Source organism: uncultured Alloprevotella sp. (assembly GCF_963536905.1).
Taxonomy (GTDB): Bacteria; Bacteroidota; Bacteroidia; order Bacteroidales; family Bacteroidaceae; genus Alloprevotella.
The window spans coordinates 1-57,671 of the sequence record NZ_CAUTBW010000006.1; the positions used below are offsets into that span (position 1 = coordinate 1).

General features: G+C 38.8%; 41 protein-coding genes and 1 pseudogene (1 of these 42 running past the window's edge). 12 read left to right on the forward strand and 30 right to left on the reverse strand.

What is annotated here, in order from left to right; all coding sequences use genetic code 11:
• From ABLA33_RS01785 to ABLA33_RS01805, 5 genes and pseudogenes are all read right to left on the reverse strand, one after another.
• Nucleotides 1-290 (reverse strand): annotated as a pseudogene (locus ABLA33_RS01785) (hypothetical protein); the annotation flags it as partial.
• A complete protein-coding gene (gene trxB, locus ABLA33_RS01790) occupies nucleotides 253-1,191 on the reverse strand; it encodes a thioredoxin-disulfide reductase (RefSeq protein WP_347719010.1) in 939 nt (312 codons plus the stop codon). The gene trxB and the pseudogene ABLA33_RS01785, both read right to left, overlap by 38 nt.
• Before the next feature lie 20 nt (nucleotides 1,192-1,211).
• Nucleotides 1,212-1,832, reverse strand: coding sequence for a LolA-like putative outer membrane lipoprotein chaperone (locus tag ABLA33_RS01795; RefSeq protein WP_347719011.1), 621 nt, complete (start codon nucleotides 1,830-1,832; stop codon nucleotides 1,212-1,214).
• A gap of 39 nt (nucleotides 1,833-1,871) precedes the next feature.
• Nucleotides 1,872-4,433: a DNA translocase FtsK gene (locus ABLA33_RS01800; protein ID WP_347719012.1), complete on the reverse strand. Its 2,562-nt coding sequence runs from the start codon at nucleotides 4,431-4,433 to the stop codon at nucleotides 1,872-1,874.
• Between the two features lie 5 nt (nucleotides 4,434-4,438).
• Entirely contained in the window at nucleotides 4,439-5,629 is a 1,191-nt protein-coding gene (locus tag ABLA33_RS01805) for a M64 family metallopeptidase (protein WP_347719013.1), read from the reverse strand.
• 114 nt (nucleotides 5,630-5,743) lie between these two features.
• On the opposite strand from ABLA33_RS01805, the gene ABLA33_RS01810 reads away from it, so the two are divergent.
• Complete coding sequence (locus tag ABLA33_RS01810; protein ID WP_347719014.1) at nucleotides 5,744-7,018, forward strand: YihY/virulence factor BrkB family protein; 1,275 nt, start codon at nucleotides 5,744-5,746, stop codon at nucleotides 7,016-7,018.
• 7 nt (nucleotides 7,019-7,025) lie between these two features.
• Nucleotides 7,026-7,871: an ATPase gene (locus ABLA33_RS01815; RefSeq protein WP_347719042.1), complete on the forward strand. Its 846-nt coding sequence runs from the start codon at nucleotides 7,026-7,028 to the stop codon at nucleotides 7,869-7,871.
• 435 nt (nucleotides 7,872-8,306) lie between these two features.
• On the opposite strand, the gene ABLA33_RS01820 is transcribed toward ABLA33_RS01815, so the two are convergent.
• Nucleotides 8,307-10,589 carry a family 20 glycosylhydrolase gene (locus ABLA33_RS01820; protein ID WP_347719015.1) on the reverse strand — a complete coding sequence of 761 codons (2,283 nt, stop codon included), beginning with the start codon at nucleotides 10,587-10,589 and terminating at the stop codon, nucleotides 8,307-8,309.
• 140 nt (nucleotides 10,590-10,729) lie between these two features.
• On the opposite strand from ABLA33_RS01820, the gene kdsA reads away from it, so the two are divergent.
• The 9 genes from kdsA to ABLA33_RS01865 all read left to right on the forward strand — a co-directional run bounded on the left by kdsA (nucleotide 10,730) and on the right by ABLA33_RS01865 (nucleotide 25,839).
• On the forward strand, nucleotides 10,730-11,500 hold the full coding sequence (kdsA, locus tag ABLA33_RS01825; protein ID WP_347719016.1) for a 3-deoxy-8-phosphooctulonate synthase: 771 nt from the start codon (nucleotides 10,730-10,732) through the stop codon (nucleotides 11,498-11,500).
• 7 nt (nucleotides 11,501-11,507) lie between these two features.
• Nucleotides 11,508-12,458 carry a KpsF/GutQ family sugar-phosphate isomerase gene (locus ABLA33_RS01830; RefSeq protein WP_311489954.1) on the forward strand — a complete coding sequence of 317 codons (951 nt, stop codon included), beginning with the start codon at nucleotides 11,508-11,510 and terminating at the stop codon, nucleotides 12,456-12,458.
• Nucleotides 12,459-12,612: 154 nt separating this feature from the next.
• Nucleotides 12,613-13,833, forward strand: a complete 1,221-nt coding sequence (locus ABLA33_RS01835; RefSeq protein WP_311489953.1) for a phospholipase D-like domain-containing protein — start codon at nucleotides 12,613-12,615, stop codon at nucleotides 13,831-13,833.
• A 35-nt stretch (nucleotides 13,834-13,868) separates the two neighbouring features.
• Nucleotides 13,869-15,314 carry an acyltransferase family protein gene (locus tag ABLA33_RS01840; protein ID WP_347719017.1) on the forward strand — a complete coding sequence of 482 codons (1,446 nt, stop codon included), beginning with the start codon at nucleotides 13,869-13,871 and terminating at the stop codon, nucleotides 15,312-15,314.
• 575 nt (nucleotides 15,315-15,889) lie between these two features.
• A complete protein-coding gene (gene gyrA, locus ABLA33_RS01845) occupies nucleotides 15,890-18,409 on the forward strand; it encodes a DNA gyrase subunit A (protein ID WP_347719018.1) in 2,520 nt (839 codons plus the stop codon).
• A 30-nt stretch (nucleotides 18,410-18,439) separates the two neighbouring features.
• Nucleotides 18,440-19,708, forward strand: a complete 1,269-nt coding sequence (locus ABLA33_RS01850) for a hypothetical protein (protein WP_347719019.1) — start codon at nucleotides 18,440-18,442, stop codon at nucleotides 19,706-19,708.
• 395 nt (nucleotides 19,709-20,103) lie between these two features.
• Nucleotides 20,104-21,765: a glycogen/starch synthase gene (locus ABLA33_RS01855; protein WP_347719020.1), complete on the forward strand. Its 1,662-nt coding sequence runs from the start codon at nucleotides 20,104-20,106 to the stop codon at nucleotides 21,763-21,765.
• Nucleotides 21,766-21,785: 20 nt separating this feature from the next.
• On the forward strand, nucleotides 21,786-24,416 hold the full coding sequence (glgP, locus tag ABLA33_RS01860) for an alpha-glucan family phosphorylase (protein WP_311489948.1): 2,631 nt from the start codon (nucleotides 21,786-21,788) through the stop codon (nucleotides 24,414-24,416).
• Between the two features lie 91 nt (nucleotides 24,417-24,507).
• Complete coding sequence (locus tag ABLA33_RS01865) at nucleotides 24,508-25,839, forward strand: DEAD/DEAH box helicase (protein ID WP_347719021.1); 1,332 nt, start codon at nucleotides 24,508-24,510, stop codon at nucleotides 25,837-25,839.
• 75 nt (nucleotides 25,840-25,914) lie between these two features.
• Here the strand turns inward: ABLA33_RS01865 and ABLA33_RS01870 are convergent, their stop codons facing one another.
• The 12 genes from ABLA33_RS01870 to gdhA all read right to left on the reverse strand — a co-directional run bounded on the left by ABLA33_RS01870 (nucleotide 25,915) and on the right by gdhA (nucleotide 38,555).
• Nucleotides 25,915-26,436, reverse strand: coding sequence for a phosphatase PAP2 family protein (locus ABLA33_RS01870; RefSeq protein ID WP_347719022.1), 522 nt, complete (start codon nucleotides 26,434-26,436; stop codon nucleotides 25,915-25,917).
• Nucleotides 26,433-27,710, reverse strand: a complete 1,278-nt coding sequence (locus ABLA33_RS01875) for a beta-mannosidase (protein ID WP_347719023.1) — start codon at nucleotides 27,708-27,710, stop codon at nucleotides 26,433-26,435. The genes ABLA33_RS01870 and ABLA33_RS01875 overlap by 4 nt, the downstream gene beginning before the upstream one ends.
• A gap of 2 nt (nucleotides 27,711-27,712) precedes the next feature.
• On the reverse strand, nucleotides 27,713-30,445 hold the full coding sequence (metH, locus tag ABLA33_RS01880; protein ID WP_347719024.1) for a methionine synthase: 2,733 nt from the start codon (nucleotides 30,443-30,445) through the stop codon (nucleotides 27,713-27,715).
• Entirely contained in the window at nucleotides 30,435-30,917 is a 483-nt protein-coding gene (gene smpB, locus ABLA33_RS01885) for an SsrA-binding protein SmpB (protein ID WP_311489943.1), read from the reverse strand. Before smpB ends, metH begins: the two co-directional genes overlap by 11 nt.
• 4 nt (nucleotides 30,918-30,921) lie before the next feature.
• On the reverse strand, nucleotides 30,922-31,428 hold the full coding sequence (locus tag ABLA33_RS01890) for a DMP19 family protein (protein ID WP_347719025.1): 507 nt from the start codon (nucleotides 31,426-31,428) through the stop codon (nucleotides 30,922-30,924).
• A gap of 247 nt (nucleotides 31,429-31,675) precedes the next feature.
• Complete coding sequence (locus ABLA33_RS01895; protein WP_347719026.1) at nucleotides 31,676-32,578, reverse strand: glycosyltransferase family A protein; 903 nt, start codon at nucleotides 32,576-32,578, stop codon at nucleotides 31,676-31,678.
• Nucleotides 32,565-33,365, reverse strand: coding sequence for a glycosyltransferase (locus ABLA33_RS01900; protein ID WP_311489940.1), 801 nt, complete (start codon nucleotides 33,363-33,365; stop codon nucleotides 32,565-32,567). The genes ABLA33_RS01895 and ABLA33_RS01900 overlap by 14 nt, the downstream gene beginning before the upstream one ends.
• A gap of 14 nt (nucleotides 33,366-33,379) precedes the next feature.
• Entirely contained in the window at nucleotides 33,380-34,186 is an 807-nt protein-coding gene (locus ABLA33_RS01905) for a glycosyltransferase family A protein (RefSeq protein ID WP_347719027.1), read from the reverse strand.
• A 13-nt stretch (nucleotides 34,187-34,199) separates the two neighbouring features.
• Nucleotides 34,200-35,303 (reverse strand): DegT/DnrJ/EryC1/StrS family aminotransferase, encoded by a 1,104-nt coding sequence (locus ABLA33_RS01910; protein ID WP_347719028.1) that lies wholly within the window; start codon nucleotides 35,301-35,303, stop codon nucleotides 34,200-34,202.
• The gene (locus tag ABLA33_RS01915; RefSeq protein WP_347719029.1) at nucleotides 35,296-36,255 is read right to left on the reverse strand and encodes a GNAT family N-acetyltransferase; all 960 of its coding nucleotides are present in this window, start codon (nucleotides 36,253-36,255) and stop codon (nucleotides 35,296-35,298) included. Before ABLA33_RS01915 ends, ABLA33_RS01910 begins: the two co-directional genes overlap by 8 nt.
• Nucleotides 36,255-36,680 (reverse strand): FdtA/QdtA family cupin domain-containing protein, encoded by a 426-nt coding sequence (locus ABLA33_RS01920; protein ID WP_311489936.1) that lies wholly within the window; start codon nucleotides 36,678-36,680, stop codon nucleotides 36,255-36,257. The genes ABLA33_RS01915 and ABLA33_RS01920 overlap by 1 nt, the downstream gene beginning before the upstream one ends.
• Nucleotides 36,681-37,217: 537 nt before the next feature.
• A complete protein-coding gene (gdhA, locus tag ABLA33_RS01925) occupies nucleotides 37,218-38,555 on the reverse strand; it encodes an NADP-specific glutamate dehydrogenase (RefSeq protein ID WP_311489935.1) in 1,338 nt (445 codons plus the stop codon).
• Between the two features lie 268 nt (nucleotides 38,556-38,823).
• Here gdhA and ABLA33_RS01930 point away from each other — a divergent pair, with 268 nt between their 5' ends.
• The gene (locus tag ABLA33_RS01930) at nucleotides 38,824-39,726 is read left to right on the forward strand and encodes a hypothetical protein (protein WP_347719030.1); all 903 of its coding nucleotides are present in this window, start codon (nucleotides 38,824-38,826) and stop codon (nucleotides 39,724-39,726) included.
• Nucleotides 39,727-39,839: 113 nt separating this feature from the next.
• On the opposite strand, the gene ABLA33_RS01935 is transcribed toward ABLA33_RS01930, so the two are convergent.
• From ABLA33_RS01935 to ABLA33_RS01990, 12 genes are all read right to left on the reverse strand, one after another.
• The gene (locus ABLA33_RS01935) at nucleotides 39,840-41,111 is read right to left on the reverse strand and encodes an MFS transporter (RefSeq protein WP_347719031.1); all 1,272 of its coding nucleotides are present in this window, start codon (nucleotides 41,109-41,111) and stop codon (nucleotides 39,840-39,842) included.
• Nucleotides 41,111-44,803, reverse strand: a complete 3,693-nt coding sequence (locus ABLA33_RS01940) for a DUF4922 domain-containing protein (protein ID WP_347719032.1) — start codon at nucleotides 44,801-44,803, stop codon at nucleotides 41,111-41,113. The genes ABLA33_RS01935 and ABLA33_RS01940 overlap by 1 nt, the downstream gene beginning before the upstream one ends.
• 300 nt (nucleotides 44,804-45,103) lie before the next feature.
• Nucleotides 45,104-45,631 (reverse strand): outer membrane beta-barrel protein, encoded by a 528-nt coding sequence (locus ABLA33_RS01945; protein WP_311489931.1) that lies wholly within the window; start codon nucleotides 45,629-45,631, stop codon nucleotides 45,104-45,106.
• Nucleotides 45,632-45,993: 362 nt separating this feature from the next.
• Nucleotides 45,994-46,866, reverse strand: a complete 873-nt coding sequence (locus ABLA33_RS01950) for a DUF4296 domain-containing protein (RefSeq protein ID WP_347719043.1) — start codon at nucleotides 46,864-46,866, stop codon at nucleotides 45,994-45,996.
• 37 nt (nucleotides 46,867-46,903) lie between these two features.
• Nucleotides 46,904-47,536: a lipoprotein signal peptidase gene (locus tag ABLA33_RS01955; RefSeq protein WP_347719033.1), complete on the reverse strand. Its 633-nt coding sequence runs from the start codon at nucleotides 47,534-47,536 to the stop codon at nucleotides 46,904-46,906.
• Between the two features lie 2 nt (nucleotides 47,537-47,538).
• Nucleotides 47,539-47,928 (reverse strand): TraR/DksA C4-type zinc finger protein, encoded by a 390-nt coding sequence (locus tag ABLA33_RS01960; protein WP_311489928.1) that lies wholly within the window; start codon nucleotides 47,926-47,928, stop codon nucleotides 47,539-47,541.
• A 124-nt stretch (nucleotides 47,929-48,052) separates the two neighbouring features.
• Nucleotides 48,053-51,592 carry an isoleucine--tRNA ligase gene (ileS, locus tag ABLA33_RS01965; RefSeq protein ID WP_347719034.1) on the reverse strand — a complete coding sequence of 1,180 codons (3,540 nt, stop codon included), beginning with the start codon at nucleotides 51,590-51,592 and terminating at the stop codon, nucleotides 48,053-48,055.
• Nucleotides 51,593-51,731: 139 nt separating this feature from the next.
• On the reverse strand, nucleotides 51,732-52,928 hold the full coding sequence (locus tag ABLA33_RS01970; protein WP_347719035.1) for a hypothetical protein: 1,197 nt from the start codon (nucleotides 52,926-52,928) through the stop codon (nucleotides 51,732-51,734).
• Complete coding sequence (gene panB, locus ABLA33_RS01975; RefSeq protein ID WP_311489925.1) at nucleotides 52,909-53,727, reverse strand: 3-methyl-2-oxobutanoate hydroxymethyltransferase; 819 nt, start codon at nucleotides 53,725-53,727, stop codon at nucleotides 52,909-52,911. The genes ABLA33_RS01970 and panB overlap by 20 nt, the downstream gene beginning before the upstream one ends.
• A gap of 41 nt (nucleotides 53,728-53,768) precedes the next feature.
• A complete protein-coding gene (locus ABLA33_RS01980; protein ID WP_347719036.1) occupies nucleotides 53,769-54,416 on the reverse strand; it encodes an HAD family phosphatase in 648 nt (215 codons plus the stop codon).
• 345 nt (nucleotides 54,417-54,761) lie between these two features.
• Entirely contained in the window at nucleotides 54,762-56,825 is a 2,064-nt protein-coding gene (locus ABLA33_RS01985) for a S8 family peptidase (protein WP_347719037.1), read from the reverse strand.
• A gap of 109 nt (nucleotides 56,826-56,934) precedes the next feature.
• Nucleotides 56,935-57,671, reverse strand: the 3' portion of a protein-coding gene (locus tag ABLA33_RS01990) for a GLUG motif-containing protein (protein WP_347719038.1). It continues 553 nt past the right edge of the window; only the last 737 of its 1,290 coding nucleotides appear in the window; the start codon falls outside the window, past its right edge; it ends in the stop codon at nucleotides 56,935-56,937.

Consider the following 57,671-nt stretch of genomic DNA (forward strand, 5'->3'; position numbering starts at 1 on the left):
ACATAGGGAGTACCTAGCCACGTTGCAGCCTCCAAGAAAAGTGCATGATCATCGTGCTCTTCAATGCGAATACCCAAAGCAGAACCGGCATAGGCCAACGCTCGGAAGTTGGTATTGGAGAAGTTCTTCTGTGTACTGCACGAGTGAAATGTAACGAGTAACAGAAGAAAGGTAATGACTTGGAAGATAACTTTCACGATAAAGGAACAAGCCCCCTCATACATGACGGAGAGGGCTTGTATGGAGCGGCTGTTATAGATGATTTTCTTGGAGGTAGTGATTAGCTTCAATAGCAGCTTTACAACCGCTAGCTGCAGCTGTAACAGCTTGTCTGTAGAGAGGATCAGCAACATCACCAGCAGCATAAACTCCTGGTATCCCCGTCAAAGGTGTATCACCTTCAGTGAGGATATACCCTTGCTCATTCGTCTTAACCCAGGGTGCAAAGAGGTCGCTATTAGGCTTATGTCCAATGGCTAAGAAGAAGCCGTCAATAGGCAAATCATATTGCTTCTCATCTGCTTCTCCTTTGCGGTGAACCAAATGGGCTCCCTCTAACTTTCCTTCACCAAAGAGTCCTATTGTATTGGTTTCAAAGAGTATCTCAATCTTAGGATTCTCCATTACGCGGTCCTGCATCGTCTTACTAGCGCGTAGGAAAGGTTTACGCACAATCAAATAGACTTTATCTGCTAAACCAGCCAAATAACTTGCTTCTTCGCAGGCAGTATCACCACCACCTACAACGGCAACAGTCTTCTTACGATAAAAGAAACCATCACAGGTGGCACAAGCACTAACGCCATGTCCCTTATAGGTTTCTTCATCAGCTAAGCCAAGATATTTAGCAGCAGCTCCCGTTGCTATGATCAACGTGTGGCATAATACCTCACTACCATCATCAAACGTCACAGAGTAGGGGGCTTTATCTAGATTTACCTTAGTGGCTATATTAGAACGAATTTCTGCACCATAACGCTCTGCTTGCTGACGCATATTATCCATCAAGTCATACGCTTCAACACCTTCAGGAAAGCCAGGAAAATTCTCCACCTCACTTGTAGTTGTGAGTTGTCCACCCGGCTGCAAGCCTTCGTAAATAACAGGACTGAGTCCTGCACGCCCAGCGTAAATTCCAGCAGTATAGCCAGCAGGGCCAGAACCTAAAATTAGGCAACGTATAGTTTTCATTAATTATATATTTAAAATGTTTATCGTAAGTCGATTACTTCCACTTTGGGATAGTCTTTCTTACTAAATTCAAATGTGCTCTTACTAAACTTAATCCCCGTCTGAAGCTGACTAATACGGAAGCGCATCCAGTTGCCTTTCGCATCTTTCAATCGAACGTTCATAAGATTACCATTAGTGTCGACAAGTACAACTAATCGCTGAAAAGAAGCGCGTGCCTTAGGTACGACAGTTATCTTACGGCATGTCTTGCCAGCATAAGTATCTGATTCCATATAATAGCTGCAGTTTTCACGATAGAGGTTTATGAACGCTGTTGGATTCATTTTCTGAATCTCTGTTTCAGTAGGGGTGCTCACATTTACTTCGTCACTTCCTGACATCATGGACCAAAGAGTTTTACCATTGAACCAAGTTGTCATACTACCTGACTGAATTTTAAATTTATTTCCCTCTGTTTGAATAGTACCAAGAACAGTACCATTAGGACTTAACCCTTTAAAAGTTGTAGCTTCAAAGGAAGCCTTAACTCCCGTTTTTTGTAATTTAGTTGCAACTTGATTAAGAATCTGCCCAGCACTCTGTGCGAAACATGGCAATAGCACAAAGGATAAGAGTAAAGTAGAAAGCGTCTTCTTCATATTCTTTCGTTTTTATTTTATTTCGAATATATCATAGTCTTAATTACCTAACATTTGGTCAAGTTGGAATTCGTCTTGTATCAAGACTTCGCGAGGTTTGGCACCTCTTGCAGGTCCAACAATACCTGCATTTTCTAGTTGATCCATCAGACGCCCCGCACGATTATAACCTATAGAGAACTTGCGCTGAATGAGTGAGGTTGAACCTGCTTGGTTCATGACGATATAGCGAGCAACTTCTTCAAACATAGAATCACGTTGTCCACTATCATCACGACATCCTTCTCCTTCTCCATTGCTTTCTTCTGCAACTTCTGGAAGTTCAAATGCAGAAATATAACCTTGTTGACTTGCAATGAATTCATTGATGCGTTCTACCTCAGGGGTATCCACAAAAGCACACTGCACGCGCACAGGTTCATTACCACTCAAGAATAGCATATCACCACGACCGATAAGTTGCTGAGCGCCAGTACGATCTAGAATGGTCTTAGAGTCAATGCCAGAAGATACCTTAAAGGCCATACGGGCAGGGAAGTTAGCTTTAATCGTACCTGTAATGATATTTGTTGTAGGTCGCTGTGTCGCAATAATCATGTGCATTCCTACCGCACGAGCTAATTGGGCAATACGTGCAATCGGAAGTTCAACCTCTTTGCCTGCAGTCATAATCAAATCACCGAATTCATCAATAATGATTACAATATAAGGCATAAATTCATGTCCATTGGAAGGATTCAGCTCACGATTAATAAACTTCTCGTTATACTCTTTTATGTTGCGAACTCGTGCTTTCTTTAGTAAATCATAACGATGATCCATAACAACGCAAAGACTCTTCAGGGTTTCAATGACTTTCCTTACATCTGTGATAATCGGTTCTTCGTTATCTGGAACTTTAGCTAAGAAATGTTTCTCTATGGGGGCATAAATGCTAAACTCTACTTTCTTAGGGTCGATGATAACAAACTTTAACTCAGCAGGATGCTTCTTATAGAGCAAAGAAGTGACGATAGCGTTCAAGCCAACAGACTTTCCTTGTCCGGTAGCACCAGCAACTAACAAGTGAGGCATCTTGGCTAAATCCACCATATAAACATCATTAGTAATAGTTTTACCAAGCGCAATAGGGAGAGCAAAGTCAGCTTCCTTGAATTTTTTTGTGTTCAAGATACTTTCCATTGAAACAATCTTCTTATTTCGATTTGGAACTTCAATACCTATTGTTCCCTTTCCTGGCATAGGAGCAATAATGCGAACTCCTTCTGCTGAAAGATTCAGAGCTATATCATCTCCCAAATTACGAATCTTGCTGATGCGTACACCTGGAGCTGGCGTAACTTCATAGAGCGTAATTGTTGGACCAATTGTTGCTTTGATATTAGTAATCTCCACTCCAAAATCATGAAGAACTGTAACAATACGATCCTTATTACTTTTTTGTTCTTCCATATCGATACTTGGACCTTCATTCTCATACTTTTTTAACAAGGAGAGAGTGGGGAACTTATAATGTTCTAAATCCTTACGTGGATCATATGGACCTAGCACCTCTAACGGAGAAGCAACAGTCTTAGTACTAGCACCTTTCTCTGGATCTTCTGCCTTTGTTACTTCCAGTTCTTTATTCATATCTGTATCAATCACAGATAATGCATCTACAGAGGGAGTAACAGCAATGGAAGTAACTTCAGTTTCAGAATCACCTAAATCAATTGTGGTAGCCACGCCATTCGGCTCTTCATCTTTCTGATTTTCGTCCGTAATATCTAATGGATTATCTGTTTCATCTTCAATCGTTTCTTCGTCACCTTCATTCTCTGCACCCTTATTAGCGTCTAAATCAGGCAGCTCGCCATAAAAGTCTTCATTGTTCCCTTCATCATCTGTTATAACTTCGTTTGCTACAGAGTGCTCTGCTCTATATTTAGACGGATTAAAGAGCAAGCGAATAAATTCTATAGTTTGGCCTGAAAAGTAAATCAAATAGAGAATACCTATCACTATCATCAAAATGATAGTTCCTATCAATCCTATGTTACTTGTGAGATATTGACAAACAAGATAGCCATGCCCTCCTCCCCAATCTGGCTGGAAAGGGATCTTCATAAGTTTCTCTGGAAAAACGTTGAGAAACTCTTTAGAAGAAAGAAGAGTTAGTACAACGGACCCCCAAATCATAAGTACCGAACAGTTTACAAACCATTTGCGAAGACGAACCCCATATGTATCCATGAACTTCAAACTCAGCCCAATCATGAAGATGGGAAAAAAATAGGAACACACTCCAAAGGCTTCGTTGAAAAAATAATTTGCTATGTATGCTCCAATCTTTCCTCCGTAGTTAACAAACTGTTGATTGCCTATATTATTTTCTAGCTGTGTCTGATCAACGCTTGCAGTATAAAAAAATGAAGTAAAGCATAGGAACATATACAACGCCAAAGCAAAGGTAATCAAACCTAATATGAATTTCAGTTTTTCCCCACGCAACAGTTCTTTCCATCCGTCCTCAGGACTGAAGATAGACTTGAGATTCACATTACCATCTTTTGTTTTATTTTTATTGGCAGTCTTTCGAGTTACTTGCTTCTTTGCCATGATTTCTATTTCGTGTAAAAGTCTATAAGTTGATTCAGTGCACGTTGACAAACTCCACAAAATTCAGGATATTCATTTGTCTTCATTCGGCAGTTTTCAAAACCTCTGTATACATTTTTAGCTTGATAACCTGCACCTTCATACATCTTTGCACCTCGCACGTCTTTCCATTTAGAATCGTCAGGATGGGTCGTGATATTTAATTCCCACGGCTCTATTGCTGCATTATATGTATCAGAGAATTGCGTATCATTATAATATTCGTCTGCCAGACCTCCAAAGCTATGCCCAAACTCATGCACAACAACAGAGCGAAAAGCACTATGTTTTGCTGTAGTCAGTGTATAGGAGTTATAAATTCCACCACCGCCATAATTATCCGTATTGGCTAAAATAATTATATGTTCATAAGGAATACCTTGTAAAGCATCATTAAGTTTACGTAAATTCAATGTTGTTAAATAGCGATCGGAATAAAATGTATCAAAATGACTAGACAAGGCCGTTTGCTTCCATAATCCCCGTTTGGGTATACTAATACCGCTATTTTGTGAAGGTAAAGCCACCGCCACAATATTAAAACAATCTTTTCTACTCTTGAATGGTTCATGCGAAAACAACGATTTCATCGCTATAATGGCATCGGAATAAAAATTATTCTGCTCTGCCTCTGTATATCCTTCTGCCACAATGGCAATATCGATCTTTTTATCTGGAACGCCAGCTTTCCATAGATACTTATGCGGAGCTACTTGCAATCCATCAAGGGAGCGAATAAGAATATCCCGTGGATGGATGGTCATTGCAAAACTTGATACAACTTTAGAGTGTGTGTCGTATAGTTCGATACTGAGCAAAGCTGAGTCTGTAGGCATAGGCATCAAAAACACATTCTGGAAGGCTTTATTTACCCTTTTTGCTTCTTCTGTAGTTAACCACTCTTGAAATAACGTTGAAAAAGAGTGTCGATACAAAACTTTTTTAGTTCGTGCATCTTGCAAACACAGTTGACCATTTCCTCGCAAAGGTACTGCATTTAAATGGCCACGACGCCCAGCCCAACCATTGAAAGTACTTAGTTCTTCAATAGAAATATATTGTTTTTCAACAGTGCCTGAAAATATAAAATCTGCACGAAGTGTACGAGAAAAATTAAGACTTTGACTTTTAAGCGGCTGGAATATAGATACTGCCAAAAGTATGAAATAATACAACTGTCGCATGTTCTATGAAATTTGAATGCAAACTTACAAATTTATTCGTAATTTAGCAGCTCAAACCAACCTACATCTTAATAAATCATTGTGAATTTGAAAGATTTTGAGAACCGATTGGTGCGCGGTATGTGGCTTGCATCCTATCCTCGTCTTCAGTATTATTGGCAGGCTCTGCTTCAACGTTTGTTTTTGGCAGGACGCATCTTCTGGAACGAACGTATGACTTTTCGTGCTGGTGCACTCACCTATGTTTTTATTTTGGCTTTGGTTCCAGTTTTAGCTCTTATTTTTGCAATCGCAAAAGGTTTCGGCTTAGATACTTATATTGATAGTCAAATACATGAAACTTTTTTCTCTCAGCCTCAAGTTGTTGACGCTCTCTTAACTTTTGTAAATCGCTATTTATTAAATACTCAACAGGGTGTTTTTGTTGGTATTGGTATTCTTATGCTACTCTATACCGTTTGGTCTTTAATGAGCGGTATAGAAACTACCTTCAACCAAATATGGCAAATAAAACAAGAACGAAGCATTTTTGCACAAATCAAAGATTACATATTTGCAGCTATTTTTCTTACTATATTCCTGATTATCAGTTCAGGATTATCTATCTTCTTAAGTAATTCTTTAGAGTCAGCAATAGGATATATTCCTTTTATCAAGCAGGTTCCACTTCTTTGGAGTGTGCCATATATTCTTATGGTACTCTTCTTCACGCTACTCTATAGTTTTATGCCTAATACGAGTGTACGTTTACGTAGTGCATTCATTGCAGGCCTACCGGTAGGGATTCTCATACAATGTAGCGTATATGGATATTTCTATTTACAAATGACGATGACTAGCTACAATGCTATTTATGGTTCATTGGCAGCTCTGCCACTCATCATGATTTGGGTACGTATTCTTTGGTATATCATTCTTTATGGTACGGCTTTAAGTTATGCAGATCAACACATAGGAGAATATGCCCATAGTCGCAATAATATTTGGAATAGGACCTCATTTGATAATTTAAGTATTTCAATTTGTATATTTATTTTTCAAAGGTTTAAGCAAGGAAATACTGCACCACAAATAGTAGAACTTCAAGAAAAGTTTAAAGTTCCAACATTTATTCTTGATATCACTTTGGACAAATTAGTTTCAGCTAAGATCTTATTGGTTAATTCTTCTAATCAAGGATTCATTCCTGCAGCTGATCTATCTTTACTGACAGTAGGAAAAGTGCTTTATGCTTTGGACAAACAAGGGAGTACTATCTCATTCTCCCATGGTTCAAGCAAATTTAAAAACTATAGAAATAATTTGTTTACTGGTGGCTTTAACGATGAGTTAATAGTCAATTTATCAAACGATGAGAAATAATACCAACATTGTTCTAATTGCAGACAGCGGCAGTACTAAAACAGATTGGTTGCTACTAAAAGGCAAAGATGAACTTTCTAGATTCAGCACACAAGGAATCAACCCTTTTATGCTGACTGAATCAGAGATAACGACTATATTAGCAACTGAACTACCTCAACTACCAGCGAATGTCGAATCTATTCATTTCTATGGAGCAGGATGCAGAGGAGAGTTATCTGCTATTGTAAAATCTGCAATACAAAGTCTTTTCCTCACGGCGAATATTCAAGTAGAATCAGACTTACTTGGAGCAGCTCGCAGTGTGTGCGGTAACGAACCTGGCATAGCTTGTATCTTAGGTACGGGATCTAATAGTTGCCTTTATGACGGCAAGATCATTGTAGAAAATGTATCTCCATTAGGTTATATACTGGGTGATGAAGGCAGCGGAGCAGTCATGGGAAAGCATCTTATAGCTGATATTCTGAAACACCAAATATCTGAAGATATATCCAAACTATTCTTTGATAGGTATCAACTAACTCCCGATCAAATTATTCAAAAAGTATATAGAGAGCCTTTTCCTAATCGATTCTTAGCCTCTTTTGCTTTATTTATAGGTGAGAACAGGCATAATATTGATATACATAATTTTATAATTAAAGAATTCAAGTTTTTCTTTAGAAGAAATATAGATCAATATCATCGTCTCAATCTTCCGGTAAACTTTGTGGGAAGTATAGCTTTCTTTTTTAGAATTGAACTTCAAGAAGTGGCAAAATCTTTGGGTTATCGCATTGGCCGTATATATAGAACTCCTCTAGATGGTCTTATGAAGTATCATTCTGCGCATAATAATAAGATGCGCTAAGATTTCTTTTTAACATTATTATTGAAGCATTACTGAAATTCTAAAACTACTGTTGTGAAACAATTTCTGCATCACGCATTCGCACTCTCTTTTGAGATTTTTTAGACTATAGCAGAGGGATTTGAGAAAGAAATATTTCATCCAATATAAATCCCAATTCGGTTTGGGAAACTCATGAAAGAGCGTTTCTTAAACCGAATAGGGGTTTATTGTATTAGCCGATATCTTTATTGCATCAGCTGATATCCTTGTTGTATTTGAGAATATAATAAGAATATTTTAAACTATCAAAGAAAATTGAGGTTCAGACATTACCTTAATTTTAAGTTTCATATTCAGCTAGAAGTTTTAGTTCCCTTATTTAACTTATAAACAACGGAGGCAAAGACTAAGGGAAATCCTGCTTCTTTGCCTCCATTTTTTATTAGCTACATACTAGAGTGTTTTCCACTTACCGCCTACAGCTCTCCATTGGATTTTTGCAGCATTCCAGAATGTCGGCCACCCACCGAAGATCCCTCCTATGAATAGTCCTTGAACCTTGTGCCAGCCTTTGGCTAATGCTATTTCGCAATTTTCTCGAGTGTCACGTGGTGCATAGATTCCAGAATTGTCAATATAGAGTGTACCGTCAATACTTACTTGCGTGAGCAAAGAAGAAAATTCATACACACCCGTCTCAGGGACATAGAAGAATCCTTCTGCAGTTGCAGCATAATTCTTTACATCTCGTACATCGCTAGGAACATTCGTTAGAGTGCGTACGACTTCAATACGATCTGCCTTAAAGGTTGAATCAGCCTTTAAGGCTTCTAACTGCTGAGGAGTTCTAAATTCTCCATTGTATTTGCGAACAGTGTAGCCTTTGGTTGTAGGAGTGCTGAGTGAGAGAAGGGAAGTTTGCCTGTTAATTTCTATCTTACGTACATTGCTGAGTAAACCACAAGGAAGAAGTGTTGCTACATTCAACGTTGTGCTTTGGTCAATTTTGATTGGACCGGTATACCGTGTTGAGTGTGATGTGGGGGTTGTTCCGTCAAGTGTATAAACTATTGGAAGATTTCTTTGAGAACTCAAAGAAACAGTACGTGAGTTAGTAAAAGCTAACTTGTTCGAGCTAATTCCTTCAATACTCGGGGCAGGAATATAGAAATTGATGTGACGTTCTTTTAATCGCAGTGTGAAATCGTTATCAAGGCGACGCTGGAAGTCCGAGAAATCTTTGTTTTTCTCTTTTGTCCAGGCCACCTCTGCCAAGGCGACTCCTCGTGGCCATAATCTGTTTTCCAAGGCTGCTGGACCGAGAGTATACTCTGTCCAGTTGTTCCCTTGAACGCCTAGAACCAGTGAATCTAGACCTTGTGAGGTTAGTGCAGAAGGCACAGGATTATAGGCATAGCATTTTTCAAGTGGAGCGTATCCTCCGATACTTGTAGGTTCATTCATAAAGTCGCCCTGGTAATGATCGAAATATAAGCCATGACTTCCTGGTGTCATAATAACACTATGATGTTTCTGCGCTGCAATAATACCACCATCTTCTCCACGCCAGCTCATAACAATAGCATCTTTTGGTAGATTTCCACCTTCAAGTATTTCATCCCACCCAATGATACGTTTGCCTTTCGTTTGTAAATATTTCCCAATCCGTTCGATAACGTAATCTTGTAGCTGAGCTTCTTTTGTGAGTCCAAGAACTTTCATGCGAGCTTGACAACTATCACATTTTGTCCATTCAATACGTGGACTTTCATCACCACCAATATGAAAGTAAGTTGAAGGAAATAGTGGTACAAGCTCGTCTATTACATTCCTTAAAAACTTAAACATATTTTCTCGTCCAGGACACATGACAATATCTTCAACTCCCCAAATGATTCGTGGTGTTATCTCTTTTCTTTTGCAGGACAAATCAGGATAAGCCGCAATAGCTGCCAGTTCGTGACCTGGAATCTCTAATTCAGGAATCACTTCTATATGTCGCGCGGCAGCATAGGCTACAATATCACGAATTTCTTGCTGGGTATAGAAGCCTCCATATTTATTTCCTTCTGCATCCATTCTCCAGGCTCCTATGCCTGTGAGTTTAGGATAACGCTTAATTTCAATGCGCCATCCCTGGTCATCAGTTAAATGCCAATGAAAGCGGTTTAACTTTAATGAAGCCATTACGTCAAGTTGCTTTTTGATTGCAGCAACAGGCATAAAGTGACGACTAACATCAACCAAGATTCCACGCCAAGAGAAACGGGGTTGATCTTCAATTCTAACCATGGGTATCTCAAGTGGCCAGCTAGGAGTACGTGCATTGGTCGCTTCCACAAAAGGAGGAAGTAATTGAAGTAAAGATTGATAAGCCCAAAAGAGGCCACTTTCTGAAGAGGCTGAAAGTTTTACTTGCTGAGGAGTAACCTCTAAGCGATAGGATTCGTTTCCTTTTATTGTTGGGTCAATAGTAAAAAGGATTGAAGATGTCACCGCTTTATGAGAACTTTTTAAACGAATACCTGTAGATCGTTGTAGTTTATCTATAAAGGCTTGAGCAACTTTATCTGCACTTTTTCCCTTTCCCTTTGAAAGGATAACTGTTTGAGGAGAAAGTTGAAAACTACCACTTCCCTTCTCAATGATAGCAGGGCGTGGGATAATGTTTATTTGTCCCATGGAAGGAAGCACGGACAGCGTAAAAAAGAAAGCTGTTAGAATATTTTTTATCATGCGCAATATAGTTAGATGTTATGACTGCGAATTTACGTAATATTTTTTAATTTTCTTTAGAATGTCTAATCCAAGAAGAAAAGTGATTTCCTTATTCCATAGATAAATACTAACTTTGTAGCAAAATAAAGATAACTAAAATGGCAGGAAAGAAGAACTCTCCTATATATATATCGGGCCCTTGTGTTATAGAATCGGCAGAGTTGCTTGAACAAGTTGCGCAGGAAATTGTTCGAATTCGTGATATTCACGGGATAGATATAATTTTCAAAGCTTCTTTTGACAAGGCTAATCGCACTTCCCTATCATCGTTTAGAGGTCCAGGGCTAGAGAAAGGACTTCAGATGTTAGCAGATATAAAATTGCATCATAGCCTAAAGATTACGACAGATATTCATGAAAGTTATCAGGCTCAGGTAGCTGGTGAAGTTGTCGATGTTTTACAAATACCTGCATTCCTTTGCCGTCAGACAGATTTATTGGTAGCAGCGTCTCAAACAGGATGCATTATTAATATCAAAAAAGCACAGTTCCTTTCAGGTAGTGATATGAAATACCCTGTTGAGAAATGTCGTGAATCTGGAGCTAAAGAAGTATGGCTAACGGAAAGAGGAAATGCCTTTGGCTATAACAATTTGGTTGTAGACTTCAGAAACATCCCTTTAATGGCTCAATGGGCAGATCGCGTTATTATGGATTGTACACATAGTGTTCAACGACCTGGAGCAGGAGAAGGGAAAACGATAGGTGATAGACAGTTTGTACCAATGATGGCATATGCAGCTAAGGCCTTCGGTGTAGATGGCTATTTTTTTGAAACACATCCACAACCGGATGCAGCCCTTAGTGATGGACCTAACATGCTCCCTCTTAATGATTTAGAAAATCTTATCGTAGAATTAAGTAAGTAGTTATCTTATGAGTAAGTATATAGATGTAGCGATTCAATGCCTTAGAGAAGAGTCAGAAGCTATAAAGGATTTAATCCCCTATATCAATGGAGATTTTGACAAAGCTATTCGACTTGTCTTAGATTGTCAAGGAAAATTGATTGTTACAGGCGTTGGAAAGAGTGGACATATAGGAGCAAAAATTGCTGCAACACTATCTTCTACGGGAACTCCTAGTTTTTTTGTTAATCCCCTTGATGTTTTTCATGGAGATTTAGGTGTAATTACTGCAGCTGATGTAGTATTAGCGATTTCTAATTCAGGGCAAACAGACGAACTGTTACGTTTTCTACCTTTTCTTCTTGAGATGAAGATACCTGTAATAGGGATGTCAGGTAATCCTCGTTCACAGCTAGCTGAGTATTCAACGGTTCATTTGAATTGTAGTGTAAAAAAAGAAACAGGTCCCTTGGGTTTAGCTCCAACTTCGTCTACAACAGCACAACTTGCAATGGGAGATGCTTTGGCTTGTGCTCTTATGGATGCTCGTGATTTTCAAGTATCTGATTTTGCTCATTTTCATCCCGGCGGTTCTTTGGGACGTCGACTACTTACACGAGCAAGGGATGTGATGCGCACAGAAGATTTACCAGTCATACCTCCGTCTATGAAAATGGGAGAAGCTGTGATACATGTAAGTAATGGACGCCTAGGACTTTGTGTTGCAGAGGAGGAAGGCAAAGTTGTCGGAATTATTACTGATGGCGATGTACGACGTGCTATTCAGTCCTCTCAAGATAGTTTTTTTCAAAAAACTGTGGCAGACTTTATGACCCGCTCACCAAAGACTGTCGGTGCAGATACTAAGATTATGCAAATAGAAGAAATCTTGCAAGAAAATAAAATTCATTGTGTTCTAGTTGTGGATTCTGAGAATCATTTATTAGGTATTGTTGATACGTTTAGGACGCAACTTTAGGTGGTTGTAAATAATTATATTCGTATATTTTTCTAAATACATTGATTAAGAATAGCAGATGTGTAAATGCAACAAGGATAAGAAAATAAGTAATAATAACGAAATCTTTTCACAATTAGGGATGTGTCAAAGCCGATTTAAACACATCCTATTATTGTCTTTAATCTTTGTACTTCCTTCTATATCATGGGCAGCACAAACGGATTCTCTTCTTTTCACGACAAACAATAGGATTGTTATATTTAAGAGTGGACAAGAGAAATTTTCGGATCTTTTTGCCGCGATTCAACAGGCAAAGAAAAGTATTCATCTTGAATATTTTAATTTTAGAAATGATTCTATTTCTACCGAACTCTTTTCACTGTTGGAACAAAAGGTGAAAGATGGGGTGAAAGTAAGAGCTATTTTTGATGGTTTTGGCAATGCATCTAATAATAGACCTTTGAGGCGTAAACATTTGGATTCATTGCATAATCGTGGGATTGAAATTTATGAATTTGATCCATTAAGATTTCCGTATGTGAATCATATCATACCGCGAGATCATCGAAAAATAGTAGTAATAGATGGAGTCGTTGCATATACAGGGGGTATGAATGTTGCAGATTATTATATTAAAGGTAAATCAGAATTTGGTAGTTGGCATGACATTCATGCTCGTGTAGAGGGTGAAGCCGTAGGACAATTGCAAAAGGCTTTTTTAGATTTTTGGAATATTTGGACTCAGCAAAATGTTCGTGGCGCCGAATACTATCCGGGATATCGTGATGCCACAAAAGAGTTTTCTAACTTAACACCTGATACGTGTAGTTCTGCAGGTAAGAAACGTATTGCAGTAGTTAATCAAGGGCCAAGATCTCCCAAAAAACCTATACATGCCACTTTCTTGCAGCTTATCAATAGAGCAACAATGCAAATACAAATAATAAATCCTTATTTTACGCTTTGTCACCATATACGACGTGCACTCTGTCAAGCGATAAAGCGAGGAGTGGATGTTCAAGTAATAGTTTCAGCTAAAAGTGATATTCCCATAACTCCACGCATTGTAGAGCATAATGCTCATCTGCTTATGAAGAAAGGAGTTAAGGTTTATTTTTTTGAAGGTGGTTTTCATCATAGTAAGATAATGATGGTAGATAGTGTTTATTCTTTTATCGGCTCAGCAAATTTAGATAGTCGCAGTCTTTCATTTGATTATGAATGTAATCTTTTAATTGATGACAAGCCTACAACGAAAGTATTGCAAACGATATTCAATAAAGACAGAGATGAGAAATGTTGGCTATTAACTCCTAAGACTTGGAAGGAAAAGTTTAAGCCTTCCCGACGATTTGCTGCATGGTTTTGGCAATGGCTTACCCCGTTTGTGTAATTTTCTTTTTATAATGATTTAATTGCAGAATAGAAATGGATTCTTTAAACTATAACGACACAGATAATAGTAGTCGATTTTATGAACAAGAAGAACCTAAAATGGCAATGAAAGAAGTACCAATCTCATCTACAAACGACTTACAAGCTAAGCCCGTTAGAAATGCGACCTTTTCAATATGTAAAGCATTAGCAATTATTTGTGTCGTATTATCTCATTCAGGGGGACCCTCGTGGCTCTTAAATATTGTTTTCCAATTTCATGTCCCTGTCTTTCTTATCTGTGCTGGATATTTCTTTAATGCCAAATATCTCAATGATGAGAAAACGTATATAGCAAATCGTATTAAAGGTTTATATTTCCCTTTTGTACGCTGGTCTATTTTTTTTCTTGTATTCCACAATTTATGGTTCTATTTAGGAATTCTTAACGAGCAATATGGGAATGCCGGTGGGGGAGTAACTCATCCATACAATTTTAGCCAGTTTTCTCAACGTCTGTGGAGTATAGTCTTCAATATGTCGGGATATGATGAATTTTTAGCTGGTGCTTTTTGGTTTTTCAGAGCTCTTTTTATAGGTAGCATTGCTTTTTTACTACTCTATAAGATTTGTGTGTGGCTTTTGATTAAAAATGGGAAAGAGCCTTCTAAGCTTTTTATTGGTGGAATAATTTTTGTTATAAGTTTGCTTATGTCTACATGGCTTATTCTTGCTAATCTAAAAATTACAGGAATTAGTCAGGGTGGATATCGTGAGATAATGGTAGTTTGCTTTATGGCTATCGGCTATATATTTCGACAAATAATTGATAACAAGCTGTTTAATAAGATTCCGAAAGAGCGATTTGGCACAATCTTAAAGATCTGTTTACCATCATTTCTCTTACTGATTTTTGGCTCTATATTTTTCCCTTCAAGTATGACTTATCGGCCTGATTTTTGGGGGAGTATTTCGCTACCATTTACTGGATTTGCTGGATTTCTGTTACTCTATTTCTTTAGCATTTGGTTACAAAAACAAGAAAATATATTAAAGCAACTACTGATTTATATCGGAGATAATACGTTGTATATTTTTGCATTTCATCTCTTAGCATTCAAATTGGTAAGTATCTCTAAAGTTGTAATCTTGAATCTTCCTTGGAAGATGATAGGAGGACATCCTATTGTGATAGAAGGAAGTGGACATGATTTTTTTTGGTTTATTTATCTCCTCGTAGGTATTTGCGCTCCTTTAGTTTGGATTTGGGTATATCGTAAGCTTGAATACAAATTAGGATTTACTTTGTCTTACGAAAACCTTCTAAATCAAAAAATTATTAATTTAGTATTTTCCAACGCTTTTCATGGTTTATATTTTATAACTTTTAAAAGTTTACATCTTCTTCGTGCTCTTTGTATGAGTGTTTGGCATTTCTTTTCAAATTTAGTGCAAGGTATAAAGGATATAATCAAAGCATCTAGCCCTAAGGATGAGTAACTTACTTCTCCTTGAATAAAAGAAATGTCAGTCTATCATACAGAGCCTCAATTCTTATAGCAGTAGCGTTGAATCTGGACTGACAAGTAACAGGGGATACTATCAAAGGAAAGATTGTGGAGTTGGTGTCGGACAATACCATAACAGACCTAATAACAGTATGCTCTTCACGATGAGGACATACTGTTTTTTTAGCAGAGAGAGTATTTTTGGGGGAAGGAAAATGGCTGTACTATTATACTAGGTACGAGCATATGAATTATTCTTATTACCATATACTTGATATAATAAGCAGTCATTCATTTCTAATGAGATTGAGGAATTTCCAAGATAATGAATGGACTGCTTTAATTATATATAAGAGAGATTAGATTGAAGATGTTTTTCTGAATTATTGCGCTTAAGAAGAGATTAATGCGTTTTATAATAATATCGATACACCTCGTTGTATCGCTTAAAACGCTTTAAAAGGTGGTTTGTTTCAAAAAAGGTGTATTATATGCTTCATAAAATGTACTTGTGAGATTTTAATTCGTAACTTTGCCACAATAAGGAGAATAACTAATTAAAGATAAATGATAGATCAAGACAGAATTTTAAAAGTCGATATTGAAAAAGAGATGCGACAGTCTTATATCGACTATTCTATGTCAGTGATTGTTTCCCGTGCACTGCCAGATGTGCGTGATGGCTTTAAACCTGTTCAACGTCGTATCCTATATGGTATGATGGGCTTGGGAAATACGCATGACAAGGCCTATAAAAAATCAGCACGTACAGTAGGTGAAGTTTTAGGTAAGTACCATCCTCATGGCGATAGTAGTGTTTATGGTGCGCTCTGTCGTATGGCTCAGAACTGGAATCTACGCTATCCCTTGATTGATGGCCAAGGGAACTTTGGTTCTATTGATGGTGACTCTCCTGCTGCTATGCGTTATACCGAAGCTCGCTTAAGTGTTCTCGGCGAGATGATGATGCAGGATTTGGACAAGGAGACTGTTGATATGATGAATAACTTCGATGATACATTGAAGGAGCCAACTGTTCTACCAACGCGTATTCCTAACTTTCTTGTCAATGGTGCCACAGGTATTGCCGTTGGTATGGCGACTAATGTTCCAACTCATAACCTAGGAGAGGTTATTGATGGCGCAATAGCTTATATAGACAATCCAGACATTGATGTAGAAGGTTTGATGCAGCATATTAAAGCACCTGACTTTCCAACTGGAGCATTTATTATGGGGCTGCAAGGTGTTCGTTCTGCTTACCAAACAGGTAAAGGACGTATCGTCTTACGTGCAAAAACGGATATAGAAAATGGTCCTCAGCATGACACTATTGTTGTTAGCGAAATTCCTTATGGTGTTAATAAAGCTGAGCTTATTCGCGATATAGCCAATCTTGTTAATGATAAGAAGATTGATGGTATTTCCAATGTGAATGACGAATCTGACCGTGAAGGTATGCGAATCGTCATTGATGTGAAGCGTGATGCCAATGCCAATGTTGTTTTGAATAAACTATTTAAGATGACTGCTTTACAGAGCGGTTTCGCGGTTAATTGCATTGGCTTGGTTCATGGACGTCCAAAAGTCTTAACACTGAAAGATTGCATCGCTGTTTTTGTTGATCACCGTCATGATGTAGTAATTCGTCGCACGCAATATGATTTGCGTAAAGCTCAAGAACGTGCGCATATTCTTGAAGGCTTAATTATAGCTAGCGACAATATCGATGAAGTGGTTCATCTGATTCGCTCAAGTAAAACTCCTTCAGAAGCTATTGAAGCTTTAAAGAGTCGTTTTGAACTTGACGATATTCAAGCAAAGGCTATTGTGGACATGCGTTTGGCTCAGTTGACAGGTTTGCAACAAGAGAAACTTCATGCAGAATATGCAGAATTGGAACGTAAGATTGATTACTTCAATCAGATTCTTACAAACGACACCCTCTGTCGCAAGGTGATGAAGGACGAACTCATTGAAGTTAAAGAAAAATACGGTGATGATCGTCGCACAGAAATCAAGCTGAGCGCAGAAGAATTTAATCCAGAGGATTTCTATGCCAATGATGAAATTGTGATAACAATTTCTCATCTAGGATATATAAAGCGTACGAATCTTGATGAATTCCGTGCGCAAGCACGTGGTGGTGTTGGTAGTCGAGGTGGTACTACGCGTGATTCTGATTTTATAGAATATATCTATCCCGCAATGATGCACGATACGATGCTCTTCTTCACGGCATGCGGTCGCTGCTATTGGTTGAAGGCTTACGAACTTCCAGAAGGAACAAAGAATGCGAAAGGCCGTGCAATTCAGAATATGCTCAATATCGAAAAGGATGATGCTATCAACGCTTGCCTTTATGTGAAGAAACTCTCAGATGCAGAGTTCTGCAATAGCCACTATGTTGTATTCTGTACGAAGAATGGTACGATAAAGAAGACATCGTTGTCCGATTATAGTCGCCCACGTGCAAATGGTGTTATTGCCATCAACATTCGTGAGGATGATCGCGTAGTGAGTGCTGTTCTTACTAATGGAACTGACGAACTTGTTATCGCAAACAGAAATGGTCGTGCCATTCGCTTCAATGAAGATTCCGTTCGTGTTATGGGACGTACTGCAACAGGTGTCCGCGGTATTACGCTTGATGGAGAAGACGATGAAGTAGTAGGTATGGTTTGTGTGAACAATTCTGAGAAAGAAACCATTATGGTTGTCAGCGAGAAAGGATTTGGTAAGAAGAGTCCCATTGAAGACTATCGCAAAACAAACCGTGGAGGTAAGGGGGTGAAAACTCTCCAAATAACGGAGAAGACAGGCAAGGTTGCTGCCATCAAGAGCGTTACAGATGATGACGACTTGATGATTATCAACAAGAGTGGTATTGTCATTCGCCTGAAAACTTCAGAAGTGCGCGTAATGAGTCGTGCTACGCAAGGTGTAAAACTCATCGATCTCAAAAAGAGAGGTGATATAATTTCTAGTGTTTGTAAGTGTCCTACTTCCACGGAAGAGGATGAAGAAGACATTGATGAAAATTCAGAAAATCTAGAAAATAGTCAGCCAATAAACACGAGAGAATAACCATATATATTAACATTAATAAAAAAATCTATGAAACGTATCATGTTATCAATTGCACTGATGGCTATTGCGGGCTCAGGCCTTGCACAGAACAGTGCTCACTTCAAGGCTCAAGCTTTGATGCGCGACAAGAAAGACTATGCTCAGGCAGCAGAAGTGTGTGAACAAGCTATTGCCAATCCGAAGACAACAAAGTTTGCCGAAATCTATAGAGATATGGGATTAGCTTATGCAAGTTTGTTCAACAATGAACTTACAAAAGCAGCTAAAGAAGTTCCTTTTGATACTATTGCCTTCTGCAACTATTTGGATAAGGCTGTAGATGCCTTTACTAATAGTCATTTAGCAGATATAAAGCCCGATGCAAAAGGCCGAGTAAAGCCAGAGTTCGAGATATTGAATAAAATGAATCTGAACCAGATGTTGAATTATTTCAATTATGCTGGCATTTTCAAGGCACAAGGAGGAAAGAATGAAGAATCTTTGAAATACTTTGAAAAATATATCAATATGCCTAAGAATCCTATCTTCTCTCAACAGGAAACAGATTCTATTTATAAAGCGGGTATTCATGAATACTCTCAAGCTGCTTTTAATGTTAGTTTGTTGAATTACAACTTGAAAAACTACGACGCAGTTATTCGTAGTGCAGACTTAGCACTGAAAGATGCCGAACTCGACAAGCAGAATATCCATGATGCTTATGTGATGAAGTCAAATTCCTTCCTTATGCTTAAGGATACTGTTAATTACGCAAAAACACTGCGTGATGCTGTTGCTGCAACGGCAGGTGAAGGTTTTATGGGTGATTTGATTACTTACTATATGCGTCGTCAAAATCGTGCAGAAGCAATCCAAATGGCTGATGAGTTGATTAAGCAGAAGGGTTCAGATAAGACCTCTTATTATATCAAAGGTTGTTTGGAAATGAATATGACGCCGTATAACTATAAGTCTGCTCGAGAAGCTTTTGCAAAGGCGATTGAATTGGATCCTGATTATGTTGAGGCCAATACAAATATGGGCGTTTGTTGGATTCAGGATGTACAGGATAAAATAAATGCTAACTACTTCCATCTACCACGAGGTAATGATAATGCTTCTGCGACGAAATATAATAACATTGTCAATACGCAGATCAACCCTTATTACAAGAATGCACTTCCTTACTTGGAGAAAGCACGTCAGTTGGCTCCAGAAAAGCCTGAACTTTGGGCACAAGGCCTCTACCTCTGCTATACTAATTTGAAACAAACAGCTAAAGCTAGCGAAGTGAAACCTCTTGTTCCAAAGAATTAGTTGACTATATCGTTGGCAGTATCTTATCTATCATTTTCATATAGAAACATTATCTATTTTTCCTGTCATCAGAAACAGGTATGGGAATGTTCAAAAAGGATGTAAAGCTATTTTTTCTTTCTCTCTGGAGATGCTCTAGAGAGAAAGAATTTTTGTATTGTTGCTATTATGTTCATTTATTAACGTGTATTCTGAATTCACCGGATTCACGCTAAAATATCACTCTTTCGAAATTGTAAAAAACAAACAGAAAGATACTGTCCTAAAAAAGTGTGTAAGACATTACCATACAACTAGATTGAACATCTGTTGGTAAGCATTCTTATTACTAAAAATACACATTACGGACAAGAACTCAATAAAAAAACGTATCTTTGCATCCAAAAATGTAAAAAATGGTAGATAAGCAACTCAAGCCCGACTTCATTTTCGAGGCAAGTTGGGAAGTCTGTAATAAAGTTGGAGGCATTTATACTGTCTTGTCTTCGAGAGCACAGACACTACTTAAAGAATATGGTGATAAGCTTATATTCTTAGGTCCAGATATATGGCAAGAAAAGAACAATCCTGATTTTCTAGAAGATAAAAAACTCTTAAAGAATTGGCGTGAAGCCGCAGCAAAGGAAGGTGTAAATGTTAGGATAGGGCGTTGGCAGGTTGCAGGTAGGCCCGTTGCTGTCCTAGTAGATTTTCAACCATTTTTTGAACAACGCAATTTTATATATGGAACTGCATGGCAGAATTTTGGAGTTCAAAGTGACAAAGCCTATGGTGATTACGATGAAGCTTCAATGTTCTCTTATGCAGCAGCACGTTTTGTAGAGATTATATACCTCTCACTTACCCACAAAAATGAAAAAGTTGTTTATCAAGCTCATGAGTGGATGGCAGGTTTAGGTATGCTACATTTGCGCAAGGCAGCTCCTAGTATTGCCACAATCTTTACAACCCATGCCACAAGCATTGGTCGTTCTATTACGAGCAATAATAAGCAGCTTTATAAATACTTCCATGGCTACAATGGTGATCAAATGGCCGAAGAACTCCATATGGATGCGAAGCATAGTGTAGAGAAGAAAAGTGCCCATTTTGCAGACTGTTTCACTACTGTTTCAACATTCACCAACGAGGAATGTGTTCAACTGCTTGAGAAACCAGCAGATGTAATTCTGCCTAATGGCTTCGACAATGCCATTGTTCCTAAAGGTTCTATATTTACCACAAAGCGCAAAGCTGCTCGAAAGAATTTGTTAAGAGTAGCGTCTGCTCTGTTGGGCGAAGAGCTCTCAGATAAGATCATGATTGTTTCAACTAGTGGTCGCAATGATTTCCGTTGTAAAGGATTTGATGTATTCCTTCAAGCTATGGCAAATCTCAATAGCGAATTACAACATCAGTCTATTGATACTTGTAAAACTTGTGTTTTAGCCCTGATAGAAGTACCTTGTTGGATAAAACAACCACGCAAGGACCTGCAACTACGATTGATAGGGAAGGAAATCCCAAATATGGCATTACCAAATCCGTACCTGACGCACGAACTCTACAATGAGGGAGAGGATGCCATTCTAAATACAATGCGCTCGCTCTCCTTGATGAACGACAGAAATAACCCTGTGAAAGTCATCCTCCTTCCGTGTTATCTCGATGGAGAAGATGGTATCATCAATGAGCCTTATTATGAGGTTCTACTGGCAAATGATCTCTGTATCTACCCAAGCTATTATGAACCTTGGGGATATACACCGCTCGAGGCTAGTGCTTTCAAAATACCGTGTATTACAACGGATTTAAGTGGCTTTGGCCAATGGGTAGATGCAACACTGAAGCACCAAGGAATGATTGAAGATGGGGTAGAAGTGCTACATAGAAATGATGATAACTATTTTGATGTGGCACAAAAGATCTGCAATACGACGATGAAAGTTCTGAATGCAAGCAAAACTGTCCGCAACGAGATGCGAAAGAATGCAGCAGCACTGGCCGATAAAGCACAGTGGAGTAACTTTATCAAGTATTACTATCAAGCATACGATTTTGCATTGAGAAAGAAATAAAAACAATAACTCAAAAATTTATGAAAGTCAAAGTAAGCAACGCTAACCAGCCGAACTGGGAGGTTTTTAATGTTCAGAGCCATATCCCTGCTGAATTACGACAGCTTGACGAATTGGCACACAATCTGTGGTGGACTTGGAATCCCGAAGGAATCGAATTATTCCGCAGTATTGACCACGATTTGTTTGATCACAAATGCGATCAAAATCCTATTGACATGCTCCAACGCATGAGTTATGAACGCTTAACAGAACTAAGCAAAGATAAAGAACTCGTTGGTCGTATCAACAAAGTATATAAGGAATTTCGCAAATACATGGACGTAACTCCCAATGCAAAACGTCCTAGTGTGGCATACTTCTGCATGGAGTATGGCCTTTTTCATATACTTAAAATTTATTCTGGTGGTCTTGGAGTTTTGGCTGGCGATTATCTGAAAGAAGCTAGTGACTCTAATGTAGATCTCTGTGCTGTCGGTTTCTTATATCGTTATGGCTATTTTACTCAAACACTATCCATGGATGGTCAACAAATAGCAAACTATGAAGCACAGGATTTCGATAAGCTCCCAATTGAGCGAGTTCTTGATGACAATGGAAATCAACTTATTGTTGACGTTCCATTCCCAAACTATCTCGTTCATGCTGCTATTTGGAAAGTAAATGTAGGTCGTATTTCTCTCTATCTCCTCGATACAGATATTCCTTTAAATAGCGAATATGATAGAAATATTACACATGCGCTCTATGGCGGTGATTGGGAAAATCGTATCAAACAAGAATATTTGCTCGGTATTGGTGGTATGTTAGTTTTGAAGAAACTCGGTATCAAGAAAGACATCTACCACTGCAACGAAGGTCACGCTGCTTTCTGCAATGTTGAACGCCTTGTTGATTATGTTGGTCAAGGCCTCTCTTTCGGTGAAGCTTTAGAGCTGGTACGTGCCTCCTCGCTCTATACCGTTCATACTCCAGTTCCTGCAGGTCACGACTATTTCGACGAAGGACTATTCGGTAAGTACATGGGATGGGTTCCTGAAAAATTAGGAATTACTTGGGATGACTTTATCGGTCTTGGCCGTACGAATCCGGATGATCATGGAGAACGCTTCTGTATGTCTACCTTCCTCTGTAACACCTGTCAGGAGGTTAATGGTGTTAGCTGGTTGCATGGGCGTGTAAGTCAGCAGATGTTCAAAAATATCTGGAAAGGATATATGCCCGAGGAAGAGCGCGTAGAACACGATATTCGCACCCACGATGAGTGGTATGAAATTTACAATTCCCATCCAGAAGAAAGCCATGTAGGGTACGTTACAAATGGCGTACACTATCCAACGTGGAGTGCAAAAGAATGGAAAGCTGTTTACAATAAGTATTTTGATAAGAATTTCTTGGAAGATGAATCAAATGAAAAGATTTGGGAGAAGATTTACGAAGTTCCCGATGAAGAAATTTGGAAGACTCGCTTAGCTCTAAAGAATAAACTTATCAAATATATCCGCGAGCGTTTCCGCGAAAACTGGCTGAAGAATCATGGTGACCCCAGTCGTGTGGTAAGTCTGCTTGATAAGATTAACCCCAATGCACTGCTCATTGGTTTTGCTCGTCGCTTTGCCACTTACAAACGTGCACACTTGCTCTTTAGCGACCTCGACCGCTTGGCAAAGATTGTGAACAATCCTGACTATCCAGTGCAATTTATCTTTGCTGGTAAAGCACACCCTGCTGATGGTGCTGGCCAAGGCCTAATTAAACGAATCTACGAGATTTCTCAGCGTCCAGAATTTATTGGCAAGATTCTGTTCCTTGACAATTACGATATGCACCTTGCACGTCGTTTAGTAAGCGGTGTTGATATATGGATGAATACACCAACACGTCCTCTCGAGGCTTCTGGTACTTCAGGAGAAAAAGCACTCATGAATGGTGTTATCAATCTCTCGGTTCTTGATGGCTGGTGGTATGAAGGTTATCGTGAAGGCGCAGGTTGGGCACTTACAGATCGTCGTACCTACGAGAATCAAGAGTATCAGGATAAGTTGGATGCTTCAACAATATACTCATTGCTCGAACAAGAAATTATACCTCTTTACTACGCTCGTAATCGTAAAGGCTACAGCGAGAATTGGGTACGTACAGTGAAAAATAGCATTGCTCAAATTGCTCCACACTATACAATGAAGCGTCAGTTAGACGATTACTATGATCGCTTCTATACGCCTGAGGCAAACCGCTTTAAAGCTTTATCAGCAGACAACAATAAGCTTGCAAAAGAAATTGCAGCTTGGAAGGAACTCGTTGCAGAACGTTGGGACAGCATTCAAGTGATTAAGAAAGAAGCTACGAATGATAACAATGGTATTCACATCAATGGTGAACAATTTGAATCACGCGTAACTATAGATGCACAAGGTCTCGACGATGCAATTGGCATAGAAATGGTTGTTGTTGGCACTGCTGAAGGACAAGACCACTTATTGCGTGTTATCCCAATGAACGTAGTAGAACATGAGGGAAATCTTTATACCTTCGAACTCAAGAGCGAAATCGACATTGCTGGTAGTTTTAAGATTGCATATCGTATGTTCCCTAAAAATCCTTTCTTGCCTCACCGCCAGGATTTCTGCTATGTACGTTGGTTTAACTAATCACGAATAAATTACAAATATATTTCTACACTGATTTCTTTTAAAGAAATCAGTGTAGTTTCTTTATTCTCATCCTTTTAATATAGACACAATGGAACGCAATATTATACTGACGAATCTTGGCTTTGAAGCTCTTACGGAAATGCAGGAAAAAGCTTATGAAACAATCAAGAGTGGGAAAAACACAACATTACTTTCTCCAACAGGAACAGGTAAGACTCTTGCTTATCTTTTGCCAATCGTAGGAAAAATTAAGGTCGAGCAGAACGTATTGCAGGTGGTTATCATTCTTCCTTCGAGAGAACTAGCCTTACAGTCTAATGAAGTTTTCCAGCGGATGAAGTTGAAGGAAATTAGAAGTATTTGTTTATATGGTGGTCGTCCTACAATAAACGAACATCGGCAGATTAGAGAGATAAAACCTCAGTTAATTTTTGCCACCCCAGGACGTCTGCTAGATCATATCGAGAAGGATAATATCTTTACAGGTGCAGTCCATACCCTTATTATTGACGAGTTCGATAAATGCTTAGAGCTAGGCTTTCAAGAAGACATGGATAAAATTATTAGAAAGCTGCCACATATCAAACAACGCATTTTCACTTCTGCAACAAACATAGAAGAGATTCCAGACTTTGCATTTCCGGAAAAAAGAGCGAAAGAGTCAACGATTTTAAATTATTTGACAACTACAGAAAATTCTGAGGCAAAAAGCGAACTATATGCTATTAAAAGTCCGTCAAAGGACAAGCTTGAAACATTAGGACGCCTCTTAAGCTCTTTTAGAGGTGAACCATCAATTGTGTTTGTTGCGTATCGTGAGAGTGTTGCTCGTATTCTTGCATACTTAAAAGAAAACAAAATCTCCTGTGTAGATTATCATGGAGGGCAAGAACAGGAGGTTAGGGAACGTAATCTTTACAGATTTCGTGCTGGAAGTGTGAATGTCTTAGTTGCAACTGATTTAGCTGCTAGAGGTTTAGATATTCCTGAAGTGCGCCACGTTGTACAATACCATTTGACAAACAAGGAAGAGGAATTTATCCATCGTTCTGGACGAACCGCTCGCTGGGACAATACAGGAAGTAACTATTTACTTATTGGTCCTGAGGAAAATATCCCTGATTATATAAAGGAGTATAAGAACTTAGATGTTTCAGATACTACAATAAAGGCATACGCGCCTTTGTGGAGCTCACTTTATATTGGTCGCGGAAAAAAAGATAAACTCTCAAAGGGAGACATCCTAGGATTTCTCTGCAAAAAGGGTAACTTGAAATCAACAGAAATAGGGCGAATTGATATTACATCACATCAGTCCTATGTAGCAGTAAAGAGAAATAAGGTCAAACAACTTCTGCAGATGATTTCTGGAGAGAAAATAAAAGGAATGAAGACACTCATTGAGCCAATGAAGCATTAAGCTTATAAATTCCAAGATTGTGTATAAATAGAGAAGGCCGAACTAGCTTATAAAGCTGAAGAGTATTTTTTATGATTAGAAGATTGCAGTGATAACCACACCTTTGTAGGACGGGACTATTGTTATATCTGCATTCTTTAGAGGCTTTGTAAAGGCATAGCTTGCACCAACTCCGATTGCTGCCCCTGCAGCTACATCCCACCAATCATGCTTCCCCGAATTGATTCTGCCCCAAGCCACATAACTAGAAATTATAAAAGCAGGAAGTCCCCACTTCCATCCATAACGTCGCTGAACATATTCAGCACCAGTAAAGGCTATAAGCGTATGAGTAGACGGGAAGGAGTGTTGTCCTGTATGATCGGGACGCGCTTTTCTTACAGAAAGTTCTAAGGCATAGTTTGTAGCTATCGCTGTACCCGTTGAGAAAGCTAATTGCTTGAGGCCTGTATAATCTTTCTTAATTAGTGCAGTTGTTATGCCTGCAACAACAGGAGTCGAGAAAAGGAAATCCGTAGATTTCCTTACTCGGCTCTTAGTTTGTGACATTAACATTGCAGGACAAGCCAACAATAATAGTGTTGCTATTACTCTCATTTACGCAGTGTCTTTACTGCAGCTTTTATTAAGTCCGTAGTTGTTGTATCCGAATCATACACTGAATACCAACCTTGTGGCTCGTGAGGAGGATCACAAAGAAAGTCATCGCCTGCTTTCCAACGACTCCCGTTTAAGCGTCCTTTACCGCCCCAGCCCCAAAAGTTGCAACCCACAATATTTCCATTATTTTCTTTACTCTGTATAATTTGCTGGAAAATGAAGTTATAGAAATTATCACGAGCAGATACAGTTGCTTCTGCGGAATATAAGGCATGATCACGTGGATATCCAAATTCTTCGATGACAATAGGTTTTGCTGCTTTATCTGCAATTCGCGAGTTGCTAGCAATATAATCTTTTGCTTTCAAATAAACATTAGGAAGCGCTTCTGTCAGTCTATCGTTAGAAGTCCAATTCCAGTTTTTCGGCCAAATGTGTATTGTCATGTAATCCACATTCTTATCCATCACGGAGCGTTCACACACTTCTTCATTATTTTCACACCCCACAATACCTTCACTTCCCAAAGATACAAGATGATTCTTATCCAATGATTTAATCAGTTTCGTAGTCGTTGCCAAGAACTTAATCATATTGTCGCATTCCTTTGTAGAGAAGGGGCGTGGCTCATTAGCAATTTGCCATGCCATAATGGTAGGATCTTCTATATACTTGCGACCTGTATATTTATTCGTACGAGGAATAACTGTCTTTATGTAATCAAAGAAAAGCTTCTGAGCCTTCGGATCACTATTCATATTTGCAGCATAATTGCAGTAAGCCTCAAATCCGCCAGGACCTTCTGCAGAAGGAGAATCTCCATGACCTGTCTCACGCAAGTAGAAGCCATAACCACCACTCCAATCCCATGAATTTGTAAGATAAAGTACGGCAACCATATTGCGCTTTTCCATTTCAGCAAGTAAATAGTCAAGTCCATCAAAAAGAGCTTCATCATATACCCCAGGTGCTGACTGAAGAACAGGGCTTACAGAGTTTGCAAACTTACTGCCTCGTTCTGCACCTACAAGTATTCTGAGATTATCAACGCCCATAGATCTCAGAGAATCCAACTCATAAACTAAACGCTCGCGGTTGCCACCTTCTCCCTTGGAGCCAAGGATTGGACCATACCAGAAATTAGCCCCGACATAGAAATAGGGAGCCCCATCTTTCATCAGCCTGTTTCCTTCAACAGTGATGTACTTTCCTGTAATTGCATGAGCACAACAGGTAAAAAGCACAAAGAGTGCTGTTAGTAATCGTTTCATAATTATTTATTGAAAAGGTTGAGTTTATCAGATTTAGCAGTCTTGAAATCAGCATCTTGAATAGTTTTAACTTTATACTTATTACGTAGTATTTCTTGCTGTTTATAGTTCTCGGAAATATAGCCGTCTGCAGTAGCTGGATTCGATAACTTCGACATAGCTATAACCATTTGTGACGCATCCTTCACCCATATTACAGGGCCATCATAATTGGGAGCTATTTTCAAGGCTGTGTGTAAGCGACTTGTTGTAGCTCCACCCAAAAGAACAGGAACTTCTATCCCTCGTTCCTTCATGACCACTACCGTATTTGTCATTTCATCCAAACTAGGAGTTATAAGGCCACTTAGTCCAACTACATCAGCTCCCACCTCAAGGGCTTTTTCTGCAATGTCTTCAGGAGCAACCATCACTCCCATATCTTCTATGGCGTAGTTATTACATGAGAGTACGGCACCCACGATATTTTTTCCTATATCGTGGACATCGCCTTTCACCGTAGCCATCAACACTTTTCCAGCACTGCTTCCATTTTTTTTCTCAGCTTCGATATGGGGCTGTAGAATACTAACAGCTTTCTTCATCGTCCGCGCTGTTTTAACAACTTGCGGAAGAAACATCTTTCCGGCACCAAAAAGATCCCCAACCTCATTCATGCCGTCCATCAGAGGACCTTCAATAATATCAACAGCATGGGCGTATTCACCAAGAGCTTCTGTCAGATCTTCTTCTAAATTACTGTCTATTCCTTTTCGCAAAGAATAAGAAAGTCGTTTCTCTAAGGGGAAATCTCTCCATAGCTCTGTTTTCTGACTGTATTCAACTTTATTTTTCTGCTGATTTGTCATTTGCTGCGCAAGACTTATCAGTTCTTCCGAAGCATCGCGAGTGTTAAGGATAACAGCCTCTATAACTTCGAGCAAGTCTTTCGGAATATCAGAATACGTAATGGTAGAAGAAGGATTTACAATCCCCATATCCAATCCATTCTGAATGGCATGATAGAGGAATACAGCATGCATGGCCTCACGCAAGTAGTTATTACCTCGGAAAGAGAAGGATAGATTGCTGATACCACCGCTGACATGCGCACCTGGTAAATTCTCGCGAATCCAAGCCGTTGCACGAATAAAATCTATACCATAAGAATCATGTTCAGGAATTCCTGTACAGATACTTAAAACGTTGGGGTCAAAGATTATATCATTGGGATTAAAATGTAACTGCTGAGTAAGAAGATCATAGGCACGTTTACAAATTTCTATCTTGCGTTCGAAACTTGTTGCTTGCCCTGTCTCATCAAAAGCCATTACCACAACTGCAGCTCCATACTTTTGTATATCGCGTGCATGAGAAAGAAACGTCTCTTCTCCTTCTTTCAAGGAAATACTATTCACAATAGATTTTCCCTGTACACATTTGAGTGCTGCAACTATAACGTCCCATTTCGAAGAATCTATCATGAAAGGCACACGGGCAACATCTGGTTCAGAAGCAAGAAGATTTAGGAAATGTACCATTTCTTCTTTTGTTTCTAACAAGCCGTCATCAAAATTTATATCAATAATCTGTGCTCCATCTTCCACTTGTTTTCGTGCAATGCCAATGGCTTCATCATATTTTTTTTCTGAAACAAGCCGTAAAAACTTACGCGAACCAGCCACATTACAGCGTTCTCCAATATTTGTAAAATTTCTCGCTGGTCTAATCTCACAAGATTCTAAACCAGAGAGCCACAGACAAGAAGGAACAGCTACAGGTCGATGGGGAGTACGACCTTCTAGCAATTTTGGATACTCTGCAATAAACTTGTCAGTAGTTCCACAACATCCACCTACGATATTTATCAGATTTTCATCTAGAAATTCTGCAACTTCGGAAGCCATGTGCTCGGGTGTTTCATCGTATTCCCCTAAAGAATTGGGCAATCCTGCATTGGGATACACAGAGATGTAGTAGGGGGCCCTTGCCGCGAGATTTTCAAGGAATGGCTTCATATCTTTTGCACCAAAAGAGCAGTTCAACCCCACAGAGAAGATAGGCATCGTACTGAAGGATGCCAAAAAGGCCTCGAGTGTCTGCCCAGAAAGGGTGCGCCCACCTTTGTCCGCAACTGTAACGCTGAGCATGATAGGAACTTCTCGTCCCTTCGTACTCATCGCTGCTTGCGCTGCAACTACCGCTGCTTTTGCATTTAATGTATCAAAGACTGTCTCAATGAGAATGGCGTCGACACCTCCTTCAAGTAAAGCCTCGATTTGCTCTTGATAGGCTATCGCCAGTTCATCAAAATGTAAAGTTCTGAGCGCTGGGTCATTAACATCTGGACTCAGAGAGCAAGTCTTATTGGTCGGACCAACAGAACCTGCAACGAAGCGTGGCTTTTCGGGAGTTGCATAATTATCTGCACATGTGCGTGCCAATTGTGCTGCAGCAAAATTTATTTCTTTTACCAACGATTCACAATGATAGTCGGCCAAGGAAATACTTTGACTGTTAAACGTACAAGTCTCTATGATGTCTGCACCAGCCTCTAGATAACGTGTATGGATTTCTCGTATCACTTCGGGACGACTAAGCACTAATAAATCATTATTGCCACGCTGCTGTCCAGGTAAGTGCGCAAATCGTTCACCACGAAAGTCTGTTTCAGACAATCCGTATTTTTGAATCATGGTACCTAAAGCACCATCTAAAATAAGTATTCTATCTTTTACAGCTTCTTTAAGCCCCATATCTATGTCCCTTTAAAACTCTATCCATTTCCCTACGTCCTTCTTTCTCTTTCAACGTTTCGCGCTTGTCGTATTCCTTCTTACCACGACAAAGGCCTATTACTAATTTGGCACGACCATTGTCATCGATAAATAGGCGTAAGGGAACTATCGTTTGTCCAGGCGATTTTGTTTCTTCTGCCAAATTTCTGATTTCCTTCTTATTAAGAAGGAGTTTACGATCACGACGTATTTCGTGACGATTAAAAGAGCCAAAACTATATTCAGCAATGTACATATTTTTGACCCAAATTTCATTATTGCTAATAAAGCAAAACGTATCAACAAGACCTGCTTTTCCCGCACGGATACTCTTAATTTCTGTGCCAGTTAAGACAATCCCCGCAGTATATTGATCTATAATAAAATAATCGTGTTCTGCTCGCTTATTTTTTATATTTATCCTCGATGAAACAATTTTTTTTCCTGCCATTTCTTTATTTTATGATAGTAACAAAGTTTGCGAGGTGTTCGTCTACATAATAAGCCACTCCATCAACATAGGATTCTTCATTTTCCACAAATTCGTCATCTAAGTCATCATAGTGTGGAAATTGTTCAAAAAGAGCCATGAATTCTTCATCACTACATTCGCGTGTGAGTTCCTCCACATCTTGCTCAAAGAACTTTCGACCCTTGTAAACCAACTTTGAGAGATCGTGGAGTCCCCAAAGTCGCAAAGCCTTAGCAAAGGGATTGAGAAAGATAAAAGGACCATATCCATTATGAATCAACTGTACAAAACCACCATCCATGACTTCTTCGTGTAAGATCTTAAAGCCATAGAGAGTTATTTGATCTGCATTTAATTGCGCCATCGTCTCTGCAGTAAGTTCATTATTCACTGAAGCGCAAATGGCATCAATTACCAATGCGAGAAACTCATCAGATCCTTTGCTAGCTGCTTCACGCAAAGCAGCATCTGTAACTGTTACCTCATTCATATTAGTGCAAATATACAAATTTAGGATGAATGTGGTAATATTACTATCTTTTTTCGACAATAGTACAATGTTCCCTACTTAATTTTCTAGTCACTAACATATTATAAATGAGACTTATAATACTACAATGGAGACGATAAAAAATACAATACTCGGATTTGAAAATATCTTTATTGTATCAGCTGACACAATAAAGATATTCCAGAATGGAATAAGGATATTTTTAGGCCTCAATATACTAGTTATTTCATAACCAAAAAGTACGATAAAACCTCCAAGCTCCTCTATCTATTAATCTTAAATAACAACTTAGCAAAAATAGGGAGGGATACAGTTTTAGATTGCGAGTCTTGATAGCGCTACTTTGCTGCTTTTCTCCAGCTTTTTCTAATTCTCGGGAGAGAATTAACTCCTTAGCAGCAAGAGCTCTTCGCTCAGAACTTGTCAAAGGAAGTGAACTAACAGCAAAGAGAGCTGGTTGAAGTAGGGGATAAGTAGTGCCCAGTGAAGGGCCTGTTAAACTATCTGGATGCTGATGAATACGATGATATGACTTCTTCAGCCAAGTTGTTTTCAGCCCTTTCTTGAGCAGACGTACGCCCAGTTCCCAGTCATTCCATTTTGGGAGCTTTTCGTTCCATTCTCCTGCACTGATTAAAGCCGATTTGCGAAGAAGCATACTTTGAGTAGAAAGCATACCCGTTAAAATTTGATCGCGTACACGATCCGAAAAACTTGTATATCTCACTTTCGCTACACCTGTAGGGAAAATCATTAGTGTAGGAGCAGCAACGATATCATTATTATGTAGATAGGGGAGAGCATCATCTAAAAAATCAGCAGAAATTTCGTCGTCATCATCAAAGAAATAGACAAAATCTCCATGAGCTGCATGAAGCCCGCAATTACGAGCCTTACAAGCTCCAATTGTGGGCTCAGTAAGAAGTATTGTAGCCACATCTTTTTCTACCATTTTTTGAAGGAAGTGCTCTACAAACTCTCGAGATTTATCCTCTGAAGCGTTGTCTACAAAGATTAGTTCAATCGGTCGATATTTAATGCGACGAAAGGATGCTAAGCTCCGTTGAATATATCTTTCTCGGTTTCTAAAAGGAACAATTATCGATATTAGCGGATTAGAGATGCCCATATTGTATGTAATGGATACCTTGAATCATATCTTCAAAAAACTTCATGCGTTGCTGCAGTGGAAGTTTGTCGTATTGCATGGCTTTTTTGAGGCATCGTAAGCGGGCACTCCATGGGCCGTAAATGATACAAAGGACTGCTCCTTTAGAGCGTCGAACAGCTGCGTTTATTAAGAAATGTTTTCCTGTTGTATCCGCATTTGTTTCAACAATCACTTCTGGTAAAAATATGATTTTCAAACCTTTTTTATATGCTGAGTGAAGGAAAACTTCTTCTTCTCCACAAGCTAAATACTGTGAACCAAGCCCAAAACGTTCATCAAAAACAGGCAGATTTTGACTCCTACGAAAAGCTATTTCCCAAGAACTAAAGAAAGAGCCTTTTGGACGTTTTGCATAAATAAAAGGTTGTTCTGCATAATGCTTTATCTCTTTACCTTCTGCATCCACAGCCTTAAAACATATAATATCTGCTTTTGGATATGTTCTAAATTTCTTAATGATATTTTGCAGATTCTCTGCCTTATATTTTGTGTCATCATCAGAAAGGAGAAGAATATCGCCTTGAGCATTCTTGAGAGCATTATTACGATTGGCTGCTAAGCCGCGCCCTTCTAGTGTGATCACACGAACATCGGGGCGATTGAGTTCTTCAGGCAAACCAATACTAACAGTACCAGTTTGTTGCCATGATACTAAATAGCGAACGTTCTCTATCTGAGGTAATAAGATGTTAGGCACACGACGTACACCTTCATTTATCGTGCAAATCAATAATTCTAAAATCATAAGAAAAATCCCCTTTATTCACTTTTTCGCATATAGGCAATTCCCTCTAACAAGTGTCGGAAGAATGGATTAAAATGGCACATACGCTTTCTTGCAGAGCGCCAAGCAAATTGCAGACTTTTAATCCATGCTTTATACCCGTATTTATAGTAGAGTATAGCACCGTAGCTACGTTGAACGCCTGCATCGACATATATCATAGACTTTTTGAGCAGGGTAGAAGTTTCCACAATTTTAATGGGGAAATACTTCATTTTGAAACCAGCCTTTACAGCATCTTCCATCCATATTTCTTCTTCGCCACATGTAAGAAATTTTGTACCTAAACCAAAACGTTCGTCAAAGCGTATTTTGCCTTGAACAGCCTCTCTGCGGCAAACCATCTCAATAGCTGAAATAATATAATCTTTAGGCATTGCGGTAAGGGATTGCTCATTATCTGGATAAGATTTAAGCAACTTACCTGTATAGGTACTGGCTCTAAAGAATGCTATATCTAAATTTGTTTCTTTCTTGAATATTTCGAAGATAGTATTAAAAGTATCTTCCGTAAAATGAGTATCATCGTCCGCATACATGAAAAATTCTGCTGTAGATTTTTCCATTGCCAAATTTCTATTAGCAGATAATCCTTGCCCATTATATTTATACAATGTAACATCTTCTCGCTGGGAAAGAGACTCAGGTATTAAGTCTAGGTAACGTTCATCTGTATACTGATAAGATACAATATAATGGACATCTGAGCGAGGAGGAAGCATAACTTCATCAACGCGAACAATACCTTTGTTAAGGGAACAAATCAGAACATCTATGGACATGGTCAGAGATTTTTTAATCGTTGTAATTATTTATCATTTGAGAAATATACATTGCTTCGTCATCTGTCAATACAGGGCTGATTGGGAGACTAACTTCTTGATTCGCAATATTTTCAGATTCCTTAAATGTCAAAGAGTTGTAGAAAGAAAATGACTTCTGCTTATGAACAGGTATGGGATAATGGCACAAAGTTTCTATTCCTTTTTCTATAAGATAAGTTTGAAACTTCTTTCTATTATCTACCAAAACAGGAAAAATGTGATAAACGCTATCCTCATCTGCATATTGAGGTAAGACAACAAAAGGGTTTTTAATATAGGACTTATATATATGCGCTATATGGCGGCGATGTTGGTTATCTTCGTCAAGCTTTTTTAATTTAAGTAAAAGGACCGCAGCTTGTATCTCGTCTAAGCGACTATTAACTCCTTGAATGACATGTTTATATTTTTCTTTAGATCCATAATTAGCATACATTCTTACTAGTTCTGCCAAATAAGAATTATTTGTGACCACAGCACCACCATCACCTAAAGCACCTAAATTTTTGCCTGGATAAAAGCTAAAAGCTGCAGCGTCACCTGCCGCCCCAATTCTCTTTCCCGAGAAAAATCGCCCCCCATGGGCTTGAGCTGCATCTTCAATTATTTGCAATCCATTATCTACTGATATTTTTCTCAGGCTTTCAACATCACAAGAATTTCCATACAGATGGACAGGTAAAAGAGCTCGGGTTTTTTTTGTAACTTTTGACGAAAGTAATTCTGGAGTAATTGTATAATGGAAAGAAGAGACATCAGAGAATACAGGAGTAAGATTCGCACGTACAATGGCTTGTGCACTGGCAATAAACGTCATGGCTGGGACTATAACCTCTGCTCCATCTTCCCAATGATAAAGATCTTTCATCGATTGCAAAATCAATGTCAATGCATCTAAACCATTTCCTACACCAATACAATGCTGAACACCAATAAAATTGGCAAAAGCATCTTCAAAAGCAGATAGTTTTGTTCCATTCAAATACCAGCCAGAGTTTACTACATCTTCTATGACAGAGGATAAATCTGGCTGAAATTTTTGTGATATTTTCTGTATGTCTAAGAAGTTAATCATTTAGGTTTATCTCATATTTGTCGTAACAAATTCCCCTACCACCAAAGCCTTCTTTCTGAAAAAGTAGACCTTCATTTAGATAGTGTCCATCTTGTTCCGTAGAAATTCCAAAATCAACATATCTGAAACCTTCTTTCTGTGAAATCTGAATTAAATGATAGAAAAGAAAATCAAGAGCCCCTTTGTCTCGGCCTTCTTCTGAAGCCGCAATATACTGAATATGATTGACATTTTTTGTCTTATATTGAACACAGCCTGCGACAACATTATCTGCTTCCCGAACTAGAGCCAACTGTATATTTTGAGGAAAATGTTGTACAAGTAAAAGTATCTCCTCCAAAGAATGTACTGGTAGTGTGTTATGATATGAAAGAAGAACCTTCTCTAAAATAGTCCAAAATTCGGAATAATAGGATAGGGGAGCATTCAGCATTAACTCTAAAGATGATTGTTGTGCCATTTTAACTTTCCGCTTCCGTAACTTACTAAAAGAAAGAGGATTTCTCAAATCAACTACAGAAGACAAACCACGTGATAGTAGTTTTGCTCCAAAACGAAAAAGCCAATACAGCTCCTCCTCGCATGGATAATTATGATAAATATATGGAATTGTTTTAAGATGCAGTAAATCAGCACCTAGATGCTTATAATATCTTCGAATTTCTTCCCACATTTTTCCTATATCAATAGCAGTGGCTTCATAAGAGAGAAGAAGAGAACCATAGGTTAAACCTCCATGAGATACAACAAGTTTTTCAGATTCAACATAATTTGCAGGAAATAAAGCAATAGGAATATTTTTTGCATTCCTAATGAACAGAGAAGAATCAGAGAAGCGGTCTTTATGATAATCCATATAATCACGTAGAAATAAGAAAGTACCATTTTTAGAACCTTCTACAAATTGATCCCAAAGATCTTTATCTGTGGATTTATATGGACTAATCTTCATTATTTTTTAATAATCTCTGAAAAAGAATCCCAGTCATTAATATAACCTGTTTCATCGTACGCCTCTGAGGCAAAGCAAATGCAGACGCAATCAGAACTGAATTTTTCTAACTTGCACCAAACAAAAGGACAAATAAGTAAACCTTTATTCGGACTGTCCAACTTATATTCTTTAGAACCATCTTTATCTATTAAAGTAATATTAAGCGAACCTTTCACAGCAACTAGAACTTCAGAGCATGTTCTATGAGCATGTAAACCACGAACTTGTCCTTCTGGTACGTTATAAATCCAAAATACTCGTTGAACATTAAACGGCAGAACAGATTCTACATTGTCAATAATCGCCAAGTTACCTCGGCTATCAGTTATCGTTGGAATAGTTATATATTCGTGTGTGAAATCCTTGCAAAGATGGGAGGGCATATTCTTCTATTTCTATCGCAAATATACTAAAATCTATGATATAATGAGTCTTTCTTGATAAAACAAGTACTAAAGGCGATAGATTCTCATACTTATCGTTTAAATTAAACATAATGACAATTATGAAGATATGGATATCTAAATGACGACTGCAATATTTACATTGCTAGACATGCTTGTCATTATATATCATTTGTCAGAAGTTGAAATGAACATTAACAGCACATTGTTCGCAGTAAATAATAAAAAATTTGACACAAGGATTTTAACACAAGTTACTTTCTAGACTGCGAAAAATATCCTTATAGCACTAGAAAATACGATAAGGATATTTGCGAACGCTATAAGGATGTCAGCTGACAGGCTTATTGTATTTTTATAGCATTTACTTTCTTTAGTTAAACGGCGTATACATGGACATATAACTGCAGAAAGTATTTTCGAATACATTTAAAAATACGATAAGAGCCAAGCTCGTGGCCTAGCTCTCATCGTATTTTGGGGATTTCTTCCAGCGAAGAAAATAATTATTATATTTTACAGAATGCCTTGTGCTATAATAGCATGGGCAACTTTCATGAAACCTGCTATGTTTGCACCGCGAACATAGTTTATATAACCATCTTCTTGTTTGCCATACTGCAAGCACTGAGCATGCACATCTGTCATAATTTGGTTTAGATGCTTGTCTACTTCTTCAGCAGTCCAATATAAATGCATAGCATTCTGAGTCATTTCCAAACCAGAAGTAGCAACACCTCCAGAGTTCACGGCCTTACCTGGAGCAAATGGAGTTTTTTGTTCGATGAAGTAATCGATAGCTTCTGTGGTACAACCCATATTGCTAACCTCTGCAACGCATTTTACGCCATTTGCAACCAATTGTTTTGCATCATTTTCGTTCAATTCGTTTTGAGTAGCACATGGCATCGCTATATCAACTTTTACTTCCCACGGCTTCTTACCTGCAAAGAATGCTGCTTTAGGATATTTTTCAGCATAAGGAGCAACAATGTCATTACCACTGGCACGAAGTTCAAGCATATATTCAATTTTCTCGCCACTTATACCGTCTGGATCGTAAACATATCCATCTGGCCCACTAATAGTTACGACCTTAGCACCAAGTTCTGTTGCTTTCTTCGCTGCCCCCCAAGCTACATTTCCAAAACCACTGATAGCAATAGTTTTATCTTTCACTTCCATACCATAATCGGCCAACATTTGCTTCAAGAAATAGCAAGCGCCATATCCCGTTGCTTCTGGACGGAGGATTGACCCACCAAACTCTTGGCCTTTTCCGGTAAAAGTACCAGTATGCTCGTGCGTGAGTTTCTTGTACATTCCAAACATATAGCCTACCTCACGGCCACCTACACCAATATCACCTGCAGGAACATCCATGTCTGGACCTAGGATCTTGTAGGCTTCTAGCATGAAGCTTTGGCAGAAGCGCATAATCTCTGAATCAGATTTTCCACGTGGTGAGAAATCTGCTCCACCTTTGGCACCTCCCATTGGCAATGTCGTCAGCGCATTCTTAAAAGTTTGTTCAAAGCCCAAGAACTTCAGGATAGAAAGATTAACAGATGGATGAAAACGTACTCCTCCCTTGTACGGGCCAATAGCATTATTGAATTGAACGCGATAACCTAAGTTTACATGTACCTCTCCTGAATCATCAGTCCAAGGAACGCGGAATGTCAGAATTCTGTCAGGTTCAACCAAGCGCTCGATAAGTTTCACGCGCTCAAACTCAGGATGCTGATTGTAAACATCTTCAATAGAAAGTAATACTTCCTTTACTGCCTGGAGATATTCTTTTTCTCCAGGATGCTTAGCCTCTAGGGCTTGCATAATTACTTCGGTTTTCATAATTATAAAAGTGGTTAATGATTAGAGTTAATAACTGTCTTTTAAATACTATGATTTTGCAAATGTAAAGGAGAATTCCGATAATCCAAAATTTTTCAGTAGGAAAAATCAGAATTTATCCAAGAATAACCAACTTTTCCTAAAAAAATGTCAGCTGCATTTGTTCTATATTATTTACTAAACTTCACTATATGCCAAGTGATACTTCTAAGTTTTTTTTGAAATATTCCAAGGTTAATGTAACTTCGCATATAAAATTATTGTCATTATGAATCAGAAATTCAGTACGTTTCAAAGAAGCTTGCCAGCTTGTATGGTTGATGCATGGAAAATCTTTACACTTAATTGGAAAGCATTCTTTAGTTTTCAATTCCCCTTCTTATTATTGTCGGGACTGAGTGCAGCCCTTTTTATATACAGTCTTCTTAGGCTTTACAATACATTATTATTACCTACTTTCACTCTTTATGAAGAAGGTATTCCCCTACCCCACATCCTAGAACAAGTTCAATATCCAGGGAAACAAAGTATTATTACCCTCACTCTCTCTTTAATATTCTATTTATTAGGTTATTTATTTTCAAAAGGAAAACTACTTACTCAAATAAAAGAATATAAGGAATCAAGAAAATTTCCGAAAAGAAAGAGTTTTCGCTACCTAAAAGAAATAGGGACATTAGGAACGTCTACTTTGGTCATTTCGTTTGTATATCTCTTGGTAGCTTGCATTATAAGTGGAGTTTTTTGTGCACTTGCTTTAAGAGTAAGTCTTTGGTTTCTAATTTTACCCCTACCTATATATTTATATATAAGTATTTCCCTTTATCGTGCAAAAGTGTTTAAAGCAATCGGAAATGTATCAACAAGCAATAGTATTATACAAGGCTTATTCAGAATCAAAGGATGGAGTAAGAGTTCCCTGCTGATTTTTATATCAGGTATTCCTATCTGTCTTGTTCTACTAATACTTAATACTCCTGTTTTAGCATTAGCTTTATCATCAGTAGCCTACGCCAAAGCAGAAATATTAAGAGAAAGTGCCAGCCAAAGTACTACTTTTACCTTTGTATTTATCGGAACAGCCACTTTTTCTTTTACGCTTTCTCGTTTTGCTATAGAATTCCAGTATTGGATGCTTGCCTTACAACTCTTGCCTAAAAACAGTCATTAGGAATAGATCTTCTATAGACGGCAGTGGAGTATAATTAGAAGAATCGTAACAAACTGCATTAGTATTACAATAAAAGGAATACTTATTCCAAGTATTCCTTTTATAATTGAAAACTATTTCCCATAATCTTTGGGAACCTTTATAAGTGCAGCAGCTATAAAGGTTAAAGGTGTTAGGCAACACACTAGGATAAAGAAGTTGAGATATCCTATCTTTTCTTGTAACCAACCACTTAACAAGCCTGGTAACATCATACTAAGCGCCATAAAACCTGTGCAAAAAGCATAGTGAGCAGTTTTAGAAGGTCCTTGAGCAAAATATATCAAATAGAGCATGTAAGCAGTAAATCCAAAACCATAACCACATTGCTCTAAAAAAACTAGTACATTTATCAAAATAAAATTATCTGGTTGATAATAAGCCAAGAATATATATACCAGATCAGGAATGGTAATACTTAGTACCATTGGCCAAAGCCATTTCTTAAAACCACCTTTTGCTACTACAATGCCGCCTATAATTCCTCCTAAGAGCAAGCCGATTACTCCAACTGTGCCTTGTAAGAAACCTATTTCACTTGTAGCCAGCCCCAAACCTCCTTTATTTATAGGATCAACATAAAAAAATGGACAGATTTTTGTAAGAAGTGCCTCAGGTAGTCGATACAACAGCATAAATAGTATGGCGATACCAATACCTGGTTTTTTGAAGAAACTAACGAAAGTTTGAAAAAATTCAGTCAACCGATTTGTATTGAATTTTACCTCTCGACTTCGATCATCAAGGGGACGCGGCAAAATAAATGCGTGCCAACAATAAAGTAAAGTAAAAATAGTAGCAGCAAGAAAGAAAGTATAACTCCATGCCTTCGAAGGACTGCGAGTATATGCTTCCAGTGCACCTGCAAAAATAGTTAAAATGCCTTGGCCGGCTATTGTCGATACTCGATAAAAAGTACTGCGCACACCTACATAAAGACTTTGGTCATGCTGATTGAGGGCAATCATATAGAAACCGTCTGCAGCTATATCATGAGTTGCGCTACTGAAAGCCATCAGCCAAAAGAAGCACAAGGTCCATTGCACAAAATGTGGAACGGGAATTGTGAAAGCAACACCAGCCATAGAACTTCCTAAAAGAAGTTGCATGATAAGAATCCACCAACGCTTCGATTTCAGCATCTCAACAATAGGACTCCAAAAAGGTTTAATAACCCAAGGAAGATATAACCATGAGGTGTAGAGAGCAGCATCCGTATTAGAAAGTCCTAAACGCTTATACATAAAACAAGCTAAGAAGGTTACCAATATATTAGGAATACCTTCGGCAAAATAGAGCGAGGGAATCCAAGCCCAAGGATTACGTTTTTTATTATTCTGGCTCATCAATAAATCTTTTTTAGTTTTGTATTACGATAATAGTGGGAAAGAATAGAAGTATATTTATAACCCTTCTCACTCATGGCAGCTGCACCTATCTGGCACATCCCGACTCCATGTCCCCACCCTGCTCCAGTCAGCGTGAAATTACCAGAATTATCTTTGTCCACAACAAACGCGCTACTATAAAGATGACTTTCAGATAGAACTCTTCTAATTTCTAATTCCTTTCCAATTATCATCGACTTATTGGTGCCTACAATTTGAAGCTTCTTGAGACGGCCACTTGCACCTCGCTCTACAGGTATCAGATCAAGAATTTCTCCAAAATTCTCTCCTGTTTTCTTGTTTACTAAAGTTGATAGCTCTTCTCTTGTATAGCAAATAATCCAACGATAGAAATCAGAAGTTTCTTGGTCGTATGAGTTTAATACTTGTTGCAAGAGTTGCCTGTCATTGGTGTTACAGAAAGCTGCTGGGGATTGTCTAATCCACTTATCAGCATTCTCCTCTATTCGTAAATCTGGAATAGTTGAATCTTCTGAATCACGAATAGCTTGAAGATAAGTTACATCTTCATCGTTCCAACAAGTATCAAATGTTTCAGAAATCCCACCACAACATTTAGAAAAGCGTGCATCACAAATCTCGTCCTCACTGGTTAGTACTAAACCATGAGTTTCATCAATAGCACGCGACACAGCCTCTGCTACTTCACGTGTTATACCTTGATATCGCTGGCAATGGTCATCGGCACAAACATCAAAGAGTGTATGATCCTCACGATCATACCAACGAATGTATTCATCATTCTTACGCTGGAAAGAAAAGAAGTTGCTATTCGTTTCTCCATTCTTTTGTCTCTTTTGCATTTGAAAGAAAAGCCAGCTACGGGATACTACTGCATGGGCCTTCAAAAGTTCCAAAGAAGAGGTTGCACTCATTTCCGAAGAGATAACACTACGAAGATAATCCTCTACGGGCAGTTCATTGATAACATATATTTTGTCCTCGTGAACCAATAGTCGTAGTTTTCCCCGAAAAGTTTGAGCTTCTTGGCGTTCCCAATGGAAGTTGACACCAATAGTAACATCTCGTAGAGTGAAACTTGCCTCCTCTTCAATAGGCGTAAAAGTCAATTCACTATAAAGATTCCCATTCCAAAAAATTCCTCCATTTTCGCAAGTGGCCACTTGCAATCCTTCTTCATTTCTCCCTTTTGCCATATAAGGAGCATTTAGGACAAAGCGGATTTTATTTCCACTACAGATTCCCACACTTACCTGCGGATCTACTGTTCGGTTTGAATTTGAATAAGAAGAAGCTCTTTCTGTACGTTGTAATTTGGTATTCTGTAAATGCTTCGCTATGCGTTCCAGTTCCTTTTCTGTAGCAGCCACTTCTCTTAATATTTCGCATGCTTTCTTTGCCGTCATTCGGTCGAAATCCTCCTTACGAGGTGTAATAATTAGTCCTCCCATATCTACCGAACCAGGAGAAACAATGAACAGGCTTTCTCCTTCTGCATAATAGCAATCTGGACGATGTTTGCGCCGCAGAAAAACGACACTTACGAGTCGCTCTTCTAGAATAGGAGTTCCCTTTTCCTTCCACGTCAAGACATTCACATCGGGCTCTTTCATCTCTGCCTCAATGGGGAGGACATCAAAAAGTTTATTTGTGAGGAAGTTTTCACCTACGTGTTCACCCACAATAACAAAACCAGGGCAAGCATATTCCCTCAATAAGTAAATTCCTGCTTGCGTAGCAGAATAGCCATTATCTTGCAGCTCAGATTCATCAAGAGGTGTAGCAGGCCAAATTTTTCGCATCTTTGAAGAGTAGAACTTCCAATCTCTCTCAATAGGTATAATTCCTTTTCCGCCTGCTTGCAAATGAGCATGATCAGGAGCAGAAGCTCCACAACGCGGACCATTATAGAAAACTACAGTATCCTCAAGTTCCCACGCTATTTGATTCATGACGTTCCTCAACGAAGAAAATGTTTGTGGCAAATGATGCCGCATGGGAATCGTTAGATGTTGAGGGAGTATTGGAAATGGATTTACCAAAACCTGAAATTTCCCTTCTATCGGAAGAGATATTTGTTCTGATGGTCGATTTTCTTTGCAAAGAAAGCATTGACGTGCTTTGATTGTTTTCTTATCTATCTTTGCACCCGTTGAAACAATACGGCAAGGATTAAATTGGACAGCAAGTGAGGAGTCACCAATAGACAGCTCTTTTGTCTCGACAGAATCAAGTTCACTAAATCTCTCTTTAATTTCTGGCCAACTCTCCAATTGCTGATGGAAAAATTCGGTAACTTCTGAAGCATCAACAGGATGGTTACGAGTTGCATTGAGAGAGCGACGAGCTCTCAGTTCCATAGTGCGCAGCGAATCTTTATAGAGATTATTTTTATTCACTTGCTCTACACTTAAAGCCGCATCACTATTTCCTTCCCAACGGCGGCATAAATAAAGTTCATCGTAAATACGACCGATACGATAGTGGCGTGAAATGGTTAAGCCTAAAGCATAATCCTCACCATAAGAAGTATTAGGGAAACCTATTCTGCGCAGAAGATCAGTTCGAAAAGCACGTGGCGCTCCAAGTCCATTGATACGCAACGCATTATTACGACCATTGTCGGGAGTCCATTCCTTATGGTCAATAAGTCCTGGAGGCAGAGTATTTAACTGAAAGTTGACCATGCGATAGGAACCTATGACCATTGCTGCTTTCTGCTTTTGGAATGCCTTTACGATGCGTTCTAACACATCTGTAGAACTATACAAATCATCAGAATCTAATTGTACAGCGTAGCGGCCGCAGTGTGCATCACGTATTGCAAAATCCCAACAACCGCCGATCCCTAGATCTTTGCGTTCGGGGATAAGATGCACCACTCTCCCATCATTGATGAAAGCAGTTATGACTTCTGACGTACCATCAGTAGAATGGTTATCTACTACAATTATATTATAATCAAAATCGGCTTCTTGAGAAAGAACGCTCTGAATTGCATCACAAATAGTTTTAACGCGGTTGCGCACAGGAATAATAACACTTGCTTCTACAGGGAACTCGCTATTCTCTTCCAAAAATGCAGGTAAGTCATCGAATTCATCAGCAGGGAGGAATGCACCAACACTGCGAAGGTGCTCTGTACAAATACGCTCATTTTCTAATTGTACTTCTCTATTTTTTGGATCAACATAGTCAAACTGCTTAACTCCACTAGCACGCGAATCTGTTTCGGTGACAGAGTAGAGATATTCTTTCAAATGAAAGATAGATCCATATCTGCTTAAATAGAGGCGGAGAGCATAAAGAGCCGAAAATCTGTAGCGCGGACAACTATTGCCATTAGAAAAGAAAGATTTTAGTAAGTCTGTACGAATCAGCCATAGTGGACCAAAATCGAAATCGTCACGCAAAGCTCCTTCTTGATAATCTATTACAGGATGAGGCTGTGTATCATCGTAGCGATCAGAATAGATCATAGCTGCCTGTGTTTCTTCTGCAGCTTGGATCATTCGCTCAACGCACCGATATCCCAACGTTACTTCTTTATCCGAAATATAAAGGAGGGAATATTTACTTTTGGCTTTTAAAGCCACAGCCTTCAAAGATTTCGTAGATCTTAACAAGTCATGGAAATCCACAGCCTTAAAGATATCAATATTCTGCATAGCCATAAAGTATCATAAATATAGCTGCAAAAATAAGTAAAAAAATCGTAATAACTCAGGCTCTTTAAGCTTTGACACTATAACTGTTCTCATGTCTGTATCAAGAGAGCCTAAATAGTGTCTGATTATTTCTGCATAGAATATTATCTCATTCAAAAAAATAGAATACTATTATATTTTTAAAAGCTATTAGTTCACTAAAAATATAATATAAGTAGTGTATTTTGTTGAATAAAAAAAAGAAAAAGGCTCGAAACCTTAGAGTTTCGAGCCTTTTTCCTTAAAGTCTGTACTTCTTAATTAGAAATTGTAGTTGAGACCGAATTGGAGAGAATTTCCGCTCAAGTTGAAGCCAAAGCCATTCTCCCAAAGTTTGCCTGCAATAGCATCGTCAGAATCACGATAACCAAGGAATCCTACGTGAGCAACGAAGCTCAGCTTCTTATTAAGATTTACAGCAAGACCTGGTTTTACACCTACTTCCCATGCGCTAACAGAGCTACCATTCTTAGGTTTTACACTATAGAAACCGAAGCCACCATCAGCAAAGAGGTTTACAGGACCAAATTTCGCAAAAGTGTAACGTGCATAAGGAGATACGTTAATAGCATTCACTTTAGAACCGCTATTGTAATTGTGTTGGAAACCGATGTTAGTACCAATAGCCCACTGCTTAGAAAGCGTATAACCTACTTCCGGCTGAAGAGTAAAATTAGTGTGGTTAGCGTCAGAATTACGCCAAAGACCTACTTCACCACCAACATAAACCTGTGCACTAGCAGCAACTGTCGCTACTGCGAGAACGAGTGTCAAAAATAACTTTTTCATACTTTAATTGCTTTAAAATTTACACAATATGTAGTTTGATTGTGCAAAGGTAAATATGTTTGATCTGTAAGAACAAATAAATTAAAGTTATTTTGCTTATATTCGGCAACTTTGCAAATTATAGTTTTCAAAATAGACTATTTTCCAGATAAATCAGTAAAATAAATTGATAAACACTAATAAAGAGAATGCTCTACTGGATTAAGATAATAGTCTCCCCCTATCCATTTTGTAAATGCTATTTCTTCTGTCAGCGGAAAATAGCGGACAAGTTTTTTATTTTCAAAAATGAGTATTTGATTATGTCGTATAGTTCCATTCGGAAGATGAAGGCGACTTACTCCTATTTGCTCCATACTTACTTATTTAAAGTGATTTTGCTTAGAATGCTCTTTATCAATATTTAGAAGACTGTCCTGAATATATTGCTCTGAGCTTTTAGTTTTATTACTCTCTGAGCTGTCCGCCTTTGATTCTCTATGCTCTTTTTGAGTCTTATCCTCTCGCTTAGGATTAACGCAGAGTAACATAGGCTGAGAAATGACAAGAAGTTTAGGACGAGCCGCCCATGTAACAACTTGGTAAACAAATCCACTAATGGAGCGAATGGGAACATCACCAACCCACATACTTAGGGTCTGCTCGCCGCTATCGTAGACGTTACGCGTCATCACTACGGTAGAATCATTAGCATAATGAATAGTGAGATTAAGAATGGCCGATTTCTCTCCTTCATGATAAACCCATTGAGTGTAAAAGCGCATTATCAGTTGACTTCCTGCTTGGACTGTAGAATTCAGTGGAGTATTAAAATCTAAATGGTTTCTACCATTGGCACTAAGTAAGTTGAATGAATTGCCACTCCACACCATTGTAGTATCAGCTCCTGCAATAAGATGTCCGACTCCAAGTTTTGAAGAGTTTGCAGAAGAGCCAAAACGATCATTCAGCTTTTGGTATATTTTATAGAGTTCATCTGCATGGCGAGAATAATACTCCATAGATTTATCGAAGTCAGCTTCCGTTATGTCATATTTTTTGAATACCGCTTCACTATAAAGCTGTGTATTATAGTCAGCACTATCAGAGAGCTGCCCCATTGCTTGCGCAATGTGATAGTCATATAGTATCTCTTCCATCTTTGATGGTGAGAGAATATCTTCAGGTGCCTTATTGTGACAACTGCTAAAAAAAAATATTGTCAAAAGACAAATACTGAAACAAACCACTTTCATTGCTGCAAAAACATTAAAAATGAACACTTTATTCTTTTTATGGCTTTGTATGAAAGAAGCGTGAATAGAAAAGAAGCAAAGCAATAGCACCACAAGAAATGCTACTATCTGCAAAATTAAATATAGCGTTGAAAAAAACTTTTCCTCCTAAAATAGGCATCCACTGTGGCCAGGTAAAGAGAGGGAAATAAAACATATCAACAACCTTACCGTCAAGAAAATGACCATAACCTTGCCCTAAAGGTACTACATGTGCAGTAGGCATATCAAGATCTGCAGGATAGCTCTCTGTAAAGAAAAGACCATATAGGCAGTTGTCGATAATATTGCCCATTGCTCCAGCTATAATCATTGCTAAGCATACTATAAGTCCAAAAGGTAGCTGCTTCTTAATAATTCGAGTTAGTATCCAAAATAAGGGGACAACGGTTATAAGTCTACAAATTGTCAACACCCATGTACCACTGAATGCCATGCCATAAGCCATGCCCTTATTTTCTGTAAAAAAAATCTGAAACCACGAAGTTATATCGATGTGGTCATGAAGATGCATATTGGTCTTTACCAGATACTTTATTATTTGATCGGCAATCAGTACAAAAAGGATGATGGCCATAGCCACCATCCATCTTTTCCGAGTTGATGCTTGTTTTAGCATAGTTGTATCCATTCCTAACCTTTACGTTGCTGCTCCATCATCTTTCCTTCAATGCTAGTTGTTGCGTGAGGAACAGCACGGAGACGTTCTTTTGGTATTAATTTCCCTGTAACACGACAAATACCATAAGTTTTATTTTCAATCCTAACCAAAGCGGCTTTTAAACCTTGGATAAACTTAAGTTGTCGAGCTCCCATATTGGTAAGTTCCTCTCTTGTATGGGCAGAACTACCTTCTTCTAGAGCCTTATAAGTTGGCATTTCATCGTTTACATCATTGGAATCTTTATTCATTAAAATATCCATAATTTCATCATACTCACGTGTAGCAAGAGCTAATTTCTCTTGAATGAGCTGGCGGAACTCTCCGAGTTCTTCATCGCTGTAGCGCGTCTTGTCTGGCATAGATGTGTTGGGTATTTACTGTTCTTCTCGGATATATATCCACTTGAACTTTAATTTATAAATTTTATAGACTAATAACCCCTCCTACCTTCCCTCATCAGGGGAAGATAGAAAGGATAAGATTTTATGCTTTATCAATGTTCATAATAACTTTGAGCATATCCAATTCTAAAAGAAATCCATCAACAGAGGGAGAGACAGTAAGAGCATCTGCAAGGACTTGCCCTGCTATGTAGTCAGCATACTTGTTGAGAACTTTTTTCAATATTGGTTCATCCTGGAAAGCGACTTTAATATGATCAGTTATTTCAAAACCACTGTCCTTGCGATAAGCTTGAATACGCTTTACTATTTCACGAGCAATACCTTCTTGACGAAGTTCCTCTGTAAGCTCTAAATCGAGAGCTACCGTCAAGGAACCATCATTGGCAACGGTCCATCCTGGAATATCCTCGCTAATGATTTCAACATCTTGAAGTTCGATAAGAGCAGATCCATTCCCAAGCGGAAGTAAAATGTTACCTTCTCTCTCAAGTGTTGCAATTTCTGCTTGCGACATATTGGCCACTGCAGCAGAAACAGCTTTCATTTGCTTGCCAAATTTCTTACCCATTACGCGGAAATTACATTTCACCGTCTTTTCCAGCATTGAACCTTCAACAAATTCAAGATCCTTGACATTTACTTCGTCCAAGATGAGTTGTTTTACAGCTTCAACAGCTTCTTTCTGTTCTTGATTTAGCGCAGGAATAGAAATTTTTTGTAGTGGTTGGCGAACAATAATGTGTTCCTTCTTGCGAAGACTAAGCACCATTGAGGTGATTTTCTGTGCCATCTCCATACGCGTTTCTAAATCCTTATCAATAAGAGATTCGTCACATACAGGGAAGTCGGTCAAATGAACACTTTGGATATTTCCTGTAGGAGTCGTTAAGTCTTTATAAAGCTCGTCAGAATAGAACGGAGCAATAGGTGCCATCAGTTGGCTAATGGTAACAAGACAAGTATAGAGTGTTTGATACGCGCTGAGTTTATCATCATCAATTTCTCCTGCCCAAAAGCGTTTACGGTTCAAACGAACATACCAATTAGAGAGGTTATCATTTGCAAAAGTCATAATGAGTCGCCCTGCCTTAGTGGGTTCATAATCATCAAGATCTTTTGAAACATTTAGGACAAGTGTATTGAGTTCACTCAGAATCCAACGGTCTATCTCAGGACGCTTGCAAACAGGAATTTGTGGTGCTAATGCATCGAAATTATCAACATTTGCATACATGGAGAAGAAACTATACGTTTGGAAAAGTTTTCCAAAGAACGTACGTGTAATTTCTTTAACACCATCTTCGTCAAACTTCAAATTATCCCATGGAGAAGAATTTGTAATCATATACCAGCGCAAGGGATCAGAGCCATAGTTTTGAATCGCAGCAAATGGATCAATAGCATTACCTAAACGCTTGGACATCTTATTTCCATTCTTGTCAAGAACAAGTCCGTTAGAAATGACATTTTTGAAAGCAACACTGTCGAATACCATCGTAGCTATGGCATGAAGCGTGAAGAACCAGCCACGTGTTTGATCTACACCTTCTGCAATAAAATCAGCAGGGAAAGCTGTTTGACTGTCTATTGCCTCTTTATTTTCAAAGGGATAATGAGCCTGAGCAAATGGCATTGCACCAGAATCAAACCAAACATCTATCAAGTCTTTCTCACGATAGAGAGCTTTTCCTGTTTCAGAAACAAGTACTATATTATCTACATACGGGCGATGTAAATCAATAAGATGATAGTTGTTCTCGCTATAATCGCCGGGAACAAAGCCTTTATCTTTAAGAGGATTAGACTTCATAACTCCTGTTCGGACACTCTTTTCTATTTCATCATAAAGCTCTTGAATTGAACCTATACATATTTCTTCATCGTCATCATTTCTCCAAATAGGAAGAGGAGTACCCCAATAGCGAGAGCGACTAAGGTTCCAGTCATTCAAATTCTCCAGCCACTTACCAAAACGGCCTGTACCAGTAGATGTAGGCTTCCAAAGAATTGTTTCGTTTAGTTCAGACATACGGTCCTTATAGGCCGTTGAGCGAATAAACCAGCTATCTAATGGATAATACAAGATAGGCTTATCTGTACGCCAACAATGCGGGTAATTATGTACATGCTTCTGAATGCTGAAAGCTAAGCCTTCCATCTTCATTTCCATGCAGATCACAATATTCAAATCTTCTGCTTTTTCAGAAGCCTTTGAATCCCATACACCACCGACATTAAATTTCGGATCATAAGCATTCTTTACATAATCACCTGCATGGCGACTATATAAACCTTTATTAACACATGCACTAATAAAGTTATTATCAAGCTCCTCCAATACATAATACTTACCTTCTAAGTCTACCATTGGGCGAGTTTCACCTTTCTTATTTATAAGGAAGAGAGGAGGAACACCTGCTACATTGGCAACTTGAGCATCGTCAGCACCAAAAGTACTAGCAATATGCACAATACCTGTACCATCCTCAGTTGTAACATAATCACCCAAGATGACGCGGAAAGCACAATCTGCCATTTCTACAAATTCATCTTTCCCATTTTCTGCAGTAAATTTCTTATCAGGATGCGTAGCTGCGTAATCAAGAACATATTGAGGAGCATGCTTGTCCACTTTCTGACAAGGACGAACCCAAGGCATTAATTGGAGATAATGCATACCCTCAAGTTCTATTCCTTTCCATGAGCCTAGAATACGATATGGAAGCACCTTATCACCTTTTTCATAGATGTTAATATCTGCTTCTGCACCTTCAGGCTTAAAGTAAGATGCAACAAGATCACGAGCCATAACAAGACTCACTCTCTCTGCAGTGTAAGGATTATAAGTCTGAACACAAACATACTCGATTTGTGGGCCAACACAAAGAGCTATGTTAGAAGGCAAAGTCCAAGGAGTTGTTGTCCAAGCAATAAAAAAGGGTTTCCCCCACTCCGTCATTTCGGGTTTGGGATCAACAATACTAAATTGGGCTGTTACTGTTGTATCTTTTACATCGCGGTAACAACCTGGAAGATTCAACTCATGACTTGAAAGACCTGTTCCTGCAGCGGGGCTGTAAGGTTGAATCGTATAGCCTTTATAAAGAATATCTTTTTTATAGAGCTCTTTGAGCAGCCACCACAACGTCTCTATATATGAATTCTCGAACGTAACGTAGGGGTGTTTCATATCTGCCCAATATCCCATTTGACGCGTAAGTTCTTCCCACTCGGAAGTAAACTTCATAACGTTCTTACGACATTGAGCATTATAATCTTCAATTGATATTTTCTTACCAATATCAACCTTGGTGATGCCTAATTCTTTTTCTACGCCAAGTTCTACAGGAAGTCCGTGAGTGTCCCAGCCAGCTTTACGCTCCACTTGGAAGCCTTTCATTGTCTTATAGCGACAGAACATATCCTTAATGGTGCGCGCCATAACGTGATGAATACCGGGGTGACCATTTGCCGAAGGAGGACCATCATAGAAGACGAAGGATGGATTCCCTTCTCGTAATTCGATACTTTTATGGAATAAGTCCGAATTATCCCAATCTTTCAAAACCTCTTGATTAACCTTATAGAGATCTAGTCCTTTATGTTCTCTAAATTTCATATAGACAAAACATTTTTTTTGATTTGCGAAATTAGTACAATCACAGCAAAGTACAAAGTTTTTTTCTTGGAAATCCCCAACTTATCCGTGCGTAATATTTTGATAGTAAGAGAAAGCCTATAAACTTCTATTTTTACTGTTAATAGCCTTTAAATTTAAAATCTCGATCCTTATTTTTCTCAAACCAAGGATGTATGAGAATCAAATAGATAGCAAAAAGTATAGCCAATAGAACAAACGAAATATAAATTATGCTATTATTATTTATGGTAATTCCTGCAATAACACCTACGGCAAAACCTAGATGCCAACCTAAGAAATGCGTATTCTGAGAAGTACCACGTTGACAATGTCCTGAAAGTTTTAAGAAATACATCAAAAGACGAGCCGAAAGCAAACCTGTGCCAATACCAAAAAGCAAAAAAGAAGCAGAATGTACTATAGCAAGTGGGTGCAAGAAGAGTAATAATGCACCTAAAATGAAAATAACTCCACTCACAAATTCTGCACGCGTATCAGCATCTGCAAACACCACTTTCTGAAGCAATAATGAAATTAGAAACCCTCCTCCAAGATATAAGGCGTTAGCAGCTACCATCTCAGGATTCCAGGAAAGACCGCAACCGATATACACTCCTTCTATTGTCGCAGCAAGAACTGTAAGTAAGAAAAGTGGCCAAGCAGAAAAGCGTAAGAAGCGATCGCTTGAGAAAACTCTAACATGAATGGGAGCTTTCAATGGAACCCGAATAAGAATCACGGCTAAAAAAGCAATCATAATAGGTGAAGCTGAGACAGCAAAACTAAAAATAGGTATCGTACTAAAGTGCTTTGAAAATATAGGCAAATAGAATCCTAAGAGCCACCCCAAAGGTAACCCTAAGTGCCCAAATTTATTGAGAAGATTGTCCCCACGCGTTCTGTTTCTTGATACTTGCAAATCATTGATAAGCGTATTACACAATGCATTTTGAGCAGTAGCAAAACAGAACCCTTGAACTCCTAAAACAAGTATCACCCATGAGGAGTCTACTGCATAGAGACACAGAATAGAGGGAAGCAACAATAAAAAGATACTTTTTAGGCAAACGGCTTTACGAGGAAATGCTTCGACAAACCATGAGTTTAAAGGTCCTATAAGAAAAAGTCCAATCGTAAAGGTAGAGATACTAAAAATGGTAGTTTTCACTCCCCACTGCATATATATAATAGGGATTAACGAATATACGTATGCATTGAGCATTAAATTGGCTAAGCACATTAGCACTACCGCCAACGATGCACCTTCTCGTTTTTGATAGACTTTCTCTAACTCGTTAGTAACGTTCTTGCTCATTGGGGAAATCTCCTGATTTTACATCCGTCACATATTGCCCGATAGCATCTGTCATCACTTGTGCTATATTTGCATACACGCGAAGAAACTTTGGGCGAAAACCTTCATTTTTTCCAAGCATATCGTCAACAACGAGAACTTGTCCGTCCGCAGAGCCTGCACCAATACCAATTATAGGCACAGAAACTGCCTCTGCGACCTTTTGCGTAAGATCTGCTGGTATTTTCTCCACAACAATGGCAAAGCATCCAGCTTCAGCCAAAACCTTGGCATCCAAAATCAGTTTTGTAGCTTCAGCTTCTTCTTTAGCACGCACACCATAGCCGCCAAATTTATGAATGCTTTGAGGGGTGAGTCCCAAATGCCCACAAACAGGAATACCTGCTGTAACCATCTTCCTAATTGAATCCGAAATTTCTGCTCCACCCTCAAGCTTCAGAGCATCCACTCCTGTTTCTTTCATGATTCTAACCGCATTACGCAAGGCATCTTCAGTGGTTATTTGGTATGAACCGAAAGGCATATCACAAACAACAAGAGCGCGCTTCACTCCGCGAACTACAGAGCGAGCATGATAAATCATTTCATCAAGGGTAATGGGAATTGTAGTCTCGTTGCCTGCCATCACATTTGAAGCGCTGTCGCCTACAAGTATCATATCAACTCCTGCTTGGTCAACAATTCTAGCTGTTGTAAAATCGTAAGAAGTCAGCATGGCTATTTGCTTTCCTTCTGCCTTCATAGCTCGAATTTTCCGAGTCGTTACTTTTTTTTGGTCTTCAACCAAATATCCTGGCATATACTATCTAGTTAGTTTTATTTCTGCGCAAAATTACTCATTTATGATAAGAAAGCAAAATGAGCATTAATAGAGTCTGGAGTTCGCCCTATAAAGCTAGGAAGAATTAGATTGCAGAAAGACATAATTTTTTGTTCTGTATTTGTTGTAGTAAGCCCCACCACTTTAGCCCCACTTTCTTTCGCAGCAGTAAGTCCATTGATAGAGTCTTCAAAAACAATGCAATTTTGTGGCTCTACACCAAATCTTCTAGCAGCATTTATAAAACAATCGGGAGCTGGTTTTGAGCGTTGTATATCTTCAGCTGTAAATATATAGTCGAAGTAATCTCTTATTTCTGGAAGAGTGCCATAAACATGAGCCATCTTATTGTGGTTACTACTTGTAACCAAGGCTGTACGCACTCTTTTATCTCGTAGAGATTTAAGAAACTCCTCCACACCTGGAATATATGCATACTCCATCGACTCTTCGAATACATCAAGAAGTAGTTTTAATTCTTTTTGCTGTGATGCATCAGGAAAATAGCGATCAAAGATATCTACGAGAGACATTCCCTTAATATCTTCAGCAAAACTTTGCATTTGAGGATAATATAGTGTTCCAATATGTGCCCAGAACTTACTATATTGGGATTCTGTATCCAGAATCACTCCATCACAATCGAAAAGATATATAAATTGTTGCATATTAATATCAATAAAATACTATAAAAAGCGCGAGACATCGATTAATAAAGACAATGTTCTCGCACTTCATTCTTTTTACTTCTTCTACAACTGCAAATATACTACATTCTATAGACCTAACAACTCTCTTCTACACCTTAAATAAAAGGCAAACATATTCTTTGCTTCTTTTATCCAGCTACAATTTATCTCATTGTTTTGAAAGAAAATCATCATATAAAGAAAATTTTGCAACGCAATTCTAAGTATGTGTTTACATCATAAGGAAACAGCAAAATCTAATAAATAGATCTCTCCAGAATATAGGTTTACTGCTATTTATTATAACTCTGTAGTAACGATAACTTATTTACGCAGCTTGATGATTTCTTCCCCCTGTAAACCTATCAAACGCACGAGATAGAGGCCAGCAGGAAGCCCTGAAAGAGATAGATTCTGGTGAGAAGTTTGTAAAAGAAGCTGGCCATCTATGCTATATACAAAAATGTAACGTGTAGCTTGTGTACTAAGCATTTCTGTTACAGCATCGTAAGCGTAAAGAGCTGAAGCCGTAGTAGGTATCTCGGACAAACTCGTTGTATTTAGCAACTCTCGCATACCTGCCAACGCATTGATTTGCCCCATACCATATTGATTATTGGGCAACTGTCCCATACTGCTGTTATAGTAGGAAGTCTTAGCCAACAACGTACGCACCTCTGCGGCTGTCAGAGTTGGCTTCGCCTGTAACCATAAGGCCATAACTCCCGCAACTGTAGGAGCTGCCATAGAAGTTCCATTTTCTACATACCAATAGAACGTTTTTCCACCTACAGTCTTACGATACACAACATCAGCACCTTTAACCGTGCGGGCTGCAGCAAAACTATTATAGGAAGAAACAACGGAAGCTCCTGGAGCTACCACATCAGGCTTTATGCGGCCATCGCTACAAGGACCTAAAGCAGAAAGAGGATAGCGTCCGCTGATTGTCCAGGGCTTAATGGTCTCTACGCCAGAAATACTGACATAACGATTCTTCGAAACAGTTGCACCTACAGCTATAGGCTCATTGCCAGTGGCAGTCATTGCTACGGTACTACTATTCGTTCCATCAACATAGCCTTCATACCCTTCAGCTGAGAAATAGCCATTGTTACTATAAGCAAAAACCCGCTGATTGGTACTTTCTATCTCCACGCTCCATTCCTCAGATGATTGCTGCGAGTAACCCACATGGAAGGATATAGCATAAGCTCCTGTTACATCGTTTTTAATACAAGAGGCTACAAGTGAAGCGCGTGTTTTATCAGCACTTCCGAATGAGTCATAGCGTTCAGACCATATTTTCCCAGTTGAGAATGTATGATCAAAAAATACTTCACTACTATTTTTATCTTTCAACAATAAACGGACGCTACAAGAGTCGCCAGGACGTGTCTCTACAAAAAGTTGATCGGCCCCAGCTGCGGGAACTTTCCAAACACTCTTTACAGAACGGCCTATCAATGTTGAGTTACGATTCCCCTCATTGCCAACAGCTACAGACATAAGACAACCTTGCTGACCAGTTAAGAGGCTATCCACCATGCGTGCCATAAGTCCTGATCCATCCTTAAAACCCATCATAGTACCAAGACTCACATTGATAGCAATAGGACGATTAGTCTGCTTTGCATACTTCAATAGATAGTCCACACCATCAACAATTCCCTGCTCCGTTCTATTCGTAGAAACTAATACGAGGTCAGCTTCAGGAGCCATACCACCATAGAGAGTAATACCACTTCCTGCAGCAATACCTGCTACATGCGTACCATGAGTAGCAGATGTATTGTCATGAGCGGCCGCTTTTATCGCAGCTGGGGAGTTGTAGACACTTCCATAGCCGTATGCTCCCGATGGGGCAACAACAGCATTTTGATCCCAAACATTGAGGATACGGCAATGGCCTGTGGCATCAGCAAAATTGGGATGAGTAAAATCAAAGCCCATATCTATTACACCAATGAGTACGCCTTTTCCCGTATAAGATGTAGATAGGCCTGATCCAGACTGCAAGGCATCAGCATGAATTTGCTTGCGCACCTCGTCTGTCATCAATTTCATTTGCTCGCCAACATACAAAGCTTTAACACGCACATCTGCTGCTACAGCTGACAAGGCAGAACGTGGAATGACTGCCGTATAAGTATCACCACATCTCACATTGAAACGAATACTATATTGTTGCTCTAGTTGCGCCTTTGCTGCATCATCAGTTAAGGTGATATAGGCATGAACGATATTCGCTGATTGTTCTAATCGAGAAGAAGAGAGGAGCTGTGCAGCCCGCGCGTCTAACTTAGAAGAAAGAACTATATGATGTTGCGCACGCATCGGCAGAGAGAGAGAGAGGCAACATGCCGTTAAAAGAAAAATCTTTCGCATAACGAAAAGAATAAAGAGGATAAATTAAGAACCAACAAAACTGCCAACTCTTTCCACACTTCCGGCGGAAAGAGCCGGCAGCCCTTTATACTATCTACGATGTGAGAGGTTATTTCACAAGAACTTTCATTGTAGGTTGCTGGGGAGCAGAAATCAAGTAGATTCCACCTTCGGGCAATGTTACGTTATTACCCTTCACCACGACATGACCACTCAAATCATAAATAGTGAGCAACTGAGAACTAGAAATATTACGGCCATTCAACTCAATATTAGCCTGAATCTGTGCTGCAGCAATACCTGTTACTTCGCTTTGCTCCCATGCAAATGCGGGGAAACCACCATTCTTATTCTTACTGTCAGCTACAAATACAGTTGCATCCAAATTCTTATTGAGTTTTTCAATCATGTCATTGGACTTAAACTCAGCTTCTGTAACTGCTGTAGCAAGAGGTTCCTCAACACCAGAAAGCGCTGCAACATAGTAATTATCAGCCGTGGTTGTCTTTCCTGCATCATTATCGCCAATAATGGCATGTGGCGTACTCAAGAAGTTTTTAACCGCCGTTACTTTGCCCGTGTTATAGCAATTTTTTACTACTGAGTTATCGTAAGTAACACCTACTATACCACCACAATATACATAACCACTCGTCACCGCACCAGCATTATAACAAGCCAAGATTGTAGTACCTTTTTCAATCTGACCAACTATACCGCCAGCGACCATACCAGCAACAGTAACCACTCCCTTGTTGGCACAATAGCGAATGATGCTACCATCTGTAGTAGCTCCAACTAATCCGCCACCTATAGTACCAGCTTTTACAGTGCCAAGATTAACGC

Excerpts from the sequence above, each read along its gene's own strand:
- ABLA33_RS01915 (WP_347719029.1), bottom strand. The coding sequence starts at position 36,255 with ATGAAGATTAGTCCATATAAATCCACAGATAAAGATCTTTGGGATCAA.
- metH (WP_347719024.1), bottom strand. The coding sequence starts at position 30,445 with ATGGGGCTTAAAGAAGCTGTAAAAGATAGAATACTTATTTTAGATGGT.
- ABLA33_RS01985 (WP_347719037.1), bottom strand. The coding sequence starts at position 56,825 with ATGCGAAAGATTTTTCTTTTAACGGCATGTTGCCTCTCTCTCTCTCTG.
- ABLA33_RS01960 (WP_311489928.1), bottom strand. The coding sequence starts at position 47,928 with ATGCCAGACAAGACGCGCTACAGCGATGAAGAACTCGGAGAGTTCCGC.
- ABLA33_RS01940 (WP_347719032.1), bottom strand. The coding sequence starts at position 44,803 with ATGCAGAATATTGATATCTTTAAGGCTGTGGATTTCCATGACTTGTTA.
- ABLA33_RS01800 (WP_347719012.1), bottom strand. The coding sequence starts at position 4,433 with ATGGCAAAGAAGCAAGTAACTCGAAAGACTGCCAATAAAAATAAAACA.
- ABLA33_RS01955 (WP_347719033.1), bottom strand. The coding sequence starts at position 47,536 with ATGGATACAACTATGCTAAAACAAGCATCAACTCGGAAAAGATGGATG.
- smpB (WP_311489943.1), bottom strand. The coding sequence starts at position 30,917 with ATGGCAGGAAAAAAAATTGTTTCATCGAGGATAAATATAAAAAATAAG.
- ABLA33_RS01945 (WP_311489931.1), bottom strand. The coding sequence starts at position 45,631 with ATGAAAAAGTTATTTTTGACACTCGTTCTCGCAGTAGCGACAGTTGCT.
- ABLA33_RS01855 (WP_347719020.1), top strand. The coding sequence starts at position 20,104 with ATGGTAGATAAGCAACTCAAGCCCGACTTCATTTTCGAGGCAAGTTGG.
- ABLA33_RS01890 (WP_347719025.1), bottom strand. The coding sequence starts at position 31,428 with ATGAATGAGGTAACAGTTACAGATGCTGCTTTGCGTGAAGCAGCTAGC.
- ABLA33_RS01970 (WP_347719035.1), bottom strand. The coding sequence starts at position 52,928 with ATGAGCAAGAACGTTACTAACGAGTTAGAGAAAGTCTATCAAAAACGA.
- ABLA33_RS01910 (WP_347719028.1), bottom strand. The coding sequence starts at position 35,303 with ATGATTAACTTCTTAGACATACAGAAAATATCACAAAAATTTCAGCCA.
- ABLA33_RS01895 (WP_347719026.1), bottom strand. The coding sequence starts at position 32,578 with ATGGGCATCTCTAATCCGCTAATATCGATAATTGTTCCTTTTAGAAAC.
- gdhA (WP_311489935.1), bottom strand. The coding sequence starts at position 38,555 with ATGAAAACCGAAGTAATTATGCAAGCCCTAGAGGCTAAGCATCCTGGA.
- ABLA33_RS01865 (WP_347719021.1), top strand. The coding sequence starts at position 24,508 with ATGGAACGCAATATTATACTGACGAATCTTGGCTTTGAAGCTCTTACG.
- trxB (WP_347719010.1), bottom strand. The coding sequence starts at position 1,191 with ATGAAAACTATACGTTGCCTAATTTTAGGTTCTGGCCCTGCTGGCTAT.
- ABLA33_RS01795 (WP_347719011.1), bottom strand. The coding sequence starts at position 1,832 with ATGAAGAAGACGCTTTCTACTTTACTCTTATCCTTTGTGCTATTGCCA.
- ABLA33_RS01930 (WP_347719030.1), top strand. The coding sequence starts at position 38,824 with ATGAATCAGAAATTCAGTACGTTTCAAAGAAGCTTGCCAGCTTGTATG.
- ABLA33_RS01820 (WP_347719015.1), bottom strand. The coding sequence starts at position 10,589 with ATGATAAAAAATATTCTAACAGCTTTCTTTTTTACGCTGTCCGTGCTT.
- glgP (WP_311489948.1), top strand. The coding sequence starts at position 21,786 with ATGAAAGTCAAAGTAAGCAACGCTAACCAGCCGAACTGGGAGGTTTTT.
- ileS (WP_347719034.1), bottom strand. The coding sequence starts at position 51,592 with ATGAAATTTAGAGAACATAAAGGACTAGATCTCTATAAGGTTAATCAA.
- ABLA33_RS01935 (WP_347719031.1), bottom strand. The coding sequence starts at position 41,111 with ATGAGCCAGAATAATAAAAAACGTAATCCTTGGGCTTGGATTCCCTCG.
- gyrA (WP_347719018.1), top strand. The coding sequence starts at position 15,890 with ATGATAGATCAAGACAGAATTTTAAAAGTCGATATTGAAAAAGAGATG.
- ABLA33_RS01950 (WP_347719043.1), bottom strand. The coding sequence starts at position 46,866 with ATGAAAGTGGTTTGTTTCAGTATTTGTCTTTTGACAATATTTTTTTTT.
- ABLA33_RS01905 (WP_347719027.1), bottom strand. The coding sequence starts at position 34,186 with ATGTCCATAGATGTTCTGATTTGTTCCCTTAACAAAGGTATTGTTCGC.
- ABLA33_RS01900 (WP_311489940.1), bottom strand. The coding sequence starts at position 33,365 with ATGATTTTAGAATTATTGATTTGCACGATAAATGAAGGTGTACGTCGT.
- ABLA33_RS01840 (WP_347719017.1), top strand. The coding sequence starts at position 13,869 with ATGGATTCTTTAAACTATAACGACACAGATAATAGTAGTCGATTTTAT.
- kdsA (WP_347719016.1), top strand. The coding sequence starts at position 10,730 with ATGGCAGGAAAGAAGAACTCTCCTATATATATATCGGGCCCTTGTGTT.
- ABLA33_RS01875 (WP_347719023.1), bottom strand. The coding sequence starts at position 27,710 with ATGAAACGATTACTAACAGCACTCTTTGTGCTTTTTACCTGTTGTGCT.
- ABLA33_RS01980 (WP_347719036.1), bottom strand. The coding sequence starts at position 54,416 with ATGCAACAATTTATATATCTTTTCGATTGTGATGGAGTGATTCTGGAT.
- ABLA33_RS01920 (WP_311489936.1), bottom strand. The coding sequence starts at position 36,680 with ATGCCCTCCCATCTTTGCAAGGATTTCACACACGAATATATAACTATT.
- ABLA33_RS01870 (WP_347719022.1), bottom strand. The coding sequence starts at position 26,436 with ATGAGAGTAATAGCAACACTATTATTGTTGGCTTGTCCTGCAATGTTA.
- panB (WP_311489925.1), bottom strand. The coding sequence starts at position 53,727 with ATGCCAGGATATTTGGTTGAAGACCAAAAAAAAGTAACGACTCGGAAA.
- ABLA33_RS01830 (WP_311489954.1), top strand. The coding sequence starts at position 11,508 with ATGAGTAAGTATATAGATGTAGCGATTCAATGCCTTAGAGAAGAGTCA.
- ABLA33_RS01850 (WP_347719019.1), top strand. The coding sequence starts at position 18,440 with ATGAAACGTATCATGTTATCAATTGCACTGATGGCTATTGCGGGCTCA.